This window comes from Tsukamurella sp. 1534 (assembly GCF_000312385.1).
GTDB lineage: Bacteria > Actinomycetota > Actinomycetes > Mycobacteriales > Mycobacteriaceae > Tsukamurella.
This window is the reverse complement of the sequence record NZ_HE997626.1, coordinates 1,186,049-1,243,304: the sequence shown is the minus strand read 5'-3', so window position 1 is coordinate 1,243,304 and position 57,256 is coordinate 1,186,049. Positions and strand designations below refer to the sequence as shown.

Genomic DNA, 57,256 nt, shown 5'->3' with positions numbered 1-57,256 from the left:
CGCGTTTGGGCGCCGTGGTCGAGATCGTCGACAGGTCGGGCGCCTGGAGGCTGTCCACCAGGTACGGCTGCATCCGGATGCCGCCGTTGGCCAGTGTCGAGGCGATCACCGCGTTCTGCAGAGGCGTCATCGCCACGTCGAGCTGGCCGATCGCGGACTGGCCGGTCTGGGCACCGTCGGCCAGCTCGCCGGTCGACGACTGCGCGACGCGCAGCGGGATGGGGTCGGGCGACGAGTTCATGCCGAAATTGTTGGCCATCTGCTTGATCGCCTCTCCTCCGTCCTGCATCTTCGACGTAGCAAGGTCGACGAACGCGGTGTTGCACGAGTACTGGAACGCCTGCAACAGGCTGACGGTACCGCCCGAGCTGTCCTGGCAGGTCGTGCCCGCGTAGTTCTGGAGCGTCGTGCCGCCGCCGCCCGGCAGCGTGATCTGCTTGTCCGCGGTGAGGCGGGTGCTCAGGTCGACGCCCTTGCCCTGGGACAGCGCCGCGGCGGTCGTGATCACCTTGAACGTGGACCCGGGTGGGTACGTCCAGGTGGTGGCCCGGTTCTCCATCGGCTTGTTCGGGTCGGCGTTGAGCGACTCCCACGCGTTCCGCACGACCTTGGGGTCGTGCGAGGACAGCGGGTTCGGGTCGTAGCCGGGGGTCGAGACCATCGCGAGGATCTTGCCGGTCTGCGGCTCCATGGCGACGACGGCGCCGTGGCACGGCCCCGCCGATCCGCACGAGGACATGAGCTTCTCGTACGCGACCTTCTGCATGGCCGGGTTGATCGTGGTCACGACGTTCCCGCCGCGGGGATCGCGGCCGGAGAACATGTCCGCGACGCGGCCGCCGAACAGCCGGTCGTCGCCGCCGTTGAGGATCGACTCCTCGGCGTGCTCGAGGCCGCCGGAGCTGTAGATCATCGAGTAGTAGCCGGTGAGCGGCGAGTACGCCTGCGCGAGGTCCTTGGGATAGGAGCGCAGGTACTTGTACCTGTCGTCGGTGGCCACGGACTGCGACATCACCTCGCCGCCGGCGAGGATGGAGCCGCGCTGGCGGGAGTACTCGTCGAGCAGGACCCGTTCGTTGCGGGTGTCGGCGCGCAGGTCGTCGGCCTCGAAGACCTGCACGAAGGTCGACCTGGCGAGCAGGGCGACCACGAGAAGGACGACGACGAGGCTGACGCGGCGGATCGGTGCGTTCATACGCGCTTCACGATCTCAGTCGGCCGGTCGGGGACCGGGGCACCGGGCTTGCGCGTCACCTTCGGCTCCCGTGCGGCGTTGGAGATCCGCAGCAGGATCGCGACGAGCGCGTAGTTCGTGAGCAGCGACGATCCGCCGTAGCTCATGAACGGGGTGGTCAAGCCGGTGAGCGGGATGAGCTTGGTGACGCCGCCGACCACCACGAACAGCTGGATCGCGATGGTGGAGGCGAGTCCCGCGGCGAGCAGCTTGCCGAAGCTGTCGCGGACCGTGAGGCCCGCGCGGAAGCCGCGGAAGATGAGCACGAGGAACAGCATGAGGACCGCGGCGAGGCCGATCAGCCCGAGCTCCTCGCCGATGGCGGCGATGATGAAGTCGGTCGAGGCGAAGGGCACCATGGTGGGCCGCCCCGATCCCAGGCCGGTACCGGCGAGACCGCCGGTGGCGAGGGAGAACAGCGCCTGCGCCGGCTGGTTGCCCACGCCGTAGAAGTCGCTGAACGGGTCCTGCCAGACCGCGACGCGCACCTGCAGGTGCGAGAACAGGAAGTAGGCGACGACGGCGCCGACCACCGCGAGCGCGAGGCCCACGATGATCCAGCCGACCCGCTCGGTGGCGACGTACACCATGGCCAGCACGGTGAAGAAGATGAGCAGCGGGGTGCCGAGGTCGTTGGCGTAGCCGAGCACCGCGAGCGCCACGATCCACACCAGCAGCAGCGGCGCCAGGTCGCGGGCGCGCGGCAGGTCGACACCCAGTACGCGGCGGCCGGCGGAGGTGAACAGGTCGCGCTTGGACACCAGGAACGCCGCGGTGAAGATGATCAGCAGGATCTTGCTGACCTCGCTGGGCTGGATGTTGAACAGCGGGGTCTTGATCCAGTTCTTCGAGCCGTTGATCTCGGACATGCTCGACGGCAGGACGGCGGGCAGCGCGAGGAACACGATGCCGGCCAGGCCGATCGTGTAGGCGTACTTCGAGAGCGTCCGGTGATCGCGCAGCAGCGCGAGCACCCCGACCAGCACCGCGACGCCGATCAGGGTCCACAGCACCTGCTGGTTCGCCTCGTTGGTCTCGATCACGCGGCCGTTCTCGCCGTGCTGGTTGCCCAGGTCGAGGCGGTGGATCAGCACCAGGCCGAGGCCGTTGAGGAGGGCCACGACGGGCAGGATCAGCGGGTCCGCGTGGGGCGCGAACCGGCGCATGGCGATGTGCGCGGCACCGTAGAGCACGATGAACGCGGCCATGTACTTCACCAGGTCCCAGCTGATGGACTGGCGTTGCGCCCACTCCACGATGCCCAGCGACGCCCCCATCACGACGGTGGCGGCGCCGAGCAGAACCAGCTCGTAGGTCCGGGAGCGACGGTTCTGATCGAGCGTGAGCCCGGAACCGGGGGTATTGACTCCGGACGTCACGACGGGCCTCCCCGGCAGGGGGCGTCGGGCGTCGAGGTCTGCGTGACCACCTTGGTGACCGGCGCGGGCTGCGCCGGGGTCGCGCCGGGCGCGGGGGCCGGTGCCGGGGCGGCGGTCGGCGCGGGAGCGGGTGCCGGGCCGCCCGACGGTGCCGGGGCGGGCGCGGGTTCGACGACGGTGCTGATCTGGCAGCGCGGGATCAGGTTGTCCTTGTCCGTGAGGGCGCGCGCCTGATCGCGGGCGTCGTCGAGGGAGCTGGCGTAAGGCAGGCCGTCGAGGTTGGCCTTGCCGCGCGGGGTCAGCTCACTGACCTTGAGCGGCTCGCAGCCCTGCGCGGCGCCGCCCGCGGCGGGGGAGTCGGCGATGCACACGACCTCCTGCTGCTTGTTGAGCGCCTTGCCGAACAGGGTCACCTTGACGCCGTGCGAGATCGCGATCCGGCCGTCGGTCGTGGAGCCCACGTAGTAGTTCGAGTTCACCACCGAGCGCGTGACCAGCGCGGCGATGCCGCCGACGATGACGAACGCGAGGACCAATGCGAGGGCGATCCACTTGCGCCGCGGGCCGCGGTCGGGCTCCTCCTCGACGACCTCCTGCGCGAGGACGCGGCGGGGCGCCTTCTTGGGCGGGCGGAGTGCCGCGGCGCGGCCTGCGGCGGTGTTGGCGGGCGGGACGTAGTCCTCGTCGTCCTCGTTCGCGGCGCCGCCCACGATGGGCCGGCTCTGGCCGAAGCTGGTGTCCTCGACGCGGGCCACGACGACGGTGACGTTGTCCGGGCCGCCGGAGCGCAGCGCGAGCTCGATCAGCTTGTCGGCGGCGGCGCTGACGTCCTCGGAGGCCAGTTCCAGGGTGTCGCCGATGGTCTCGTCGCTCACCACGTCGGACAGGCCGTCGGAGCAGAGCATGTACACGTCGCCGGCCTTGGCCTCGCGCAGCGTGAGGGTGGGCTCGACCTCGTGGCCGGTGAGGGCCTTCATGATGAGGGAGCGCTGGGGGTGCACGTGCGCCTGTTCGGCGGTGATCCGGCCCTCGTCGACGAGGGTCTGGACGAACGTGTCGTCCTTGGTGATGCGGGTGAGCTGCTCGTCGCGCAGCAGGTAGCCGCGGGAGTCGCCCACGTGGATGAGTCCGAGCTTGGAGCCGGCGAACAGGATCGCGGTGAGCGTGGTGCCCATGCCGTCCAGCTCGGGGTCCTCGGAGACCTGTTCGGCGATGGACTCGTTGCCGGAGACCATCGCCTCCTCGAGGGTGTCCAGGAGGTCGCCGCTGGGCTCGTCGTCGTCGAGGGGGGAGAGCGCGGCGATCATCAGCTGCGACGCCACCTCGCCCGCGGCGTGGCCGCCCATGCCGTCGGCCAGCGCGAGCAGGCGGGCTCCGGCGTAGACGGAGTCCTCGTTGTTGCTCCGGACCAGGCCTCGGTCGGAGCGGGCGGCGTAGCGAAGGACGAGACTCACGGGCGCAACTCGATCACTGTCTTGCCCACGCGCACCGGAGTGCCCAGCGGGACGCGGGTGGGAGTGGTCACCTTGTTGCGAGCCAGATAGGTGCCGTTGGTGGAGCCGAGGTCCTCGACGTACCAGTCGTCCCCGTCGCGGGAGAGCCTGGCGTGCCTGGTGGACGCGTAATCGTCGTTGAGGACCAGCGTGGAGTCGTCGGCGCGGCCGATGAGCACCGGTTGCTGGCCCAGCGTGATCCGGGTGTTGGCGAGCGGGCCGTGGGTGACCACGAGGTACTTGGCCACCTTGCTGGTGCGCGAGAACAGGCCTCGGCGGGGGGCCTTGGCATCCTTCTGCTTGGGCCGCAGGCCGGAGGCCACGCGCGCGTCGGAGCGCAGCGCGCTGATCACCAGCCACACGCACAGCCACAGGAGCAGCAGGAAACCCGCTCGGGTCAGTTGCAGTACGAGTCCCTGCACGGCGCCTCCCTCCTGGTCGCTCAGACGCACACTCGGCTCGCGCCCCGCGGTCTGCGGGCGCGTCTTGCGGGTCTGCTTCCGCGAGCCCGAAGAGAAAATCTACTGGAAGCGCACCACGATATCCGAGTGGCCGACCCGGATGCGGTCACCGTCGGCCAGTTCCCAGTTGGAAACGGGCACGTCGTTGACCGACGTCCCGTTGGTGGAGCCGAGGTCGTTGAGCACGGCGGCGTAGCCGTCCCAGCGGATCTCGACGTGGCGGCGCGAGACGCCCGTGTCCGGGAGCCGGAACTGCGCGTCCTGGCCGCGGCCGATCACATTGGCGCCGTCCCGCAGGGCGAAGGTGCGGTTGGAGCCGTCCTCCAGGTACAGGGTGACGCCGGCGGGCTGGGCGTAGCCGCCCTGGGGCTGGGCGTAGCCCTGGTCGTAGCCGGGCTGCTGGTCGTAACCCGGCTGCGCGTAACCCTGGTCGTATCCCGGCTGGGCCGGCTGGGCGTAGCCCTGGTCGTAGCCGGGCTGCTGGTAGCCCTGGTCGTACCCCGGCTGCGCGTAGCCCTGGTCGTATCCGGGCTGGGCGTAGCCCTGGTCGTAGGCGGGCTGCTGGTAGCCCTGGTCGTATCCGGGCTGGGCCGGCTGGGCGTAGCCCTGCTGCTGGTAGCCCTGGTCGTATCCCGGCTGCGCGTAGTTCGGGTCGTACGGCTGCTGCTGGTAGCCGCCCTGATCGAATGCCGGCGGCTGGTAGCCCTGCTGCTGGCCGTAGTTCGGGTCGTAGGGCTGCTGGTAGCCCTGGTCGTAGCCGGGCTGGCCCGGCTGCGGCTGCTGGGCGTAGCCCTGCTGGTCGTACCCCGGCTGCCCTTGGTAGGCCCCCTGGTCGTACTGGCCGCCGTGCCGCCCCTGGTCGTATCCGGGATTGTTGCTCATCGAATCGGCTCCTGATTCTGCAGGTGGACGCTGGGGTACTAGGTTCTGCGGGACTGCATCCGGGTCGACGGTGCCACGGGCACGGAATTGACCCGTGTGCAGTGCTGGTGACTGCTCGAAGTGCACGACCACGTCACCATAAGTCTGCCAGCCGTTGTCATGGATGTATTCGTCCAGGTGCTTCGAGAACGCGCGGATCGCGAGTTCGCGATCCGCTTCGAAGGTCTCCTGGTCGGTGGGGGAGACGGCGATGACGTATTTATTGGGTACGAGATACGCCCCGTCTCCCAGGGTTTGCAGCTGGTCCTCGGCCTCGCGCTGAAGAGCAGCCTCTACTTCCTGGGGAACCACCTTGCCGCCGAAGACCCGGGCGAAGCCGTCGCCGACGGCCCCCTCGAGCTTGCGCTCGAATCGCTGCAGGATCCCCATGGACGACTTCCTCCTTCCTCAGCGTGTCGCAGTGCATGTTCTGACCAATGATGATACCGGCGATCGCCGCACGGCGAACCCAGCGTAACCCCATTCGTCCCAACTGTCCCTTTGGTAGCACGGTCGACGGTGCGGGGGCAAGACCGTCGGTCCAGGTAGCGGCTCGATTTCGCGCCGCGAGATTCATCGTGTTAGTCTTCTTCGGTCGCTCGGGCGAGTGGCGGAATGGCAGACGCGCTGGCTTCAGGTGCCAGTGTCCTTCGGGACGTGGGGGTTCAAGTCCCCCTTCGCCCACCAGGAGCAGTTCCATGAACTGCAGCACCCGAGGTCACGAACTCAGAAGAGCTCGTGACCTCGGGTTTTGTCGTTTCTGATGTGAGAAGACGTGCACGCGTTGCCGGACCGGTGAAGCGGATGATTCTCAGTGGTTACTTCCGTTTGGAGTTGCAGTCGGAGGGTGGCTGTCAGACGTCCATGCAGGGACGTCTGTGGCATTCGCCCGGACGTCGAACCTCGACGTGCCCGCGAAACCCGGGGCGGTACGGCGGTGCTCGGAAACGCAGCAACCGCTCGTCGACTGTCATTTGTGCACCGTCATTGACGAGCACTCCCGTGTCTCCTGCGCCGAGGTCTACACGCGAGGCCGCCAACGCGGCGCTCCGCTCATCTTCGTGAACTTGTGACGCTCACATGCGCGAACCTAGTCACCGACCGGACTCGTTGATCCCCGACACCGCGGCAGCCCTCCCATAGACGTCGGCGACGGCTGCCGCAGGGGTCAGGTATGTCTCTCCGTTCCTGATTGGGCTGCGCGTGGGCGTGGGATGAACGCCGCGATGATAAGGGTGACGACCGCGGCACCGAGCCCGAGCGCGAGCGTGAGGAGAAAGCCTCCTTCGCTTGGCCCCGTCACGCCACCGATGGTCGTGACGGACTGCGCGAGGACCGCGCCGGTCACGGCAGCAGCGATCGTGGTTCCGAGCGAGCGCATCAGCGCGTTGAGGCCGTTGGCCGCCCCGCTCGCATTTGCGGGCACTGCCTGCATGATGAGCGCGGGCATCGCAGCGTAGCCGAGGCCGACTCCGATGCCGAGCACGATGCTGACGACGAGGATCTGCCAGACCTGGGCGTGGAAGGCCAACGCGAGCCCATAGGCCAGGGCGAGGACCACAGAGCCCACTAGGAGCAGCCGCTTCGCACCCCAGTGGTGCCCGACCCTGCCCGCGACGGGCGACATCGCCATCATCGCCAGACCGGAGGGAGCGACGACGAGCGCCGCGACCGTGAGGGTGAGGCCAAGCCCGATACCGCTCGCCTGTGGCAGTGTGAGCAGCTGCGGGAGCACCACGTTGGAGGCGAAGAGAGCGAATCCCATCGTGACCGAGGCGAGGTTGGTCAGCAGCACCGGTGCGCGTGCGCTCACGCGCAGGTCGACGAGTGGGTCCTTCACGCGCAGCTCGATCGCGCCCCAGATCGTGAGCACGAGCGCTCCGCCGAACAAAAGGGTCAGTGTGCGCGCGTCTGTCCAGCCCCATTCGCCGCCGCGCGAGATGGCGATGAGCACGCCGACGAGTCCGAGCGAGAGTCCGACGATGCCGACGATGTCAATGCGTGCCGGCGAGCGCTGCTCGCTCGAGGGCACGAAGACTGCGCAGCCGAGGAAAGCGAGCACGGCGATGACGGCAGCGACCCAGAACAGTGCGTGCCAGTCGAGGTGCTCTGCAACGATAGCGCTGAGCGGCAGGCCGAGCGCGCCGCCGACACCGAGTGTCGCGCTGACGAGGGCGATGCCCGCGCCGAGCTTCTGGGGCGGCAGTACATCGCGCAGGATCGAGATGCCCAGGGGGATGACGCCTGCGACCGCCCCTTGTAGTGCACGAGCAACGATGAGGGTCGACACGTCGCCTGCGAACGCCGCGAGGATCGCACCTACCGCCTGAAGCAGTAGAAGCGACATGACGACGAGGCGCTTGCCGAACATGTCGCCGAGGCGCCCGGCGACAGGGGTGCAGACAGCCGCTGCCACCAGGGTCGCCGTGATCGCCCACGCGGTGTTCTCGCTGGTGGTGCCCAGTAGCCTCGGCAGCTCACCCTGGATCGGGATGAGAATCGTCTGCATAAACGAGGCCCCGAGTCCCGCGAAGGCGAGCACGGCGAGGATCACCCCCGAACGGTGTCGAGGCGTGGGCGCGCGGTCGTCGCAGGCCAGGGGCATGTCCTGGGCCCGGGTGGAGGTCATGATCGTTCTTCCGTTCTTTGCCTGACGAGCGAATGAGACGGAGTCTCATCCGACGGAGACCGTATCATGCTATAGACTCAGGTTCATGCAGAACGATGTGCGCGACCGCAGTCGCGAGATCCTGCGTGCAGAGCTGGCCGACGCCGCTGCAACCTTCTGCGTCGAGCACGGCTTCGACAACGTGACGGCCAACGAGCTCGCCCGCGGAATCGGCGTCTCCCGCGCCACCTTCTTCCGGTATTTCGCTTCGAAGGAGGACGCGGTCGTCTCCGCAGCACGCTTCGCCGCTACACGCGCTGGTTCCTTCGCTCAGAGCGTTGCCGAGGCCGTCGAGGCGGCCGCGCCCGGCACAGGCGTCTGGGTGGTCATGCGCGCGGCCACCGAGCCGATGGTCGCCACAGCCGAGTCCCGAGGAGACCCGCTGCGGGCGCGCATCCGCATGATCAATGAAGTGCCAGCGCTCAAGGGGCACCTGGCGTCCCAGCAGCGCGGCGACCAGTCTGCCGTCGCCGACGTGCTGGGTGCCCGTCTCGGCGACGTCCGCGTCGCCCGCGCCCTCGCCGCGGCCGGGGTCGCGGCTGTCGACTTCGCCTGGCACGAGTGGGCATTCACGCCGGGCTCGAGGTTGCGCCCCCTATTCGACGCCTACTTCGCAGCTCTCAGCGACATCGCGACACCGAAGGTCGACTGAGCCCGCAGCAGTCCTCCAGGTGTGCGCCGACGTCCGTGACTTGCAGGGGTAGCGGTTCGATACCGCCGTACGGCGACGAGATCTCTGCAGCCCACGGGAGTTCTTCTTCCGACCGGTCGCTGTGTCCGGCCCTCGCGGCCTCCGTCCGGTCTCGAGCGCTTCGGCTCTACTGTTCGCCGAGGTGGCGGCCGAGGTGCTGCTCGATGAGCCGGAACATGGTGACGAGGTTCTCGGGATTCTGGAAGTCGTGCCCCTCGTCGTCGGCGACGAAGTACTCCACCGGCACGCCGCGATCGCGCAGTGATGTGACGATCGCGTCGGATTCGGCGCGCCGCACCCGAACGTCGTTGGCGCCCTGCACTACCAGGAGCGGAGTGCGGATCCGGTCGACGAACGTGATCGGCGACCGCGCCCGCATGTCCTCCGCCTCGGCCGCAACCTCGGGGTCGCCGGCGTAGGCGAGCCAATTGTTCCGCAGGTGTGGCCGCACGAACGGCGGCAGGGCCTCGATGTAGTCGATGAGGCTCGCCACGCCCACGTAGTCGACGGCCGCCGCGAAGTAGTCGGGCGTGAACGTGGCTCCTACTAGCGCGGCGTAGCCGCCGTACGATCCGCCGTAGATGCCGATTCGATCCCTGGCGGCGAAGCCCTGCGCCACGGTCCATTCGGCCGCGTCGATGAGGTCGTCGTGCATCGCGCCCGCGAGCTCTCCGACCGCGGCGGTCAGGTGGGTTCTTCCGTATCCGGTGGACCCGCGGAAGTTGACCTGCAGCACCGCGTATCCGCGGTTCGCGAGCATCTGCACCTCCCTGTTGTACCCCCACATGTCGTTGGCCCACGGTCCGCCGTGAACCAAAAGGACAAGTGGTAGCCCGTGCGGCTCCACTCCCACCGGGAGAGTGAGGAAGGCGTGCAACGGCAGACCGTCTCGGGCGACGAAGCTCACCGCGGTCATCGGCGCCAGATCTGGGGGAGCGAGCTGCGGGTGGGCTCGGAACAACAGACGACTCTCGCCGGTGGAGTGGTCGTAGAAGTAGGTGGCGCCGGGATCGCGATCGTTGAGAAAGCTGACTACCCAGCGCTGTTCGGACGTGTCCGACGAGACTGTGTCGATCACCCCGTCGGAAAGGGTGGACAGCCGGTCGAGGACCTCCGCGAAGTGCGGGTCGACCGGCACGATGATCGGGCGGTCGCCCACGAATCGGGCGGCGATCGGCTCACCGGTTCTGCGACTGAAGAACACCGAGGGCGGAAACCCGAAGTCTTCCGTGGCGAAACCCATGACGCACAGGCTGTGCCCGGGAAGCGCTGCCACGACACTCTGCGTGCCGTCGTGCGCCTGGCGCACGAGCCGCATCTCATCTGTACCGTCCTGGTAGAGGCCCAGCACGAGCGCATCGCCGTCGGGCGCAGGGAACATCGGGTTCGGACCGATCGGGTACTCGATACCATTGAGCCGCAATAGCAGCCGCCTCTCGTCCGACTCGTCGATCGCGAAGATTTCGTAGTTGCCTTCGGCGTCCTGCCGCGAGTAGAAGCGCTCCTGCGTCTCCCACCCGAACGCGCCGCCACCATCGCCGTCGGGGCGCTGTTCTCGCACGAGCGTCCACTGTCCCGTCGCGACCTCGATCGTGTAGAGGCCGATCACCATCGGGTCCGGATTCATCTCCACGAGGATGTGTCCGGGCTTCGTGCGCATCACGTCCATCTGGAGGACTCGGGATCCGGGCGCCATCGGCGTCAGGTCGACCGCGGGTGTTTCCGGAGCTTCGAGGTCGACCCGGTACAGGTGCCAGTCCTCGTTGCCGTCGGTGTCCTGCCGGTAGATCAGCCACCGCGGATCGTCGGTCCAGTAGAAGGTCTTGATTCCGCGGCGCTCGTCGCGCGTCACGCAGATCGCGGCGGTGTGCTCGTCGTCGACGCCCCGCACCCAGACCTGAGTGCGGCCGTATGCGGGTGCAAGGTACGCGAGGCGAGTGCCGTCTGGTGAGATCACCGCACCGGAGAACGCAGGGTCGGCGAAGAACTCTTCGATCTCGATGCGTCGTGGGCGGACTGCGTTATCGGCCTGCATGGCGTTGATCCTTTCGTCGGGGTCTCCGGCGAGTGAAAACCATGTCGTCGGGGCACAGTCAAGTACGCGATCGGGCCGATGGGGCGGCCGATCTCCCTGGGCGCGCGGAGATCACAGCGCCTTGCGGTATCAGAAGAGCTCCTCCGAACTACGCGGACGTTCGGGCGTCCGGACCGGCTCCCCCAGGACCATCATGGGAGATGTTGCAGGAAAGCCTGTTTGGTTCGGTACTGTCTCCTGCCAACGGTTTGCCGACGCCTGCTTCGCCGGCCCGGGCCTGGCAGTGCGCCACGCGGTGTCGTGCAGACGAGTGCAGACGATCCCGGGGACAGCTCGGACTCCGCCTTGAGAACGGTCGTCGTGTCGCACCATGGACCGCTGGGGAAGCCATCAGCATGAGTTGCACCTCCGCCGGCCGGCACGCCGCCTGCCGCCAGTGCTCCCACTGTCACAGTGGTGCCGATCGTCGTGATGATCCGCATTGCGGCTGATTCATGCCGGTCATTACTGGGGTCGATTTGTGTCGGCCTCGCGCGGTTCGGTTGAACGGCTTGTTCTTTGATGTTCAAACAGGATTGCTACGCCGGTGCCGATGATCCACAGCACCATGGGATACATGGCGATTCGCTCGGCCAAGCCGGCCCAGCCCGCTGAGGTGGCGGGCGCGGTGAGCGCGAACCCGAGGACGCCGGTGGCTCCGCAGATGAGGGTGATCCGGGCGAACGTCGGTCGGCTCGAGCGCAGTGACCATCCAACGATGAGGATGCCGATCGTCGGGGCTGGGCCGCTGAAGACGGCCACCGCCATGTGCGCGATCGGGTAGAGGTCGCCGGGCGTGAGGCCGGCGCCGATCTTTCCCAGCCCACCTGCCACGAGCAGTGCTGCACCTACTTCGGCGGGGCGGCCCGGCGGCAGGAGGGGCCGCAGGAGAATCGTTCCCGCGAGGAGCGCGCACCCTGTTGCCGCGAACCCGAGGTTCATCGCCAGGTGCCAGGGGGAGCACACATCCGTGTGATATGCCCCGACGTCAGCAGGCTCACAGGTGACCATTCCCAGGTCGCTGACCATGTTCCGGACCGCGCTGTAGTGGTTCGACACGCCCGCCTCCGCGACGGCCTGCCCTATGAAGAACGTCACCGCGCCGACCCAGCACGTCGCGCCGGCAGCGATCCTGTCCGGAACGCCCCGCCGCAGGACAACGCCGGAGCCGGCTCCGAGCACTGCCGCGATCGCGTGCTGGTCCCGCAGCACCAGCAGGCCCACTGCGACCACGGCGAGAGCACCGACACAGACTCTGCCGACGAGGGAGTCGAGCGGCACCGTCGCGCACGCTGCTGCCATGGCCAGGGTCATCGTGGCCAGCGAACTGCCGGCGTCGTCGGGAAAGTCGAACGCCAACGACAGCAAGTTGCCCCCAACCCCACCGAGGACATAGATCACGAGTCCGACCACCGGACTGAAAGCCCGTGCGGCGAGGATCGCTGTCACCGCCAGAGTGATCAGGTTGAACGCCACACCGAAGACGCCGCCGCCCTGCACCAGGAATGAGGTTGCGAGCCGCCATATCTCGCCACCATCGATCGCGACGGCGGATCGCTGTAGCGAGTGCTCGAGCTCCGGGTGAACCAATTGCGCAACTGCGAAAGCCCCGGTTATCCCGATCAGAGTGAGCGACCAGCGCGCAATCGGCACACCCGGTCGCAGGCGCAGCGCGCGCCAGCACGCGAGGAAGAGTAGGCCGTAGAGCGGGCTCGCCATAGTGATCCCTTCGTCAGCGGTGTCGACACGACGACCGTGCACGCCGACGGCACACTAGAGGATCCCCCAAAGGTATGAGAAGCGAACGAAATGATCGAGCCGCGAATTCCGTTCCACGCTAGGCGTGCCGTTGGCATCCTCGGACTTCTCGCGGGCCGAGGCGGCCCTGGGACGCGCCGGGCGCTGAGGGGACGGTCACTCCTGGGAGGTGCCCGAGCTCGGTCTTCGACCCAGCATCCCGACACCCGCTGCCGTGAGCAGGAGGATGATCACTACCCCACCTGCAGTGAGCTGCCTGCGTAAAGCGAGTTCGGAACGCCGCTCGTCATAGCTCGTTCGGTGATCTGGTCGACCTCCGCCGCTCACGATGCAGATGCCGTCAGGTTTCATGATCGGGTCGCCGGGCTGGGGCGCGTCGGTGCTGCAGGAAACGCGGCCAGGCGCCAAGCTCCAGTCGACATGCTTCCAATCGACAAGGACGATCGAGGTCTCGCACACGTCTCCTTCGCAATGCTGCTGGTGAGGCAGCGCCCACCCGAGGTCCAGCGCGAGGGCGGCCAGTATCAGCCCAGCGACGAACACAGCAACACGCAACGTGATCCGGTATCGGTTCGTCGGCGTTGCGACCACGTTGCCCGACCGTTCGAATGAGCGAGACATCGCATGCTCCACTTCAATCACTGGGTCGACCCGTGGACCCCGTCACGGGACACTGACAGCTTGCCGTCACTGCATGTTCCTGGGGCCGAAGCCCGCAGGTGCGGTTGTGCGCACGCCGATACCGGGACCCACGCCGATTTCGCAGCAGCGATGTCACGGCAGCGGCGCCTCGTCGCGCCACCTGATCCGGCTACCCCATCGCCGCGCCGGAGGCATCGCCCCCGGGGACCTCGCGTCCCGTGAGATGTTCGATCTTCCCAGGAACGACGAAGGCAACGTAAACGAGCGGGATTGTCATCGCACCACCTCCGATGACTTGCGCGGTGGCTGCGGCAGACCACAACCCGGGCCACCCCACCGCTATCAACGTCCCACCCACGGAGACGAGTGCGACCATTACCGCGAAATGGGCCAGAACGAGCACGATGTGCAGCATCAGCCAGCGGATTCCGGCTCGCCTTCGTAGCTTCGTCACTTTTCTTCCCCCGATACCGACCGGAATCCCTGGGTCGTCAGAGCTCTGGTTCGACGTCCAACGAGCGGGCACCACCAGTGTGGCACCGCCATCCAGCGAGGGCCAGAGCCCGCGGCTCCCATATCTGAACCGCCCGATGTGACTGAACGGCCCGTTCATATGTAGCGCGGACGCGTCAGAGAACAGGGCATCGGTCTGCTTGACGCGATCGCATAGGAGCGCCGTTCTTCCTTCGACCTGTGTCGTTGTGTAGACGTGACGTGGTCAGAGCGAGCCAGGTACAACGAGACCGGTCTCGTAGGCGCTGATCGCCAGTTGCGTGCGACTGCGCACGCCGAGCTTGGCCAGCAATCGTGAGATGTGGGTCTTCACCGTGGTGACGCTGATGAACAGTGCGGTGGCGATCTCGTCGTTGTTCAATCCCGCGGCGATGGCGCGCAGGACGTCGCATTCACGCTGGGTCAGCTCGTCCAGTCTGTCGCGCGCCAAACGCACCTGGGGGCGGTGGGTGACGAACTCGCTGATGAGACGGCGGGTTACCGACGGGCTCAGGAGGGACTCCCCGGCGGCGACGATCCTGATCGCCTCGATCAGACGTTCCGGCGACGTGTCCTTGAGGACGAAACCACTGGCACCGGCCCGTAACGCCGTGAAGACGACCTCGTCGTCGTTGAAGGTGGTCACGATCAGCACCCTGGCGCGCAGCCCGCGTGCCACCAGGTGCGCGGTCGCCTCCGTGCCGTTCATGACGGGCATTCGCACGTCCATGAGCACGACGTCTGGGTCGGTCTGCTGGGCGATGCGGAGCGCCTCGTCGCCGGTCGCCGCCTCGCCGACCGCCTCCACGCCGGACGACGCCTGGATGAGCGCCAGGAGGCCGGCGCGGACGAGGGCCTCGTCGTCGGCGATGAGAACGCGCACGGGCTCGTTCACAGCGGGATCACCGCCTCGACGCGGTAACCGCCATCGACATTGCCCAGCGACAGGACCCCGCCGTGCGTCGCGACTCGCTCCCGCATGCCGGTGAGACCGAGCCCCGGCGTCGCCGCGGCGAGGGCGCCGTCACCGTCGTCGGTGACCCGGACGGTCAGTTCCGTTCCCGCCATAGCGATCTCGACCGAGACCACGTTCGCCCGTGAGTGTCGCACCGCGTTGGTCAGTGCCTCCTGAACGATCCGGTAAACGGTGGTCTGCACCTGCGGATCGAGCGCGGCGTGATCGGTGCGGTCGGCCAGCACGACCTGCACCCCGCCCGGCCAGTCCGTGCTGACCAGGGACTCCAGATCCGACAAACGGGGACAGAGCGGGGCCGAGGTGTCCCGGATGGTGCCCAGTACCCGCCGGACGTCGTCGAGCGCCCCTCGGCTCGAATCTTCGATGGCGCGGAGCGCAGATCGTGCTTCGTCGGGGTCGTGGTCGATCACCAGGCGGGCGACACCGCTGCGGAGGGCGATCACGCTGAGGCTGTGCGAGACGACGTCGTGGATCTCCCGCGATACGCGCAGGCGTTCTTCAGCCCTGATCCGGGCTTCCTTCTGGGTCTCTATCTCGCGCTGTTCGGTGAGATGCCGGCTGCGATGAGTGCCTTCACGACTGAGGAGCGTGCCCAGGAGCCACGCGGGGATCGCGATGATCAGTTGGACGGCGTCCTGGTCGTGCTCGCTATAGGTGGTCCACACCGCGAACCCGACCGCGGAGACGCCGAACGCGGCCACCGCGCACACGATGAGCGATGTACGCCAGGGCAACCTGTAGGCGGCCCACCCCACGGCGATGCCGAAGGCCGGGCCCGCGTTGCTCACCAACCAGGTGAACCGGAGGTCCGCGAGCGCGGCGAGGACGAGGACGGTCGAGACGCAGCCGAGCGCGAGAACGGGGAATCGCCTGCACAACACCGTGGGTGCGATGGCGGCGGCACCGACGAGGCCCGCCGCCCATGCCGACGACTCCGTTGGAGATCGCGCAATCTCCGGGCCGGTGACCCAGGCGAAACAGATCACCGCCACCGTGCTGTCGACCAGCAATGTTCGACGAGTACCCACTTCAACCACCATACGACCAGGTCGCGAACGAAGAACCCGACCTGCGAACGATCCGCGCCTCCTCCTTCCGGACTACCCGACTGTCGTACGCCTCGCTCCCGGGCGACGGTGACTCGGACCAGCGGGAGGATGCGTCCGGGAGGCACCACGGTGAACCCTGGAACCATGCTGGAACGGTCCCGACTGTCCCAATGGCCCACTGCGACGACGCTGGCCGCCTTCGGCCTCGGTGTTCTCGCCGGTGGTCTCGAGCTCGTCGCCGCGCAGCCGACTGCTGTCCGGCATCGCCCGGGAACCGATGCGTGGGGGGTGCACATGGCGCTTACCGTCGTCGCGCTCGCCTGGATCGTGACGGCGCTGCGGTACCCGGCGGCGAGGCCGTCGACGCCCCTGTCGGCCGATTTCGTTCGGCGAATCCGCGCGACGTCGCGGTCGCCGCTGCGAGCGGTACCCGTGACGATTCTGCTCGTGCTCTGCCTCTATCTGGTGTGGCGGATGGGCCAGCAGGTCCTCGGCGGCCTCGATCCCGCCTTCACCGCCAATGCCTGGGGCGGACCGGGGTACGTGGGGGCGTTCTACTGCCACTACCTCGATTGCGCGCTCCAGATCGCTGTGGGGCTGTGGGTCGTCGATCGATTGCTGCCGCGCGATGCGCGCTCCACGGGGTTCGGCACGACGACCGGTGACATGCCGACCACGGGGAGGACGCCATGACGCGGGCGGGCCCCGACAGAGGGCTCGTCGTTGATCCGGGCGCGCGGAGGCGGCGGCTCCACGCGGCGGCACCCGCGGTCGTGCTCGTCATCCTCGCCCCGATCGTCGGGGAGTTCTTCCTCGGGAACCTGACGCTCGACAAGGTGGCGATCCTGCTGTTGTTCACCCCGCTCTACGGGGGGTGGAGCGCTGTTCATCCGCGAGACCGTGCGACGCGCCCACCGCGGCTGGCCGTCAATCATTCTGCTCGCCGCGGCGTACGCGCTGATCGAGGAGGGGCCCGTTGACCAGTTGCTGTGGAATCCCGGCTACAGCGGCGCACACGACGCGCTCGCGGGGGACGCCTACCTCGCCGTGCCGGGGACGAACGTCTCCATCGTGCAAGCGGTGTTGTCGCTCCATGTCATCTGGAGCATCTGCGTCCCGATCGCCCTGGTCGAGACCCTCTTCCCGGATCGACGGACGACTCCGTGGCTCGCGCGTCCGGGATACGCGGGTGCCGCGCTGCTCTTCAGTGCAGGCGTGGTGATCGGTTTCGTCGGAACCCGTGTCGAAGACCCGTTCCGTGCGACACCGCTACAACATGCGCTGTCGATCGTGGCGATCGTCCTCCTGATCGGCCTCGCCTTCCTCATGCCGGCCGGGCATCCGCGGGCGGAACGGAGTGCACCCCCGCCGTGGCTCGTCGGAGTCGCGACCCTGCTCCTGACCAGCTCGATGCTGGCGCTCGTGATGTTCTGGCCGACCAGGTGGTGCCAGTGGATCAGCGTGGCGGCGTGGTTCCTCGCCGCCGGGGTGCTGGCTTCCGCTGTGGCGTACTGGTCCCGGTGCCGCGGGTGGGGCGCCGCCCACCGGCTCGCCGCCACCGCGGGTGCGATGGCCACGTACGCCTGGATCGCCTTCCCCCACCAACCGGTGGGGGGTGGTTCCCGCGCCGCGGACTGCGCCGGGAACATCCTGTGCGCGGTGGCTGCCGCGGTCCTGGTCGCGTTGGCCGCGCGGCGGATCACCCCGCGCACCGGGTCACGCGGCGCCCCGGGCGCTTCCGGGGCCGGCGCGTCAGTGCCACCGTCGGCGTGGAGACTCTTGATCCCGCCGGTGGTCGCCACGGTCACGATCGTGGTGATCGTCGCCGCGGTGTCGGTTCTCCAGCACGACGATCTCCTGGCCAGGGCCCGTGCCGCAGACCCCGGGGCCCCGCACGCAGCACTGCTCGCACAGCTGTGGGGGCGCGTGACGTTCGGAATCCTGCTCGCGGTGAGCTGGCCGCTGGCCCTGCGGCGGCTGGCGCTGGGCAGCACGACCGCCTACCGGCGGTGCCGACGGGTCGCCGTCGCCGCAGCGATCCTGCTCCTGGTCTCGGCCGCCGTCGCCGCGGGGCCGATATGGCTCCGCCTCGTGCACGTCGCGCTGGCGGTCTGTGAGATCGGAATCTATGCGGCTGCCATGCATCCCGCGATGCGCGCGTGGTACGCGACGTCCATGCAGGAGGCAACCCGAACCGAGGACCCCTGATCCACTCGATATCACCGACCCGGCCACGACAGAGGAGACGAAAGTGCATCCCGCTTCATTCCGAATCAGCGGCATCATCGGCGGCGTGGTGGCGATGTTCACCGCGGTCGGCGCGCAGGCGTCGGCGGCCCCGCCGACGCCGGGCGACTCTCACGACGTGGTCGTCTGCAGAGCGCCCAACATCGAAGTCTCAGCGGGGAACCGGAATCTGCCTCCGGGTATCGTCGCGATCAGGGTCTGGCAGGACCTCGGCCCGCTGTACGTCGGGGTCGTGATGCCGACGACCGTGTCCATCGACTGGCAGAATCTGCGTACCGGTACCCGTGGTCACCTCGACGGCTCGGCCGACAACGTTGTTGAGCTCAAGGCCCGCACAGGAACCGGACCGGTGCAGATCACGAGCCGTGCGGAGTCCAGGACGAAAAGCCCCGGCCCCATCGGTATTCCGATCACACCTCACGGCCGGTGCGACGGGCGGTTCGTCGTGGCCTAGGCTCCGTGTCGCGCCCACCCGCGTATAGGAGCCGGAGTCTCCCACCGGCGCAAAGCCGTCCTGTACGCGCCCTGACTGGGTATCGGAATTACCGAGTCTCCAGTCCGGAGATCAACATCCTGGTGATGCGGGCGGCCAGATCGCGGAGCTCGTCCGCGGGCTGGCCCGGCCGGGCACGGAACCAGGCGTCGATGGAGTTCAGGCTGCTCAGGAGCATGCGGGCGGTGAGCTGAGGATCCTCGTCGCGCAACGACCCGTCCTCGACGCCCTCGATCACGACGTGCCGGAACATGACCTCGTAATCGTCGCGAATACCGTTGAGTTCGCTGAGTTGCTGAGCCTGCCGCTCCTTGAGCGCGGGCGTGGTCTGGCGGTGAATTCCCTGGTGGATGCTGTTGTGGTAGCTGAGGTTGGTCATCAGGTTCTCGGCGTGCGCCTCGCACATCGCGGTCAGCCGGTCGCGGCCCGAGCCCGGGCCGGAGGCGTGCGGCTCGACGGCCTCGCGCACCAAGCGCATCCCGCGCTCGTACACCGCGAGGTAGATGTCGAACTTCGACCGGAAGTAGTAGTAGACGCGGCCCTTGGTCGCGCCGATGCCGTCCGCGATGTCGTCGATCGTGGTCCGGTTGAAACCCTGCCGCTGGAACACGTCGGCGGCGGCGTCGAGAATCATCGTGCGCGCTGCCTCGTGCGCCGCGGCGTCGACACCGAAGGTTTCCGTCATAGCTGCCACAGCATAGCCGCGCCCGCCCATCCCGAGGTGGATGAGCGGACGCGGCCGTCGGACGGGCGGAGGATCACAACTCGAACAACCCCGCCGCGCCCATGCCGCCGCCGATGCACATGGTGACGACGGCGTACCGGGCCGAGCGCCGGCGGCCTTCGAGCAGGGCGTGGCCCACCATGCGGGCGCCGCTCATGCCGTACGGGTGCCCGATCGCGATCGCGCCGCCGTTCACGTTGTACTTCGCGGGGTCGATGCCGAGCCGGTCGCGGCAGTACAGGGCCTGCGAGGCGAACGCCTCGTTCAGCTCCCACAGGTCGACGTCGTCGACGGTGAGCCCGTGCTGCGCGAGCAGCTTCGGGATCGCGTACACGGGGCCGATGCCCATCTCGTCCGGCTCGCAGCCGGCCACGGCGATGCCGCGGTAGGTGCCCAGCGGCTCCAGGCCGCGGCGCTCCGCCTCGGCGCGCTCCATGAGAACCACCGCGGCGGCACCGTCGGAGAGCTGCGAAGCGTTGCCTGCGGAGACCGTCGCGGCGTGGCCGTCGCGGTCCGGCAGGACGGCGCGCAGCCCCGACAGGCCCTCCAGCGTCGTCGACGGGCGGTTGCCCTCGTCGAGGGAGAGCGTGAACTCCTCCGCCACAGGCCCGTCCGCGCCGGCGGCGAGCTTCGTGCCGGTGACGGGGGCGATCTCGTCGGCGAACAGGCCGGCCTCCTGTGCGGCGGCGGTGCGGCGCTGCGATTCGAGGGCGTACTCGTCCTGCTGCTCGCGGGTCACCCCGTACCGCTGGGCCACGTTCTCGGCGGTCTCGAGCATGCTGATGTACACGTCGTGGCCGTGTTCGATCAGCCACGGGTCCTGCGTGCGGAACCCGTTGCGGTTCTCGTTCTGCACCAGGCTGATCGACTCCACGCCGCCGCCCACGGCGACGCGCATGCCGTCCACGACGATCTCCTTCGCGGCGGTCGCGACGGCCATGAGGCCGGAGGCGCACTGCCGGTCCACGGACATGCCGGGAACGGTGACGGGCAGGCCGGCCCGCAGCAGGGCCTGGCGCGCGACGTTGTAGCCGGTGCTGCCCTCCTGCATCGCGCAGCCCAGGATCACGTCCTCGACCTCGCCCGGCTCGATGCCGGCGCGGGAGACCGCGGCGGCGATGGCGTGGCCGGCCAGGGCCTGGCCCTGGGTGTCGTTGAAGGCGCCCTTGTACGCGCGCCCGATCGGGGTGCGGGCGGTGGACACGATGACTGCTTCGCGCAGGCTACGCCTCCTCGGCGTTGAAGAGGGAGACGGATGCGGTGGTGGTGAGGCCACCGTCGAGCGGGATGACGGCGCCGGTGATGAACGAACTCGCCGCGGACAGGAGGAAGGTGACCGTGCCGTCGATGTCGCCGGGCAGGCCCAGGCGGCCGAGTGGATTGGCGTTCTCGATCTCTTCGCCGCGCTCGTCGAGCAGGAACTGCATCATCTTCGTGGGGAAAGGCCCGGGGGCCACAGCGTTCACCAGGATCGACGGTGCCAGGTTCGCCGCCATGTGCCGGGTCAGGTGGTGGATCGCGGCCTTGGCGGCCGAGTACGAGTAGTTCTCGTAGTTGGGCACCAGCAGGCCGTCGATGGAGCCGATGTTGATGATCCGGGAGGGTCCACCGTCGGCCGCGGCGGCGGCCTCGAGGAGCGGCCGCGCCGCCTTGGCGACGTTGAACGGCGCCTTGACGTTCACGCCGAACACCTTGTCCCAGGCGGAATCCGGGAACTCGTCGAACGGCGCTCCCCAGGTGGCGCCGGCGTTGTTGATCACGGCGTTCAGTCGGTCGGTGTGCGCGGCGACCCTCGCGACGAGGTCGCGCGCGCCCTGCTCGGTGCCGATGTCCACGGCGAAGGCGTGCACCTCGCCCAGCTCGCCCAGCTCGCGTGCGGCCTCTGCCGCCGCGGCCTCCTTGCGGGTGGACAGGTACACGGTGACGCCGCGGCGCAGCAGGCCCTCGGCGATCATCCGCCCGATGCCGCGGGCGCCGCCGGTCACCAGGACGTGCTGTCCGGTCAGGTCGAACAGATCGGTGCTCATCGTGCTTCTCCTTCGATCCGGGCCGCGCGGAGGGCGGACCGTCGTACCTTGCCGGCATCGTCGCGCAGGGACTGCGTGACGAGCTCGATGGTCTTGGGCAACTTGTGCTTCGACAGGCGGGAGGTGAGGAACTCGAGGAGTTCCTCCTCGCCGACGGCGGCGCCCGCCCGGGGCTGCACGATTGCGTGCAGCCGGTTGCCGAGGTGCTCGTCCGGCAGGCCGACGACCGCGGTGGTCTCCACGGCGTCGTGCTCGACGAGGGCCGCCTCGACCTCGGCGGGGTACACGTTCACGCCCCCGACGGTGACCATGTCGCCCCGGCGGTCGTGCAGGTACAGGTACCCGTCGGCGTCGAGCTCGCCCATGTCTCCCAACGACGACCAGCCGTCCAGCTCGTTCGGTACGGCGCCGATGTAGCGGTAGGTGGCGGGGCCCCCGGGTGGGACGCGGGTGTAGATCTCGCCCGTCACGCCGGGCTCGGTCACCACGGCACCGTCGAGGTCGACGAGGCGCATCTCGCCCCAGGTGACCCGGCCGACGGAGCCGATGTGCTGAAGCCACTCGTCGCCGCGGATGGTGCAGCCGGCCTCGGCCTCGGTGCCGGCGTACAGCTCCTGGATCCGTTCGGCGCCCAGCCAATCGATCCACTCGCGCTTGAGCCCCTGGGGACACGGCTCGGCGCAGTGCCAGAACGAACGCACCGAGGCGAGGGAGTACTTCGCCCGGAGCTCGGCGGGCAGCGCGGAGATCCGCCGCATCATGGTGGGCACCAGGTAGACCCACGTCGCCTGCGCGGCGTCGACCTCGGCGAGCGTGCGTTCCGCGTCGAAACGGCTCAGCATGGTCACGGTGCCGCCGCCGAAGATGGTGCACATCGCGGTCGAGAAGGGAGCGTTGTGGTGCATCGGCGCGGTGATGAGCGTGCTGTCGCCCGGGGCGATCTGCCAGAAGGTCGGGTCGAACGACGAGGTGACGCCGGCCCGGCCGGACAGGATGATCTTCGGGCGGCCCGTCGAACCCCCGGACGTGGGTGCCTTCCACGACGTGGCGACGCGGGTCTCGTCGAGATCCGTGTCCGACCGGCCCGCCGCCAGGGCGGCGAGGGACACGGCACCGGTCCGGTCGCTGCCGGGTCCGGACTCGGTCACGACCACGACCGCGGGCTCCCCGAGCTCGATGATCGCGTCCAGCTCGGCCGCGGTCATCCTGGGGGACAGCACCTGGGGGGTGGCGCCGGCCTTGTAGCAGGCGAACGCCGCGACGATCAGGTCCGTCGAGTTGGGGATCAGGAGCGTCACGATCCGGCCGGGTTGGGCACCCAGGTCGATCAGGCCGCGGGCGATCGCATTGCTGCGCAGATGGAGCTCGCGCCAGGTCAGCTGGTCGTCGTCGGCCCGGGCGACGACGGTGTCGCCCTTCTCCGCCGCGTAGTGGCCGGGGATCGCCGCGAGGGGGAACCCGTCCGCGAGGGCGCCCGTCATCCGATCGCCTCCTTCTGTGAATCGTCCTGCTGTGCTGTCGTGTTCGCACGCTGTGCGCGTGCGTCCTCCCTCTGCACCGCGCGGTACAGGGCGAGCGCCAGGAGGGCGCCGGCGATCGAGACCGCGATCACGACGTAGAAGCCCGTGACCGGTGTGCCGGACCGGGATTCGACGAGGCCGAAGACGTACGGCCCGACGAAGCCGCCGGTGAGGCCGACGGTGTTGATGAACGCGAGGCCGGCGGCCGCCATCAGCCCCGACATGCGGGCCATCGCGACCGACCAGAACAGGGGCAGTGTCCCGAGCATGAGGACGGCGAGCAGGCCGATGAGAACGATGCGCACCAGGGGCGACGGCACCATGAGGAACACGGAGGCGATGATCGCGCAGCCGAGCGCCAGCACGCCGATCACGTAGGACTCGTTGGTGAATCGCTTGATCAGCCGGGGCATGAGGAGGACGCCGATGGTGCCGCCCACGCCGGTGATGCCGCTCAGTAGGCCGATGAGGAACGAGCCCTCGATGTCCATGGCCTCGATGATCGACGGCACGTTGAAGGTGACGCCGTTGATGGTGATCTGGTTGAGGAAGTAGATCGCGCCGATGAGAAGGATGAAGCTCCGGCCGAAGGCCGTCTTCCAGTTGCCGCGCAGCGAATGATGTTCGGGCTCACCGTCGAGCACCGCCCGCCCGGTGAGTTCCCGCGCCTCGGCCGCGGACAGCCATGCCGCGTCGGACGGCTTCTCGGGCAGGACCGCGAGGACTACGCAGGCGACGACGATGGTGAGCAGTCCCTCGACCAGGAACATCCACTGCCAGCCGTGCATGCCGGCGAGGTCGTCGAGCTCCATGAGAGCGCCACCCATCGGGGCGCCGAGGAAGATGCCGAGCGTCGCGGCGAGGTAGATGTAGCCGATGGCCCGGGCTCGATCCTGCTGTGCGAACCACTGGGTGACCATGAACATCATGGCCGGGTACAGGCCCGCCTCGGCCGCGCCGAGCGCGATGCGCCCGATGTAGAACGTGATGTCGTTGGTGACGAACATCATCAGTGCGGTCACGGTGCCCCAGGTGAAGGCGATCCGGGCGATCCAGCGCCGCGGGCCGACCCGGTACATGACCAGGTTGCTGGGTACCTCGAGGAACGCGTAGGTGAGGAAGAACAGCCCGGCGCCCAGGCCGAACGCGGCCGCGCTGATTCCGACATCGGCCTGCAGGTGGGTCTTGGCCAGGGCGATGTTGGTGCGGTCGACGTACGACATGAAGTACGCGAGGCAGAGGATCGGTACCAGGCGCACCATCGCCTTGCGGGTGGCGGTGCGGTGGAGAAGCTCCGTGGCGGAACTCATCATGGATGTGCTCGATTCGTGATGGGGACGGTCAGGCCCGGGCCGGTGCGGCGGCGTCGGCGATCCGGACGTAGTGGCTGGTCTGCTCGAAGGCGGACGCGTGCGAACGGAGATCGCCGAAGTCGGTGAGATCGGCCCAGCGCGCCGCGATGTCCTCGGCGGTCCGGGCCTCGTCGGGAAGGTGAACGGCGGGGCCCTCCAGCATCTTCGAGACGGCGAAGACGCCGGCGCCGGCGCCGAGGACGACGCCGGTGGGCGCATCCTCGGAGACGAGGAAGACCGCGCCGGGCGCGATGGTCTCGGGGCCGAGCTTGGCCGCGGCCTCGGCGTCGATGAGGCCGTCCGTCATCTGCGTGGCGGCCGTGGGTGCGAGGGCGTTGACGCGGATGTCCTTGCGCGCGCCCTCGATCGCGAGGACGTTGGTGAGGCCGACGAGGGCCGATTTGGCGGCGCCGTAGTTCGCCTGGCCGAAGTTGCCGTAGATGCCAGACGCCGACGTCGTCATCAGGATCCGGCCGTAGCCCTGCTCGGCCATGTGCGGCCACACGGCCTTCGTGCAGTGCACCGAGCCCATGAGGTGCACGTCGATCACCGTGCGGAAGTCCGCGAGGTCCATCTTGGCGAAGCTCTTGTCACGGAGGATGCCCGCGTTGTTGATGAGGATGTCGATCCGGCCCCAGCGGTCCAGGGTCGCCGCGACCATCGCTTCGACCGCGGCGGCGTCCGTGATGTCGGTGGTGTCGGCGACGGCCGTGCCACCCGCCGCGACGATCTCGTCGACGACCGCTCGTGCACCGGAGACTCCGCCGACGTCGTTGATGACGACCTTGACGCCGCGGTCCGCCAGCGCGATCGCGTGGGCGCGCCCAAGGCCGCCCCCCGCGCCGGTGACGATCGCGACTCTATCCTGAAACCCGCTCATGAATACTCCTTTGACCAGCAATACTACGGAGTATCATGTGGCACGCATCACGATGTGTCAAGTCATGTGTCGGCCGTCGCAGGACGCCGCCCAGAGGGGATCGGTCTGCTACCGCCCGATCCGCGACCGTGCGACCTTGCCCGTCGCGGTGCGGGGGAGGGCGTCGAGGAACTCCACGTCGCGCGGCACCTTGAACCGCGCGAGGCGTGCGCGCACGTGCGCGCGCAGCTCCTCCGCGGTGACCGGCCCACGGGCCACGACGTACGCGGCGAGGCGGCAGCCGAATTCGGCGTCGGGCACGCCGATCACCGCCGCCTCCTCCACCGCGGGATGGGCGACGAGGGCCTCCTCCACCTCGCCGGGGAACACGTTCTCCCCGCCGGAGACGATCATGTCGTCGGAGCGGCCCTCGATGAACAGTCGCCCGCCCGCGTCGAACCGCCCGGTGTCGCCGGTGTCGTAGTACCCGTCGACGAGGCGTTTGGACCGCCCGTCGGTGTACCCGTCGAACGCCATGGGGTTGCGCACGAACACCGCCCCGACGGTGCCCGCTCGGACCGGGCGGTCGGCACCGTCGAGCACGCGCACCCGCACGCCCACCGGGGGGCGCCCGACGGTGCCCGGTGCCGCCGCCCAGTCCGCGGGCGTGGCGATCGTGGCGGTGCCGGTCTCGGTGGTGCCGTAGAAGTTGTGGATCACCGGGCCGAGGAGGCTTCGCGCCCGCTCGCCGACGTCGACGGGCAGCGCCTCGCCGGCGCAGAACACGACGCGCAGGTGGTCGGCGATCCGTGCGGCGGTCTCCGCGGGGACGTCGGCGGAGGCCATGCGCCGCAGCATCGTCGGCACCACGACCGCGGAGGTGCACCGGTGCTCCACGAGCTGCCGCAGGGCCCCGGCCTCGTCGAACCGCCCGTGGATCACGACGGTGGAGCCCAACGCGAGAGCGAGCGCGAACTGCGAGAAGGCCGTGCCGTGGAACAGCGGCGGGCACAGCAGCATCCGCTCGCCGCGGCGCAGGGGCACCCGGTCCAGGAACTGCGCCGCGATGAGCGGGCTCGACACCCGCCGGGGCACGCCCTTGGGTGTTCCGGTGGTGCCGCCCGTGAGGATGACGAGCCCGCCGGGGGCGGCGGGGCGCAGCTCGTGGTCGGGCGCGGCGCCGGCGGCGTTCGGTGCCAACCGCACCACCCCGGGCAGGGCCGCGGCGACGTCGTCGAACTCCGGCGCGCACCAGATGGCCGTGGCGCCTTCCCGTTCGGTCACCTCGCGTGCCTGGGGTGCGGCGAAGCCGGTGTTCAGCAGCACCGTTCGGGCGCCGAGCCGGGCGGCGGCGGCGATCGCGGCGACGAGCGGCGTCCCGTCGGGACCGAGGATCGCGACGGTCGAACTCTCCGTGACCCCCTGCCCGAGCCACTGCGCGGCGAGGCCGCGGGCGCGACGGTCGAGATCGGCGTAGGTGACGGGCCCGGCACCGTCGACCACCGCGACGCGGTCCGGATGCCGGCGCGCGCCCACCGCGATCGGCCCGGCGACGGGGCCGAGGCTCCCGACGGCCCGGGCCTGGCACAGCAGCTGCACCGGCCGGCGCAGGTCGATCAGGCCCGCGCGCTGCAGGATCGCGATCTCGCGGGCGGTCTCGGTCAGCGCCATCGTGCGCGTCCTCCTCGGTTCGGGGCCGGAACGGCCGTGCGTCCATCGTCGCGGCGGGCCGCCCGACGGTCCGCTGTCGATCGGCCGAAATCTCCGCGACCGTCGTTGTGCCGATGAATAATCGAAGGCGATGTCGACCGATCCGAACCTGCACGGCCTGCACCGGGAGGTGAGCAGGCTGGCGGGCGATCTCTACGGTTCGCGGATCTCCTACGACGCGCTGCCGCCCGCGATGGTGGCCTCCGGTTTCGACGACGGCCTCCGCGGCAACATCGATCTCCTCTTCCACACCCTCGCCACGGGCAGCCCGCCCACGGAACTGGAGATGCAGCCGATGGTGGAGCTGGCGCTCGAACGGATCCGCGACGGCGCGGACCTGTCCGAGATCCTCGACGCCTACCACGAGGTGACCCGCCTGCTCTGGGACGAACTGGTGGCCGGCAGCGACGAGGAGCGGCTGCGCAGCATCACAGCGATGGTCCCGACGATCACCCGGCACGTCGCGGAGGTCACCACCCGGATCACCGTGGCCGCGGGGAGCCTCGGCGAGACGTCGGCGGCGCGCAGCGAGGCGCGCCGGGCGTTCGCCGCCGCGCTGCTGGCCGGTGAGGCCCGGCCGGATCTCGCCGCGGCGGCCCGGATCGCGCCCGCGGAAAGGTATTCGGCGCTCGATCTGCGCCTCGTGCCCGGCGCACCGCCGCTCGCGGTGCGCGGGCTCGAGCGGATGCTGGCCGCGCACGGCGCCCTGTTCGTCCCCGACGATCGCGGGTGGGTCGCGCTGATTCCCGCGGATCGCGACGAGGCGCGCGCTGCGGTCACCCAGGGCCTGCTGGAGGCGTGCGGGGACGACGGTGCCTTCTTCCACGCCGGCGTCGCGCTGGCGGAGACCGCGGCCGGGGTGCCGGCGGCGGTGACGGACGCCCGGATCGTACGGGCGGTGCGCGCGCTCGGCCCGCCGTCCCCGGTGCCGGCGACGCCCGAGTCGGAGCGCTTCGCGCTGCTGACGCTGCGATCGGAGGAGGACCGGAAACCGTTGCGCGCCCTCGCCGCAGCGGTCCGGGAGCACCCCGACCTGGAGGCCACGCTCCGGGCGTTCGTCCGGTCCGACGGCAACCAGGCGGCCACGGCGCGCATCCTGCACGTGCACCGCAACACCGTGCCGTACCGGCTGTCCCGCCTCGCGGGCATCACGGGCGCGGACCCGTCCACCATCGAGGGCGCCGCACTGCTCCGGGCGGCGCTCCTGGTGAGCGACGTGGAGTCCGAGGGCGCCGTGCCCGACGGCGCGTGATCAGCTGCCGGGGAATCCCTCCGGCAGCGGCTGCCACGGCAGGAAGAACCGCGGCCCGGGGGACATCCCGCGCAGCACGGCGCTGATCCAGATCATGGCCGGCATCCAGCCCGCGGCGGAGACGGTGAGGTGTTCGGGCGCGGGGAAGGTGAAGAAGCGCATGTCGGCCCCCTTCTCGTACAGCGCTTTCGCCGTGGGGATCACCACCTCGCGCGGGGGGATCAGCTCGTCCCACGGGGCGTGGAACCAGAGCAACGGGATGTCGGGCACGTGGTGGCCGAGGCTGTTGTCCCGCAGCACCTTCTGGACCGCAGGAGTCTCGGCGAGGGACTTCCCGGGCTGGTAGTACTCGCTGATCGGCCGCCAGATCCCGGTGAGCGCGTGGGTGTACACGCAGCGCTTCTGGATGTCGGCGATGATCCGCTGCCCCGCGGGGGTGAGCATCTTCTTCGCGTCGAACACGTCGGGGTATTCGCGGCTGAGGCCCACGAACCCGAGCCACATGGTGAAGCTGCTGGTGCCGGTGACGCCCGGCTGCTTCACCGTGGCGTACTCGGCCTGTTTCACCAGGTTCGCCGGTGCGCCGCCGAACGCGGCACCGAGGATCTTCACGTCGGGCGCGTAGGTCTTGCGCAGCTCGGCCGCCCGCATCGAGCCGGAGCCGCCGCCCGAGTAGCCGTAGAGCGCGATCCCGGAGTCCTTGAGGCCCAGGGTCTTGTCGTTCTTCATCGCGCGCAGGCCGTCGAGCACCATCTTGCCCTCGGCGTAGGTGTTGAAGGTGTTGAACTTACCGTCGAAATCGGGCACGTTGATCGCGAATCCCTGTGCCAGCCAGTAGACCGCGAGCGCGGCCTCCTTCATGGTGCCGGTCTGCAGCGTGTACGACGGGTTGCACGAGGAGTCGGTGGAGTCGATGGCCTCCTGGTAGCTGACCACCGGGCGCGGCGAACCGTGCCACGGGATGCCGGGCACGATCACCGACGTCGCGGTGACGATCGGCCGGCCGTGCACGTCCTCGGAGCGGTACAGCAGTTGCTTGGTGTACACGGGGAACGGGATCCCGAGCACCCGGGTCTGCACCTCGCGGGTGCGCACGATCTGCCCGGGTCGATAGGACGCGATGTCCACCGGGTCCCGGTACCAGGGGTCCTTGTCGGGCACCGGAATCGGGAGCTTGTCGTAGATCTCCGGTTCCCTGGGCAGGCTCGGCAGCTGGTTCTGGTCGGGCGGGAACGGGCCGATGCCCGGTGACGGTGGCGCGGGCGGCGCCGAGGGGTCGGCGGCCGCCGACGGCGCGCCGGCCAGGCATACGGTGATCGCCGTCGCGACGGCCAGGAGCCGCAGCGACTTCCCCCGTTGCAGTTGCACTTTCATACGGGAGGTCCTCCGCTTCGGGGCCGCGCACGGCGGCTGACGAGGTCAGAGTCACACGGGCCCGCGGCCGCGACCAGCGGGCATGAGCACAACATCAATGCCGGGTGTTCATGCATCGGCACAGTGCCGCCGTCTGCCGTGAGCCCCGGCGGCGAACACCGCCGCGCACGAGGCGCCCACGGCCGCGACCGTGACGGGAAGCGACCAGCGGTCGGCGAGGAAGCCCACCAGCGGCGGTCCGCCCAGGTACGCGAGGTAGCCGACGGCGCTGACCGCCGCGGTCGCGGCGGCGACCGACCCGGGGGAGCGCTCGGCGGCGGCCGCCACCGCGGCCGGGAACACCGGCCCCAGAACCAGGCCCGCCGCCACGATGCCGGCGTAGGCCCCGGCCCACCCGGGCGTCAGCGGCGCGACGGCGGTGCCCGCCGCGACCACCGCCGCCGCGAGCAGGAGGAACCGGTCGCGCCCTACCGCGCCCAGCACGCGGTCGCCGGCGGTGCGGGAGACGAACATGGCGAGGCTGAACGCCACCACCGCCGAGGCGCCGGTCGCTCGGCCCGCCTCGTGATCGCGGGCGAGCAGCAGCGCGGTCCAGTCCGTGAGCGTCCCCTCCAGGAGGAGCGCCGCGACGGCCAGCGCCGCGATTCCCACGGTGACGCCGCCCGGCATTCCCCGGGCCGGGCGCGGATCGTCGGGCTCGCCGTCCGACGGTGCCCGCCGGGGCAGGTGCGCCGCGGCGATCGCGAGCAGGACGAGCAGCAGCGCCGACCAGGCGAGGAAGTGCGGGCCCACCCCGATCCCGGTGCGGGTCGCGATGTCGCCGCCCGCCGCGCCGGCCAGCACGCCCAGGCTGTAGCCGCCGTGCAGCCGGGAGAGGACGGATGCGCCCCGGCGCGAGCCGAATTCGACGCCCGCGGTGTTCATCGCCACGTCGAGAACGCCCGATGCGGCGCCGAGCAGAGCCAGTGCCGCCCCGAGCGCGAGCGGGCCGTCCGCCGTGGCGAGGAGCGGGAGGCCGCCGGCGAACGCCGCCCCCGCCGTGAGGCACACCGGCCGGCAGTCGACCCGGCGGAGCAGGGAACCGGCGGCGACCAGTGCGGGCACGGAGCCCCCGGCGACCCCGAAGAGCGCGCCGCCCAACGCGGCGTCGGAGAGCGCGAGACCGGTTGCGATCTCCGGGATCCGGGGCGCCCAGGCGGAGAGCACCGCGCCGTTGACGAAGAACACCAGCCAGAGCCCCACGACGGGGCGGCGGCGGAATACGCTGTGCGACATGCGGCCTCATGGCCGCCCTGACGGTGACAGGAGACGCGGTCCCGGACGGAACAGGAGCGCGGCACCGTCGAACGGTGCCCACCCAGTCGATCACACGGCCCGCATGCCGCGCAACGGTGCGCGGCTAGCCGATCCGGAACGTCGCCGTCACGCCCTTGTGGTCGGTGGGCCAGGCGCCGTCGGCGTGGACGAATTCGTCGCTCGAGGTCTCGGCCCTGCGCTCGCTGCGCACGATCGACTCCCGCGGGCCCACCACGGACGCCGAGACCGGCGAGAGGCCGCGGGCGAACAGGTAGTCGATGCGGTCCCGCTCGTCCGCCTCCTTGGCCCAGGTGAGGTCTCCGACGGCGACGGGCGTCCCGTCGGACTTCGTGCCGGTGTTGGACGCCGGCCAGGTGAAGCCGGGGTGCGTGACCGGACTGGGGTGCACGGTGCGGTAGGCGTCGGCGAAACCCGCCGCCTGCAGGGCGGACGCCGACTGCCACGGCGCCACGACGCCGTTGTGGTCGAACAGGTCCTTGGTCTCCGTGGTCCAGTCGGCGGCGGGCGGCTCGTTGAAGTCGCCGCCCAGGAGAACGGCCTTGCCGGCCGAGACCGCCTTCTGCGCATCGGCCACGAACCCGTCGATCGCCTCGGGCCGGCCGGACGCCGCGTTCTCCTCCAGCACCACGGACGCGTCGGTCACGGGCCCGCTCGCGATCTTGTCCCACCCCTTGTACGCGCCGGAGTCGGCGCCACTGTTGTAACCGCGGGGCAGGTAGGTCGCGTACCACTTGTACTGCAGGTGAGCGGAGTACACGACCAGCGTGGTGCCCGCGACGGTGGTCTCGGCCTTGGTGAAACCGCCGGGGAGCGTGCCGATCGCGGTGAGCGGGGTGCGCGAGAGGATGCCCGCGTCGCCCGGTGCCGCGTGGTAGGTCGCGCCGCGCTTCGCGAGCTCGTCGGCGAGGGCCTTCGTGCCGCTGGCGGCCTCGGACAGCGTCACGATGTCGGCGCCCACCGCCTGCACCGCGTCCGCGGCGGCGGCGATGCCCCCGCGCACCTTCGTGCCGTTGAGCCACAGGTTCAGTTGCAGTGCCTTCACCGTGCCGGGTTCGGCGCGCGCTGTGCCGGCGACCGCGGTGCCCGCGGCCGCCGCGAGCGCACCCGCGGCCGCGAGGCGGACGGCGGACCGTCGATCGATCTCCCGGGTGAACGTCATCGTGCTCCTCTCGTTGCAATCCGTAACTCCGCCCCATTAGACGTGCCATCGGCCGAGGTGGGCGACCGCACACGGTGGACGGGGGTTGAACGAAGGATGACTTCTCAGGTGCCCGAGGCCCGCACGGCACGGGGCGGGATACCCGCTCCGGTCGTGGTGATGGGGCCGAAGCCCTCCCCGTCCCGGGCGAGGCGGTGCCCCACGCCGGCGAGCGCGACGAGGATCCATGTGAGATACCAGATCTGGGCGAATCCGGCGGTGTCGAGGATCAGCGAGATGATGATGACCGCGGCCAGCGAACCGGCCACGCCACCGCCGAGTTCCGCCACGGATCGCTCCCGCGCGGCGGAGGTGCGCACAGCCATGAACAGGGCCGCGGCGAGGGCCGCGACGAACGCGAGCAGGCCGATGACGCCGGCCTCCATGAGCCGGGAGACGTACTGGTTGTCGAGGACCGGCTGTTTCAGCGCCGGGTACGCACCGACGCCCTGTCCGAGCCACGGGTGCTCCCAGAAGTGGGTGGCCGCGTAGTCGAGCCCGATCTGGCGCGACTTGATCGACGAGTCGGAGACCACGCCCTGGAAGGTCTGCAGCATCGCGGTCATGAACTTCATCTGCAGGGCCAGCCCGATCCCGACGGCGCCGCCGCCCACCACCACCAGGACGGCGATGCGCCGGATGGGCCAGCGCCAGCACATCACCAGGACGGCGGCGGCGGTGCCGACGACCGCCGATCGCGAGACGGTGACGAGGGCACCCGCCATGAGGACGGCGGTGCATCCCGCCCACAACCACTGGGTGGAGCTCCGCCGCCGCCGGGCCTCGAAGACGAGCGCGAGGGCGAGGGGGAGGACGACGGTGAGGACGGCGCTGAGCTCCAGCGGGTGCCCCGCGCTCCCCTGGGGGCGGGAGATCCCCTCGCGGAGAAGGTTCTTGACGATCACGTAGTCGTTGGCCTTGAGGCCGGGAATGCGGAAGTCGGCGGCCAGATCGATGCCGGTGGACACCATCACGAGGGCGAACCCCGCCGACGCGGTGCCGCCGAGCACGATGGCGCCGATGATCGTGCGATAGGCGTCGGTACTGCGCACCACGGTGAGGATGAACAGGACCATCCCGAGGAGGCAGAGGTCCACGAGGATGTACCTGTCGAGGGCGACCTGCGCGACGTAGGGGACGCCACGCATCATGCTGGCGCCGAACGACAGGAAGGACGCGGTCACGTAGGCCAGCACCACGATCAGCACGACGCGATCGCGGATCGGCTCGGCGTGCCGCGTGATGATGGTGAACACCCAGAGCAGTGCGGCGCCGGCGAACAGGGATTGGGCGAGGCTCATCCCGAAGGTTCCGGGCACCGAGAACGTCTGCCGCATGGACAGTAGGAAGAACGACGCGACGCCGAGGAACAGCGCGGCGCCGCCGCCGTGGGTCCGGAGGGTCCCGGCGGGCCCCGTCCGCGGCGACGGTGCCCCGGGTGCCTCCGACGGGGCGCCGCGGCCGAGGACCGCGGTCATCGCGCGGATCGTGACTGCGACCGCCCGGTCTCGCCGGCCTCGCCGTCGTCCATGACGGGGAGTGGGAACTCCGACTCCTCGGGAACCTCCTCGACCCGGTCGCGCCACCGTGTCATCGCGCGCCGCGCCGCTGCGCCGGGCTCCCGCGCGGCCTGCGCGGCCGGGGTGGCCGGGGGACTCGAGGTGGCCGCGCCCGCAGTCGCGGGGGCCGGCGTCGCACCGGGGTCCGTGCCGGAGCCCGTCCCGGCCGCCGTCTCACCGGCGGGTGCGCCCGCCTTCGCGCCCGCCCGCCGCCGCCTGATCGCTTCGAGGGCGGCGGTGGTCGTCAGCGCGAGGAGGAGCGCGGCGAGCGCGGCCCCCATCGCCAGGCCCACCGCCGCGCGGAAGGCGTCGCCGCCCACCTCGACGCCGGGCGTGGGGGCGACCGGAACGCGGAGGTCGGCGTAGGTCCCGTCCGCGACGCCGGCGTCCTTCTGCATGGCGTACAGGCGTTCGTGGAAGAACGCGACGAGCGCCTTGGCTCCCGCCTGGCTGACCTCGGGGGTGGGGCCGGAGACGGTGAAGGTGATCTGGGGCGACAACTGCGCGACGTTCCCCTCACCCGCGACGGAGGCCAGGGGGACGTCGGGCGAGGCACCGGTCTTCGCGACGGCCGCCCGGCCCGCGTCCGACTGCGCGGCGGTGGTGAGGATGAACGCCACCTGCGCGGTGCCGCTGTCGAGCCGCGTGAACGGGTTGTCGTACGGGACGGTGCTCCCCGCTCCGGGAGGGATCACCAGGACGGCCGCGGAGGACTCGTAGTGCGACGAGGTCGACCGCCAGCCCTGGATGCCACCGAGCAGGGCCGCCACGATCACGAGGGCGATGATCGCGGGTTTCGTCAGCGCCCAGCGCAGGAAGTCGGCAACGTTCATTCCGGTCGGCCCTCTCGATCACCCCGTGGAGCTGCGGCGGTGCGCCGCACACGGACACCTACGTCGCAGTCGCAACTTCAGGGTTCCGGGCGTTCATCCTACTATGTCATCATGAGCATCCTCGACCGGAGCAGGCCAGGGCACCGCTGCCAGGAGTCCTACGGTTCGCTTCTGACCGGCGGTCGGCGCTACTCGCTGCGCGCACCGCGACTGCGCGACTACGCGGGGTGGCGGGACGTCCGGCTCCGGCACGCGGACATCCTGGCGCCGGCGTTCGGATCCTCGGAGCGCGCGTGGGCGGACGAGAGTTCCGCCGAGCGGTGGTTCGAGTGGGTGTCGCTGCTGCGGAGCCGCGGGGCGCGCCACGACGGGGTGTCGATCGCGGTGCTCGTGCAGCACCGGAACGGCGGTGAGCGCGTCATCGGCGAGTTCGGGGTCTGCGGCGTCGACCCGTTCTCGAGGACGGGCGAGTTCTACGCATGGGCGGTGGCGGGCGACCCCGCGATCGTGCGGTGGGCTGCGGCCACGATGGTGCGGAACGCGTTCGGCGCTCCCCATCGCCTCCCCCGGGTCGTGGGGCCGATCGCGGTGGACAATCCGGGGCCCGCCGGCGCCCTGCACACGATGGGGTGGTCGCGCCGCGGGCTCCGGAGAGTGCTGCGGGAGTACGACGCGAGGCCGACGGACCACGAGATCTGGGTGCTCGACAACGACGCGGAGACGCGGGCGTCCCTCGAACGGATGGCGCGGTGAGCACCCGTCCGGCGCTCCTGGTCGATCGATCCGCGGTCGTCCGCGTCACCGGGGCGGACGTACTCGACCGGATCGGCGCCCGCGTCGGCGCCGGGACCGGCCGCCCGCTCGCGGTGTGCTCGGTGAACGTGGATCACCTCCACCATTTCGGCGGTGGCCGCCGCCCCCTCGGTCGCGCCGTGGAGTGGCTCTTCGTGGCCGACGGGGCCCCGGTCGCGCGGCGCGGCGCGATGCTCACCCGTCGTGACTGGCCCCGAGTCACCGGCGCCGACCTGCTTCCCGAGGTGATCGCCGTCGCAGCGGCGAGGGGGTGGCCCGTCGGGTTCTTCGGAGGCACTCCGATCATGCACCGGCGGCTCGAGCGGACCCTGTCCGAGCGGTACCCGGAGCTCCGCATCGCGGGGTTCTGGTCGCCGGAGCGCGCCGAGGTGGACGATCACGATTCGGCCCGGCGGCTCGCCCGCGCCGTGCGCGACGCCGGCCCGGCGGTGCTGGTGGTGGGGCTGGGCAAGCCGCGCCAGGAACAGTGGATCGACGAGCTGGGGCCTGCCACGGGAGCCGATGTCCTGTTGCCGTTCGGCGCGGCCGCCGACTTCCTGGCGGGCATGGTGGAGCGGGCGCCCGAGCGGTGGCAGCGCGCCGGAGCGGAGTGGCTCTACCGGCTCATCAAGGAGCCGCGACGCCTGGCCCGGCGCTACCTGCTGCAGGGGCCGCCCGCGCTGATCCGCTTGCGATCGGCGAGCCTGATCGACGTCACATGGCCTTCAGCAGCTGAGCAAGATGTCCGGCCATGAGACCGGAGGTGAAGCGGGTCCTCGCCACGAGGGCGGACCGGCGGCTCATCTCGATACGCATGTCCTCGTCGACGAGGAGCCCGTGGACGGCCTCGGCCATCGCATCGGGGTCCCCGGGCGGTACCAGCAGCCCGGTCTCGCCGTGCCGCACGTAATCCGCGACGCCGGGGTTCCCGGTCACCACGACCGGCCGGCCGCTGGCCATCGCCTCCAGCACCACCGTCAGCCCCGATCCCGTCACGGTGGGGTGCAGCGCGATCGCGACGACGGACGCGCGGGCGTACAGGTCGCGGATCCGGCCGTTGAGCCGCTCGGTGTGGACGGTCACCAGGCCCTCGGGGGCGTCGAACGGCAGGCTCGACGCCAGCTCGAGGCGGACCTCCGGCAGTCGGCTCCGGACCAGTTCCATTGCCCGGACCAGGGTCGCGTGGTCGCGGAACCGATCCTCTCCGGCGCTCATCACCGTCGCCCCGTCCGCGGGCAGCGGCTGCTCGCGGTAGAAGTCGGTGTCGATGCCGAGCGGGACGAACCGCAGCCTGTCCGGCGCGACGTCCCACTCCCGGGCCATCAACGGCAGCACCGCGGAGCACTGCGCCCAGACCGTGTCGGCGCGGCGCAGCGTGCGGTGGGCCAGGACGCGGTGGAGGCGCGACGCGGCGGAGCGGGTCGTCAGCCACCCGACTCCGGCGGCCACCGGCGCTCGGCCCCGCAGCAGGGCCGGGACGGCGGTCCGCTCGTCGTACGCCAGGATCGCGTCGGCGTCCTCGGTGGTGTCGAACGCCTCGACGATCTCGTAGCCCCCCGTGCGGTGCCGCACCGATCGCGCCACGCGCTGGACGGCCCGCGAGCGTCGCGCGAGGTCGGTCGTGGCGAACCGCACGTCCACGCCGTGTTCAGACATCTGATGGAGGCCGTACGGTGAGTGATCGGGAACATCGCCCGCGCGGTGGCGAGCAGCCCAATCGTCCCGGGACAGGCCACCCGCCAACGGAACCAGAACCCGCATCCGAAACCCCTTTTGCTGTCGCAATCGACGCTGACACTAGCGGGTCACCGGAGCCGACGGAACGCGGGCGGGCGTCTACGGGGCGGATCGCTCGCGCCTTCAGCATGCAGTTCGTCGCCCGCATCCTGGGCCTCGTCGCGTCGATCGGCACGGTGGCGCTGACGACGCGGTACCTGGGCCCGGACGACTACGGTTTGCTGACCACGGCGGTCATGTTCATCGGGCTGTGGACGAGCCTCACCGAGCTGGGCATCGGGGCGGTCATCGTGCGCCGGGTCACGAGCGGCGTGGGCGATCTCGGGCACCTGGTCCGCGTCAACTTCGGGCTCTCCATCACGTACTGCGTGCCGCTGGGTGCGCTCACGATGCTCGCGGGCTGGCTCATCTACCGGGACGATTCGTCCGAGGTGGCGATGGTCGCCATCGTGGGAGGCGGCCTGATCCTGACGACCCTCGGCAGTTGCTTCACCCCGGTGTTCATGACCGACGTGCGGTTCGCGGCGGTCGCGGCCTCCGATCTGGCGGGGCGCCTGGTGTCCTTCGGCGCGACCGCCCTCCTGGTGCACCTGCACGCGGACGTCTACTGGTTCGCGCTCGTGCAGCTGATCCCGCCCGCGACCATCCTGTTGATCCAGGGGCTCGTCGCGCACCGGGTGGTGGGCGCGCGGCCGGCGTTCTCCCGCCGCGACAGCTGGCTCCTCGTGCGGGAGAGCCTGCCGCAGACGGGCGTGTTGATCGTCGCGGCCCTGTACTGGCGGTCGGACGGTGTCCTGCTGTCGGTGCTCAGCACCCGCGAGCAGACGGGCGGCTACGGGCTCGCGTACGGGATCGCGTTCAACATCACCGCGATCTCGACGGTGTTCCTCACCTCCACCCTGTCGACGATGACGAACCTGTACGCGTCGGACAGGTCGCGGTTCGCCGCGTTCACCGAGCGCAGCATGCAGGCCATGCTGTTCGTCGGCGCCCCGCTCGCCGTCGTCGGGGTGCTCGCCGCGCCGGGGCTGGTCCGTCTCATCGGGTCGGAGGAGTTCGTCGAGGCGGGTGGCCTCACGCTGGGGCTGCTCTTCGTCGCGGTCGCCCTGCGGCTGGTCACGGGGACGCTGAGCCAGGCGCTCTTCGCGGCGCACGATCAGGTGTTCCTGCTGCGGCTCAACGTGGTCGGCCTGGTCCTCAACATCGCGACGAACGTCGTGGTGATCCCGCCCTTCGGGGCGAAGGGCGCCGCGGGAGCGTTGGTGGCTAGCGAGCTGTTCGGCCTCGTCGTCGCGGCCTGGCGCCTGCGGACGCGCACGGGGTACCGCTCGCCGTGGGCGTACACGGTGCACCTCCTGGTCCCCGCGGCCGCCGCCGCCGGCACGTTCCTCGTGCTGGACGGGCAGCACGTCCTGGTCGCGGGTGCCGCCGCCGCCACCGTCTACGTCGCGGCGAACCTGACCGTGGGACCGGTGCGGCTCCGCGACGCGAAGGGCCTGGCGCGCGGCGAGGCCGCCGCGGAGGCCGCCGCCACGGCGAGAGGAGGCGGCCGATGAGCGCGGAGCGCGCCTATCTCCGGGGCGGACTCCTGCGGGGTGAGCCCCCCGCGGTCCCCACGCCGCGCGATCCGGCGGTCCTCGTCGTCGCCTATCGCAACCCCGACGACCTCGCGGCGTGCCTGGCGTCGGCGCGGCGGCACCTCGCGGCTCCGATCCTGGTGTGGGACAACTCCGGACCGGACTTCCCGGGGATGGCGGAGGTGCGCGCCGAGTTCGTCGACGCGGCGTGGCACGGGACCGGGAAGAACATCGGCTTCGCCGCGGCGGTCAACCGCCTCGCGGACGCCGCGCCGGAGCACGACCTGCTGCTGCTCAATCCCGATGCGGTGGTGCTCGGCGATCTGTCGGAGACCCTGTCCGCCGTGCGGCGCCCCGGTGTGGCGGCCGCCGCGCCGCCGGTGTCGGACCCGGAGGATGCGGCCGGGAGGCGCCGGGTCTGGGACGTCGCGCACCGCCCGAGGGGTCTGGTCAGGGCCCTCGTCTCGCACGCCGGGTACAGCGAGAAGCTCAGGGGGACACCGCTGTCCGACCTGTATCCGGCGCCGCCGCGGGAGGTGACGGGGTACCTCACCGGGGCGTGCCTCGCGATCAGCCGCGACGCGTGGAACGCGATCGGGCCGTTCGACGAGGAGTTCTTCCTCTACGGCGAGGAGACCGACTGGCAGCAGCGGGCGCGTGCGGCCGGGTGGACGCTGGTGCTCACCGAGGACGAGGGCGTGCGCCATTCGGGGCACGGGACCGTGCGGGACGACGCGGCGGCGTGGCGACGGTCCGCGGACCTGCTGCGGGCCAACGTCGCCCTCAACATCGAGCACGCATCGGGCGCACGCGCGGCGGGCGCCTTCCTGCTGGGGAACTCGATCCTGGGGCGCGTGCAGCGCTCGAAGCGGGCCGAGCGGAACCGGGACGAACCGGCGAGGCCCAGCGTGGTGATCACCGTCAACAGGCTGGTGTTCGGCGGGGCGGAACGGCATCACCTGGTGCTCGCCGGGGAACTCGTGGCCCGCGGCTACCCGGTGACCATCGTGTGCCTCCAGCGGTTCGGCCCGCTCATCGCCGAAGTCCCCCACGGTGTTCGGGTGGTGCGGCAGCCGTGGTGGGGCCCCGTGCTGGATCTGCCTCCCGGGCCCAAGATCCTGGTCACCGGCGACACCAACACGGAGACCGGATTCGGCGCGTTGTGGGCGACGGGGCGGCGGGACCGGACGTGGGTGGTCGCGGCGCACATCCCGCCGGAGCCGGCCGGTCCCACCTACTCCGCCCCGCTGGCCGCGGCCATGCGACGCGCGGACGGCTTCATCGCGCTCTCGCCGGCCCATTGGCGCATCGCGAGCGCGCACCAGGACCTGGGCGACCGTCCCTTCATCGCGCCGAACGGGGTGGCCCGCAGCGCCGAGCTCGACGCGGTGCCCGCCCGGCGCCCACCCCAGTCGCCGCCCCGCCTGGTGATGCTCTCGAGGATCGTCGAGCACAAGAACCCGCACCTCCTCGTCGAGGCGCTGGCCGGGCTCACCGACATGGAGTGGGAACTCGACATCTACGGGGACGGGCCGGACCGCGGGCGGCTGGAGGCGCTGACGCCGCCGGACCTCAGGTCGAGGGTGCGCTGGCGCGGGTGGTCGCCCGGCCCGGACCACGCCCTCGCGGACGCCGACCTGGTGTGCGTGCCGAGCGGCTCCGAGGCGTTCCCGATGGTCATCCTGGAGGCGATGGCCCGGCGGATCCCGGTGGCCGCGTCGGGGGTGTGCGCGGTCCCGGACATGCTGGACGACGGTCGCGCCGGCGTCGTGGTCACCGACGTGACGGTCGAGGGCTGGCGAGACGCGTTGCGCGACCTGCTGTCCCGGCCCGAGGAGTGGCGGCGGTGGGGCGACCGCGGGTTCGATCGGATGCGGGAGCGGTACACCGTCGGGGCGATGGCTGACGCCTACGAGGCCGCGTTCGACGGGGTGCGCGCGTGACCCCCCGGCTGATGTGGCTCTCGCCGTGGATGCGCCCGCTCGCGCGCGTGTACTGCGAACAGTTGATCGCGTCCGGGTGGGATGTCGCCCTGGTGACCACCGACAGGCATCCCGAGTCCGACGGTGCACGCCCCTACGAACGGGTCCTCGACGCGCGGCCGAAGACCGCGTCCACCTGGCCCGGGTTCGCACGGGCGCTCCGGTGGGCCAGGGGATTCGCTCCCGATGTGGTCGTCACCGAGCTCGTCCGCGATCCGCGGTGGATCGCGCTGGCGGGCGGCGCGCCGAGGGTCGAGCTGATCCACGACGACAGGCCCCACGGCGCCGACGAGGAGCGGCCGGGCTGGGAACGCCGGCTGTTCGGTCGATGGGGCGACTCCGCCGCGTCGACCGTCGCGTTCAGCCGCTACGTGGGCGACCGGGTGGCCGCGGACGCCGTGGTGCCGCTCACCAGCGACCTCGACGCCGCGCGGGTGCCCGGGTTCGTCGCGGCGGGGGACCGCCGGGACTTCGTCGCCGTCGGACGGCTCACGGCGTACAAGAACCTCGATGTCACGCTCGCCGCGTGGGAGCGACACGTCGCGGGGGCGGGGTGGCGCGGCGACGAGCTGGTCCTCATCGGCGACGGCGCCGGCCCCGCCCGGCTGTCGCCGACGGTCCGGTGGCGGCGGGGGCCGTACTCCTACGACGACGTCCTGGGGCCGATGGCGCGGGCGAAGGGCTCGGTCGCCCACTACCGCGTCGCGACGCAGAGCGGCGTGCAGGTCCTGGCGATGCAGCTCGGGGTCACCCCGATCGTCTCCGGGGAGGGCGCGCTGCCCGAGTTCCAGCCCGCCGGCGAGGGGGCGATCGGTGTGGACGACGTGGCGGCGCTCGCGGGGGCGTTCGACTCCCTCGCCGAACCCGGGGCGGCCGAACGCCGGGGCCGCGCGGCCCGTGCGCACTACGCCGGGGCGCACTCGGCCGCGGTGTCCGCCGCGGCGCTCGACGCGGAGCTGCGCCGAGTGTGCGCGAGGGCGGAGCGCACGTCATGAGGATCCTCGGCCGGGCCGTGGTGGTCGTCGTCGCGACCGCCGCGCTCCTCGCCGCGTCGGTGCGGGTGCCCGTCATCGCACCCGACGGTGCCAGGTCGACGGGCATGCGCGGCATCACCGTCGCGACCCTGCTCACGCAGGCCGTGACGATCTCCGACCACCCGGACGTGACCGGCACCGGCGAACCGCAGAGCACCTACGATGCGCTCGCCGCTCTGGGGCACCGGCTGATCCGCCTGCCCGTGTCCTGGGACTACCTGCAGCCGAACCTCGGAGCGGGGGATCCCGCGGTGCACCGCGCCTATTGGAACGCGATCGTCGCCGAGGTCCGGAAGATCGGCGCGGCGGGCCTCAGAGCCGTGCTCGACCTGCACAACGGGTGCGAGTGGACGAAGCCGAGATCGACGGCGCCCCCGTTGGTGTGCGGGGCGGGCATCACGACGTCGATGACCGACGACGTGTGGAAGAGGTTGTCCGACGAGTTCAAGGACGATCCGGCCGTCGTCGCGTACGACCTGTTCAACGAGCCGACGAGGTTCGACCATCCGACCCGTGCGGACCTGCGGAAGCCGGGACAGCCGCCGTACTCCGCCTACAAGCGGCACGTCGACGAGGTCGTCCGGACGATTCGCGCGAACGGCGACGGGAAGGACATCTGGGTCGAATCCCTGTGCTGCTCCGTGTACTCCGACTTCGCGGTGACCGATCCCGGCGGAGGCTGGGTGAACGATCCGTTGAACCGGATCGTGTACTCGCAGCACATGTATCCGGTCAAGAACAGTGCCGTGGGGGAACCCTTCGATCCGGCGAAGGCGGACCCGGACTACGTCCGCGACGGCGACAGGTCCTGGGTCGACCGCGGATACGTGCGGGGGTTCCTCGGACGCCTCGACGACTTCGGCCGGTGGTGCGCCGAGAACGGGGTGCGCTGTTCGGTCGGAGAGGTGGGCTGGTTCGGCGAGGGGCAGTCCGCGGAGAGCGCCGCCCAGTGGAACGCCTTGGGGGACAGGTGGTACGCGATCGCCAACGGGTACGGCATGGCGGTCACCTACTACGGCGCCTCGTCGGCCTTCCACGGCCCGCTGTGGGCGTACGACGCCCCCGGGCCCGACGCCTGGTTCCCGGCACCGGGCCTCACCCGGAAACAGCCGCAGGCCACCGTGATCGAGAGACCGGAGAACCGGACGCCGTGATGACGCGGCCCGGGGTCAACGGGCGAGCGACGTCCAGAGCGCCGCGAGACGGGCGCGCCACTCGTCCAGCGCGAAGTCCTCGGCACGGCGGCGGGCGCCGGCGGCGAGCACCGCGCGCCTCTCCGGCGCGCTCACCAGCACGGCCAGCGCCGACGCGAGTGCCGGCACGTCGCCCGGCGATACGAGCAGTCCGTCCACCCCGTCCGTCACCGCCTCGGGGATGCCTCCGACGGGCGTGGTGAGCGGCGCCAGGCCGGCGGCCATCGCCTCCAGGAGGGCCATCGGCAGGCCCTCCTCGTAGCTCGGCAGGACGAAGACATCGGCGGCCGCGAGCAACTCGTCCCGCTCCGCGGGGCCCAGCCAGTCCCGCACGGTGATCGTGTCCGCGAGCCCCGCCGCCGTCACGGCGGCGCGGACCTCAGCCACCTCGCCGTCGCCCGCCAGCGTCACGTGTACACGGTCGCGCACGCCGGCCGGGAGCGACGCCACGGCGGCGACGAGGTCGTAGCTGCCCTTGCGGGCGCCGAGGCGGCCCAGGGCGACCGCCTCCACGCGGTCGTCGGGGGCGGCCGGGGTCCCGGGCGGCGCCACCGGGGCCGTCGCGACCGGGTTGTAGAGGACGTCCACCGCGGAGCCCGGCAGGCCGAGCGCGGTCCGGTACTCCTCGGCCAGCCCCTCCCCGAGCACCAGCCACCGGTCCGCCGGCAGCGCACCCCGCACGAGCGAGCGCGCCACGGTGGGCAGCCCCGCCATCCACGCGCCGAAACCGAAGCTGTGCCCGTGAACGACGGCCGGCACCCCGCGGAGGCGGGCGGCCCACAGGATCGGCGACTTGCGCACCACGCTGCCGCCGTGCGAGAGGTGTACGTGCACCACATCCACGTCCCGACGGGCGACGGCGATCGTGCCCCGCAGCATGCCACCGGCCCCGGCTCGCAGTCGCTGACCGATCGAGCTGTCCACGTAGGTCGTGACGAGACGCACCTCGATGCCGGGATCACGCTGGTCCGCCATGTGCCCCACGACGGTGGCCATGCCGCCGCGGCTGGAGGGCCCCGGCGGCGCGGGGCCGACCACCAGAACGCGCGTGTTTGCAGTCACACATCTAGGATAACCGAGTGAATAGTACCGAGCGGAAGTCCCTCCTGCCGCTGGGCGTGGCGGCGGCCAGGCTGGCGGCCCGGCGGGCGCGCGCGGCGGCGCGGGCCAGGATGCACGACCCGGACCGCCTCCTCGACCGGGATCTGCACCTGGAGTCGGATTCCGCCGTGCTCACCCTCCTCAGCGACGAGGTGGCGGTCGCCGCCGCCACCGGCGCGGGTATGCGCCCGGACGCCGCGCGGACCGCCGCGCGAGACGGGAACCTGTTCGCCCCGATCGTCCACTACCCGGAGGGCGGGACCGATTCCGCGGTCTGCCGCGTGGACCCCGGGACCGCGACCGCGGAGGTGCACCTCGTGCCCTTGGGGTCGCATCCGGATCGTCGGTTCGCGGGGCCGCTGGCGGCCCTCGCCGACCACCTGCTGCGCGCCGTCCCCGGCCTGCGGAGGGTCTCGCTCACCGTCGCCGCGGACGAACCGCTCACCGGGACGTTCCTCGCCGCGGGGTTCGTCGACGAGGGCTGGGCGCCGCCGGTGGGCCGCTGGACCGACGCCAGAATGCTCACCTACCTCCGGTGACGGCGCCGGCTCCGCTCGGACGGCGCGGGAGTGCTGCTAGAGCCGGCGTGGGGCGGCGGTGCGGCGCAGGGCGGGGGCCACGGGACGCCCGCGCAGCAGGCCCTCGACGGTGCCCGCGTCGAGCGCCCGCCGGTACGGCACGAGGGCTTCGGCGACCGCGGCGACGGTGTGGTCGACGTCGGCGTCGGTGTGCGCGGCGGAGATCACGAACGACTGGCCGAGCACGCCGCGCCGCAGCAGCTCCTGCAGGAACAGGGTCCGGAACTCTTGGGACGGCGCACCGTCGGCGTCGCGGGTGGTGAACACGAGGCACGACGGCCGGCCGACGGCCCGCACCGCGTCGCCCACCCCTGCGGCCTCCGCCGCCGCGTTCACGCCGTCGGCCAGCCTGCGTCCCCGGCGCTCCATCGCGGCGATGGGGTCGCCCTCGCGGTAGGCCCGCGCGACCGCGCGGAACGCGGCCAGCGACACCGATTCCGGGCCGTGGGTGGTGGACAGCAGGAACACCCGGTCGGCGTCGGTGTTCAGCCCGCCGCGCTCCATGTACTCCCGCCGGCCCGCGAGCGCGGAGATCGGGAAACCGTTGCCCATGGCCTTGCCCCAGCACGACAGGTCCGGCACGACGCCGTACACGGACTGCGCGCCGTGTGGCGACCAGCGGAACCCGGTGATCATCTCGTCGAACACCAGGAGCGCCCCGTGCTCGTCGCACAGGTCCCGGACCCGTTCCAGGAAGCCGGGTTCGGGCTCGGAGAGCGCCGTGGCGGCTTCGAGGAACACCGCGGCGATCCGCCCGGGGCGTTCCCGGAACCGGTCCGCGAGTGCGTCGGCGTCGTTGTAGCCGAACCGCACGGTGCGTTCCCGGTCCGGCCGCGGGACCCCCGCATTCATCTCCGTCGCGCCGATGAACCAGTCGTCCACCGAGAAGAAGGGCTGCTCGCAGACGGCCACCGTGTCGCGTCCCGTGACCGCGCGGGCCAGCCGCAGCGCCGCCGTGGTGGCGTCGGAGCCGTTCTTGGCGAACTTCACCATCTCGGCGGTGGGCACCAGGTCCAGGAAATCCTCGGCGGCCTCGAGCTCGAGCACGGTGGGCCGGCTGAAGTTCAGGCCGTCGTCGAGCACCGCGCGCACCGCGTCCGTCACCGGCGGGTAGGCGTGGCCGAGGGTGACGGCGCGCAGCCCGATCCCGTACTCGACGTACTCGTTGCCGTCGGCGTCCCACACCCGAGCGCCACGGCCGCGGACGAGCACGGGCGCCATGCCCTCGGGGTACTGGTCGGCGCCGCGGGCGTAGGTGTGCGCACCGCCCGGAACCAGGTGGTGCAGGCGCCGCTGCAGCTCGTTCGAGCGGGAGAAGCCGGGGTCGGTCATGGACGCGGAACCTCCTCTCCGGCAGGGCCGGTCACCAGCCGGCCGCGCAGCGCGGGCCAGGCGTCGAGCACCTCGTCGTGCAAGTCGGGGATCGTCAGCAGCACCGGCCCGTCGAACTCGGCCAGCCGCTCGGGCGGCACGATCGGGATGTCGGTGCCCGGCATGCGTCGCCCGTATTTGGCCGGGGACGCGTCGGCGACGCAGGTCACGAGGCGCGCGTCCAGCCCGGCGAGGGCGAACAGCGCCACCGCCCGCGAGGCCGCGCCGTACGCGGCGACGGTGCGCCCGGCGGCGGCGTGCGCCTCGGCCCATTCCCGGAGGGCGCCCGCCTGCGCGTCGGGCGCCGCCGCGAGGCGGCGCAGGCCCGCGGGCGTCGTGAGCCCACCGTCGGCCTCCGCGGCGAGGATCCGCCGGACGGCGGGGTCGTCGGCGGTCCTCCCGGCGGCGCCGGTGTGGCACGCGGCCAGCAGCACGGTGCCGCCGTACAGGTCGAACTCGAAGGCGCGCACGGGTTCCATGCCCGCGGCGGCCAGCAGGCGCTGGAGGGCCGTGAGGGTGTAGTACGCGAAGTGCCCGTGCCGCAGGGCCGTCCACTGCAGGTTCGCGACGATTCCGCCGAGGGGCTGGTACTGCAGCAACAGCACCCCGCCGGGTGCCACGGCCGCCGCGCGCGCTGCGAACGCCGCGCGCTGATCTGCGTCGTGCATGATGCCGAAACCGTCGATCACCACGTCCGCGGGGCCCGCGGTGACGGTACGGAAACCGCGCTCCGCCAACAGCGGCAGCCACGATCCGCCGTGCGGACTGCCGAACTCGCGCACCGTCGATCCCCGGAGCAGATGCGATGCGGCCACCCGGGCGACGGCGTCCGCGGCCTGCTCGCGCAGTGCTCGCGGCTCCACTCCGCGCGGCTCGTCCGCGGCCGTGTCGTCCGCGGCGAGCTGGGCCAGGCCACAGGACGCGCACAGGTCCATCGCCAGCGGGTGGGCGGATTCGGATGCGGCCACGGGGGAGCCCGCGGGAGGGAAGTGATCCGCGGCGGGGACCCGGCCCACGTCCAGGACCCGGGTCAGCTTCACGGAACCGCAGCCGCGGCACGGGCGGGCGTGCCTCATGGCAGCATGACCCCATGCAGATCGAAGACACGGATCTCGCGGACGTGGTGCTGTTCGTGCCCACCCCGCACCGCGACGACCGCGGCCTGTTCACGCGCACCTTCGACGCGGAGGTGTTCGACGCGCACCTCGGGGATCCCGGTGCCGCCGCGCGATTCGTGCAGGACTCCCAGTCCCGTTCCGCACGCGGCGTGCTGCGCGGCCTGCACGGCCGGGCCGGGCGGGGCGAGGCGAAGCTGGTGCGCTGCGCGCGCGGCGCGATCCACGACGTGCTGGTGGACGCGCGGCCGTACTCGCCCACCTTCGGCCGTTCGCAGGCGTTCCGGCTCGACGACGAGGCCTTCCACACCCTGTACGTGCCGCCGGGCTTCCTGCACGGATTCCAGGCGCTCACGGACATCGCGGACGTGTGCTACCGGATCGACCGGCCGCACGACCCGAGCGAGGATCTCGCTGTGCACCACGCGGATCCGGATCTGGCGATCGAGTGGCCGCTCGCCGAGCGCGTCGTGTCCGCGCGGGACGCCGCGGCGGGGAGCTGGGCGGGGCTGCGGTCCCGCCTGGGCTGACGCGGCGATCATGCGCGGCGCATCGATCCGTCGATGATCCCGTCGCGCTGCAGGCGCTCCAGGCGGGCGAGCCGGGTGAAGTCCTGCTGGAAGGAGGTCGTGGTCAGCCCGTAGTCGGTGTACGCGCGGTGCAGTTCCGCCGCACCGTCCGGCACCGTCCAGCTCGCCTCGAACCCCAATTCGTCCCGGGCTCGGGAGAAATCGACCCGGTAGGAGCGGGGGTCGGCGCCCGCCTCGCCCGTGATCCGCACCGCGGCATCGGGAACGACGTCCACCACGGCCTGCGCGATCTCGGCGACGGTGACGTTGTTGCGCTCGGTGCCGATGTTGTACGCCCGTGCCGAGACGGTCGCCCTCGGGGCCGTGAGGCACGCGGCGAACGCGCGCGCGATGTCCTGCGCGTGCACGAGCGGCCGCCACGGCGTCCCGTCGGACAGCACCAGCACCTCGCCGGTGAGCACCGCGTACCCCATGAGGTTGTTGAGCACGATGTCGGCGCGCAGCCGCGGAGAGAACCCGAACGCGGTGGCGTTGCGGAGGAACACGGGGGTGAAGTCGGGGTCCGCGAGGGCCGCCGCGTCGTCCTCGACCCGCACCTTGCTGATCGCGTAGGGAGTGATGGGATTGAGCGGAGCGTCCTCGTCCACCAGTCCGTCGCCGGCGGCGCCGTACACGGAACACGTGGAGGCGTAGAGGAACCGGGACACGCCAGCGTCCTTCGCCAGCCGGGCGAGCCGGCTGGACGCGGCGTGATTGATGTCGTACGTGACCTCCGGCGCGAGCGAGCCCAGCGGATCGTTGGAGAGCGCCGCGAGGTGGATCACGGCGTCGAACCCCTCCAGCTGCGCGGCGGTCACGTCCCGCAGGTCTGTGGTGCGGGTGGGCGGGTCCGACGGTGCCGGGCCGAGCACGCGGTCGGCGAAGAGCCCGGAATCGAGGCCCGTCACCTCGTGCCCCGCGGCGGCGAGCACCGGCGCCATCACCGTGCCCAAGTAGCCCTGGCTGCCCGTGAGCAGAACCTTCATCGCCGTCCTCCGAATCGTACGATCGCCTTGTCCACCATGAATCCCTCGGCGTAGGGCGCGCGGCACTGCACACCGCGCAGCCGCGCCAGGCCGAGGAACGCCTCGTCGTCGAACCAGTCGTGCGCGGTCTGCGACGGGTAGTGCTCGTGCAGCAGCCGCGTTTTCGCCCGGGCGGTGTCCGCGGTCAGCGGTACCAGGACCGTCGGTCGCGGAGTGTCCGTCTCCCACTTGAGGATCTCGTACCCCAGGATCAGCTGGTCCCGGAACTCGGTGGGCGCGAGCTCGGCCAGTTGGCGGTGGTCCTGATGCGCGTCGTGCCGGTGCGGGGCGAACACGACCTCGGGGTCGGCCGAGCGCCGGAACTCGCCCAGCGCCGCCTTGGCCCGCGCCCAGTGCGCGGGGGCGCGGCCGTCGGGCAGGTCGGCCACGGTCACCCGGAGGTCGGCACCGGGGGCGAACGCCGCGAGCGCGCCCAGTTCCTCGGCCTCGCGGGGCGTCCCGGCACCGCTGCCGACCCAGGCGTGCACGCGCAGGCCGGGATTCGCCTCACACAGCTGGAGCAGGGTGCCGCCCATGCCGATGGCGATGTCGTCGCAATGTGCGCCGAGGACCGCGACCTCCGACAGCGGCCCGGCGTCGAGGGCGATCACCGCGCGGGTTCCTTCCACACCATCCAGGGGCGGTCGCCGCGCGCGTACCCGGCGTCCAGGTCGGCCCGCTCCTTGAAGGTGTCCGCGGGCTTCCAGAAGCCGCGGTGCCGATAGCCCAGCAGCTTTCCCTGCTCGGCGAGGGCCGTGCACGCGTCGGCCACCAGGTCCCCGTTCTCGGGCAGGTGATCGAACACGTCCTGGGTGAGGACGAAGTAGCCGCCGTTCTCCCAGATGGGGAACTCGGAGACGGGGGTGATGCCGGTGACCTTCGCGTCGCCGTCCACGTCCACGCAGTGGAACGAGGATTGCGGCGGTACGAGCAGCATCGACGCCGACGAACCGGTCTCGCGCACCCGGTCGATGATGGTGTTCATCGGGGCGTCGCTGAGCACGTCGGCGTAGTTGGCGAGGAAGTACTCGTCGCCGTCCAGGTACGGGCGAACGCGCCGGAGTCGTTCGCCGATGGCCGATTCCAGGCCGGTGTCCACGAAACTGATGGTCCAGTCGCGCATGTCGGCGGACAGCAGCTCCACCTCGCCGCCGCGGATCACGAAGTCGTTGGACTCGGTCTCGCGATAGTTGAGGAAGTAGTTCTTGATGTGCTGGGCGCCGTAGCCCAGGCACAGGATGAACTCCGTGTGCCCGAAGTGCGCGTAATACCGCATCACGTGCCAGATCAGCGGCCGCGGCCCCACCAGCTGCATGGGCTTGGGCACCATGTCGTCGGCGGTGTTGCGCATGCGCATTCCGTAGCCGCCGCAGAACAGGACCACCTTCATCGTCGCCTCCTCAGGCTTCCGGTACAGCGGCGGCCGGCCGCGCTGCGTGCAGTCGGGGCATCGGGTAGACGAGCTCCGTTCCCCGGTCGACGAGCGGGCGCAGCTGCTCGGTGATCTCGGCCTCGAGGTTCCAGGGGAGGACCACCACCACATCGGGCCGATCGGCGTCGAGGCGCTCCGGCTCGTGGATCGGGATCCGCGCGCCGGGCGTGAATCGTCCGTGCTTGTACGGGTTCCGGTCCACGGTGTACTCGAGGAGGTCCGTGCGGATCCCGCAGAAGTTGAGCAACGTGTTGCCCTTGCCGGGCGCGCCGTACCCGGCGACCCGCTTGCCCTGTGCCCTGCAGTCGAGCAGGAAGCGCAGCAGTTCCTGCCGGGCCCGTTCGGCGCTCGCCTGCAGTCCGGCGTAGCCGGACACCTCGTGCAGGCCGGCCTCGGCCTCCTCCCGCAGCAGTTCGGCCACGCGTTCCGACGGTGCGCCGGCCGCACCGTCGGGCCTGGCCCACAGGCGGATCGAGCCCCCGTGCGTGGGGATCGCCTCCACGTCGACCACCGTGAGGCCGGCTGTCGCGAGCGCCCGCTGCGCGGAGAGCACGGTGTAGTACTGGAAGTGCTCGTGGTAGACGGTGTCGAACTGGCCCTCGGCGACGAGCGGGAGCGCGTGGTGCACCTCGATGCTGAGCCAGCCGTCGTCGGCCAGGAGGCCCCGCAGGCCCTTCGTGAAGCCGAGCAGGTCGGGGATGTGGGCGTACACGTTGTTCGCGACCACCAGGTTCGCCGGCCCGTGCTCCGCGCGCACGGCGGCCGCGGTGTCCTCGTCGAGGAACGCGGTCACGGTGGGCACGCCCTTCTCGCGCGCGGCGGCGCCGACGTTGACCGACGGTTCGATGCCCAGGCACCGGACGCCGGCGGCCACGGCGTGCTGCAGGAGGTAGCCGTCGTTGCTGGCCACCTCGACGATCAGCTGCTCGGGGCGTAGTTCCAGGCGTTCGATCGCGCCGTGCACGAAACGGCGCGCGTGATCGACCCAGCTGGCCGAGTACGACGAGAAGTACGCGTACTCGGAGAACGTCTCCTCCGGGAGGATCAGCGCCGGGATCTGCAGCAGCAGGCACTCCTCGCAGATCCGCAGGTGCAACGGGTACGTGGGCTCGGGCAGGTCCAGCTCGTCGGCGGTGAGGAACTTCTCGCAGGGCGGCGTGGCGCCCAGGTCGACGACGCTGCGCAGTCGCGGCGAACCGCACAGACGGCACTTCATGAAGGCTTCCGTTCCTCGGCGTTCGTGGCCGGCGATCCCCTCGCCGAATCCGGTGTGAGTTGTCAGCATAAACCAGTCAACCCCCGTATTCGACGGCGGAGGTATTCGTCGTGCTCCGCGCAAAAGTGTTCGTGTGACGATCACCCCATTTCTGGTTGCAAATGGTGTTGGCGCATTGCGATCGCAACGTCGGCCGACTAGCGTGGCACAGGCAGTCGATCGACCGGCCCCGGCAAGCCCGCCGTCATGGTGAGCGTCACGGACGGATCGAACCAGGTCGACGGGGATGAGGACCCATCAGGTGTTCTCCCCGGTGGTCGCCACAGCGATCGGGAGCCTGGTCTGCGGTGAGGGTGTTGTCGCGACGGTCGTACGGATGCTTCGGTGCATTTCGTGCGAAACGGTTCGTGATCGCAATGCGGGTTGATGTTTATTCATGACCCTTTACTCGCCGTGCCGATTGCTGATCCATTGGAGTAGCGAGACGATCCTGAGGGGCCATGTCGATCGATTACATGACCGGTGCGCCGTCCACCGGTAGCGGCCCCGCCCGCGTAGCGGACCCCGTCGTGGACGAGTCCGTCGCCGAGGCTCCGCGCACCGTCGTCGACCCGGACGCGCGGGCCGGCCGGGCGCGCCTGGAGCGGGCCATCACCGGCGTCGACCTCATGATCGCGATCCTCGCCGGTGCAGCCGGCCTGTTCTGCGGCCTGGCCGAGCACGCATCCGCACCGGTGGTATTGGTGAGCACCACGGTCGCGGTGGCCGTCTGGTTCCACCTGCTCACCCGCAACGCGCCCCTGGCGGTGCCCGCCCTCGGGATGGGCGCGGCCGAGCTGCGGCGCGTGATCGGCACCGTGCGCACCGTCTTCGGCCCGCTCGTCGTGGTCGCGTTGTTCTTCCCCCACCTGCTGCCGCGGGCGCTGGTCGTGGTGGTCGGCCCGGTGCTGCTGGTCGGAACGCTGCTCAGCCGCCTGTGGTGGCGGCGACACCTCCGCGGCGACGGCCGCGCGGCGGCGGTCGCGCCCACCCTCGTGGTCGGCGGCTACGGGGCCGCGACGGCCACGGCGCGCGCGCTCATCACCGCCTCCCACTCCCGGATCGTGGGCGTGTGCCTGCCCGCCGGTGACGCCGCGCTGGCCGACGCGATCGAGGTACGGGGCACGCGGATCCCGGTGGCGGGCAGCGACCGCGAGGTGGAGGCCGCAGTCCGCGAGACCGGTGCGGGCGTCGTGATGCTCACGGCCACCGACGCCCTCGGCCCGGACGCTGTCCGAGACCTCGCGTGGCGCCTCGCGGCCATGGGCGTCGAACTCGTGGTGACCACCGGTCTCGCGGACGTCGCCGGCCATCGCTTGGCGCACCAGGACATCGGGGGCACGCCGATGGTGCACGTGGCGCATCCGCGACCGCGCCGCTCCTTCGGTCCGGGCAAGCGGATGCTCGACCTCGCCGTCGCCGGCGGCGGGCTCGCCGCGCTCGCCCCGGTCATGCTGGTCATCGCGATCGCGATCCGCGTCGACAGCCGTGGCCCGGTGTTCTACCGCGCGGAGCGGATCGGCGCCGACGGCCGCCCGTTCCGGATGGTCAAGTTCCGCAGCATGTACGTCGACGCCGATACCCGCCGGGACCGGCTGTCCGGTGACGACATGGGCGCGGGGCCCCTGTTCAAGGTCAAGGACGATCCGCGGGTCACCAAGGTGGGCAGGATCATCCGCCGCTACAGCCTCGACGAGCTGCCGCAGTTCTTCAACGTGCTCCGCGGCGACATGGCCGTGGTGGGCCCGCGGCCGGCACTGGCGCACGAGGTGGACCAGTACCCGGCGGTGATGCGGCGGCGGCTCCTGGTCAAGCCCGGTGTCACCGGTGCGTGGCAGGTCAGCGGCCGCTCCGACCTCTCGTGGGACGAGTCGATCCGGATCGACGTGGGCTACGTCGAGAACTGGTCGCTCGGCACCGATATCGGGATCATCGCCCGCACGTTCCGGACGGTGCTCACCTCGGACGGCGCGTACTGAGGCCCGTCCCCGTATCGTCGGAGCCGTGAACGACACGAGCGCGGACGTCGCGCCCCCGGTCGAGCGGCCACTGCCGACGGACCGGAGGACGTTGCTGTGCGTGGGTCTCGGCGGCGCGACGAGTGCGATCGCGGCGCACCTGCTATCCGATCAGTCGGCCTGGCGCCACCTCGCTTTCGACGCGCGGTTCGCCGGGATAGCGGTGATCACCTTCGTCGCCGGACTGCTGTTCCAGGCGCGGGCGCGGGTGGGGGACCGGTGGTTCGGCTTCCTCGTGTTCGGTGTGGGTGCGGGCCTCACGTCCGTGGGCGTCTACGCCGTGATCGGCCTGATCGCGGTGCCGCCCGCGGCCGGAGTGCGCTTCCTGCTGGTCGCCCCCGTCGCGGCGGCACTGGGATTCGCCGCCGCCGCGGGCGTGGTGCGGATCGCGCGAGCGGCGCGCCGATGACGGTGCTCGCGATAGGGGTCGGCGGAGCGGTGAGCGCGGTGCTCGGCTACCGGCTCGTGGCCGCGCCCGGCGACCCGTGGTTGCGGGTGCTCGTGGCGACGCTCGCGGTCTCGGTGGCCCTGGGCGCGGTCGCCCGGATGACCCGGATCGCCGCCGATCCCGGCTTCGCCGTCTACCCGGTGGCGGTGTTCGGCGCGGTAGTGAGCTTCGTCGGTATCGGGTGGATGCTGCACTGCACCCCGCGGCGGCAGTGGTGGCGCGCGGCCGTGATCCTCGGCGGCGCGGCCGCCGCCGCGCTGCTCGGCTACATCGCGATCGACGTCCTGGGCCTCGCGTACCTGAAGTTCCCCCGCCTCACCTGATCCGTCAGGCGGGCGGGAGCGCGATGTACTTGGTGTTCAGGTACTCCGCGATGCCCTCGCTGCCGCCCTCCGATCCGAGGCCGGACTGCTTGATCCCGCCGAACGGTGCCGCGGGATCGGAGATGACGCCGCGGTTGACGCCCACCATGCCGGCCTGCAGGCGCCGGGCGACGCGCTGCGCGCGGCCGATGTTCTCGGTGAAGAAGTAGGCGGCGAGGCCGTACTCGGTGTCGTTGGCCAGCGCCACACCCTCGTCCTCCGTGTCGAAGCCGACGATCGCGGCCACGGGGCCGAAGATCTCCTCCCGGCGGATCCGCGCACCGTCGGGAATCGCCTCCAGGACGGTGGGTTCGAAGAAGAACCCGGCACCGTCGACCTTGCCGCCGCCCGTGCGGACGATCGCCCCCGCGGCGACGGCGTCGTCGACCAGCGCCGCGATGGAGGAGCGCTGCTTCTCGGTGATGATCGGTCCGATCGTGGACGAATCCTCCCAGCCCGGGCCGACTTCCATCGCCGCCACCCGCTCGGTGAGGGCCGCGGTGAAGGCCTCGCGGATCCCGTTCTGCACCAGGATCCGGTTGGCGGCCGTGCACGCCTCGCCGCCGTTGCGCATCTTGGCGAGCATCGCCCCGTCGACGGCCCTGTCGAGGTCGGCGTCGTCGAAGACCAGGAACGGGGCGCTGCCGCCCAGCTCCATCGATGTGCGCAGCACGTTCTCCGAGGCCTGCGCCAGTAGCTTCTTGCCGACGGCGGTGGAGCCGGTGAACGAGACCTTGCGCAGCCGAGAATCGTTCATCAGCTCGGCGACCACGGCCGGCGCGTCCAGGGTCGGCAGTACCGAGAGGACCCCGGGCGGGAGGCCCGCCTCGGTGAACACCCGCGCCAGCAGCAGCATGGTGAGCGGGGTGTCCTCGGCGGGCTTGACGATCATGGTGCAGCCGGCGGCGAGCGCCGGGCCGATCTTGCGGGTTCCCATGGCGAGCGGGAAGTTCCACGGCGTGATCGCCAGGCACGGGCCCACGGGCTCCTTGACGACGGCGATCTCGCCGGTGCCCGCGGGTGCGGTGGCGGTGCGGCCGCCGATCCGAACGGCCTCCTCGGAGAACCAGCGCAGGAACTCGGCGCCGTACGCCACCTCGCCGCGGCTCTCGGGCAGCACCTTGCCCATCTCCAGGGTCATCAGGAGCGCGAAGTCCTCCGCGCGGGCGGTCACGGCGTCGAACGCGGCGCGGAGGATCTCCGCGCGCCGCCGCGGCGGGGTCGCGGCCCACTCGTCGGCCACCGAGCAGGCGGCGTCGAGCGCTGCTCGCGCGTCGGCGGGTGTCGCGTTCGCGACCGAGGTGAGCACCCGACCGGTGGCGGGGTTGAGCACCTCGAAGGTGCGGCCGGACTCGCTCGGGGCGGAGCGGCCGCCCTGCCACAAGCCGGTGGGGACGGAGTTCAACAGATCGGTGACGTTCACGGAGACCTCTCGGGTCGGGTACTCGCGGGTAGGTAGCAGGGAATGCAGACGAAAGCCCAGGTGGGCTTCTGGGCTAACGCTGTTAAGTCAGGAAGGGGGGTGGCCGGGTCAGGCGGCGGCTTCGCGGACGGCGGCCTCGAGGACGGTGAGCGCGTCGTCGAGCAGCTCGTCGCCGATCACCAGCGGCGGGAGCAGGCGGATGACGTTGCCGTACGTGCCGCAGGTCAGGACCACCACGCCGGCGGCGAGGGCCTTCGCCGCGACCGCCTTGGTCAGCTCCGGGTCCGGCTCCGAGGTGCCCGGCCGCACGAGCTCGATCGCGAGCATCGCGCCGCGGCCGCGGACGTCGCCGATCACGTCGAGCTCCCCGGCGAGGGCTCGCAGCCGGGGCAGGGCCCGCTCGCCGATGGCCCGCGCACGGGCGGGAAGATCGAGTTCGGTCATGGTGTCCAACGCGGCGAGGGCGGCGGCGCAGGCGACGGGATTACCGCCGTAGGTGCCGCCGAGGCCGCCGGGGTGCACGGCGTCGAGGAGATCGGCGCGCCCCGTGATCGCCGACAACGGCATGCCGCCCGCGATGCCCTTGGCCATGGTGATCACATCGGGCGCCACGCCCTCGTCCTCGCACGCGAACCATGTTCCGGTGCGGGCGAATCCGGTCTGCACCTCGTCGGCGATGAAGACGACGCCGTTGGCGTTCGCCCATTCCTGCAGCGCGGGGAGGAATCCGGGCGCGGGAACGATGAAGCCGCCCTCGCCCTGGATGGGCTCGATGATGATCGCGGCCACCGCATCGGCCCCGAGCTGCTTCTCCATCTGGTCGATCGCGCGACGGGCCGCGGCCGCGCCGTCGACGCCGGCGTCCCGGTACGGGTAGGACATCGGCATGCGGTACACCTCGGGGGCGAACGGCCCGAAGTCCTTCTTGTAGGGCATCGATTTCGCGGTGAGCGCCATCGTGAGATTGGTGCGCCCGTGGTACGCGTGGTCGAACGCGACCACCGCGTCGCGGCCGGTGGCCAGGCGCGCCACCTTGATCGCGTTCTCCACGGCCTCGGCGCCCGAGTTGAACAGCACGGTGCGCTTCTCGTGATCGCCCGGGTTGAGCGCGTTGAGCCGCTCGGCGACGGCGACGTAGCCCTCGTACGGCGTCACCATGAAGCAGGTGTGGGTGAACCGGGCGGCCTGCGTGGCGACGGCGGCCGCCACCCGCGGGTCCGAGGCGCCGACGCTGGTCACGGCGATGCCCGAGCCCAGGTCGATGAGCGAGTTCCCGTCCACGTCCAGGATCACGCCGCCGTCGGCGTCGGCGGCGTACACGGGAACGGAGGAGCCGACCCCGCCGGCCACCGCGGCGCGGCGGCGCTCCGCGATCCGCACCGACTCGGGCCCCGGCAGGGCGGTCACGAGGGTGCGCTTCTGGGGCAGGCGGTAGGCGATCTCAGTCATGGGTCTCACTGTGCTCCGCCGACCCCGCCCCCGCAGCTGCCAGAATGGAGTCGTCAACCTCGACTGGTCGACGGATTGGAGCGGCGGACGATGGCCGTCACGGTGCGGTGGCTGCTCGCGCAGCGGAGCCTCGGCCTGCGGCTGCGCGCGGGCGAGGCGGGGGTCGGCGGCGCCGTCACGTTCGTCATGACCACCGAGCTGGCCGACCCCACCCCCTGGCTGTCGGGCGGGGAGATGCTCCTGACCACGGGCATCGGCATCCCGCCCGACGGTGCCGGCTGCCGCGACTACGTGCAGCGGCTCGCGGCACGGGGCGTCTCGGCGTTGGGCTTCGGCGTCGGGGTTTCGCGGGACAGCGCACCGTCGGACCTGATCGCCGCCGCCGACGACGTCGGGCTGCCCCTGGTCGACGTGCCGCTGCCCACCCCGTTCGTCGCGGTGGCGCACACCGTGATCGACGAGCTGGCGCGGCGGGAGAACCGGTCGCAGGCG

Annotated in this window: 50 protein-coding genes and 1 tRNA gene (2 of these 51 cut by a window edge); 18 read left to right on the top strand and 33 right to left on the bottom strand. The window is 71.0% G+C overall.

Features of this window, described 5'->3' with window-relative positions; genetic code table 11:
• The 5 genes from BN39_RS06090 to BN39_RS06070 all read right to left on the bottom strand — a co-directional run.
• Positions 1-1,195, bottom strand: the 5' portion of a protein-coding gene (locus BN39_RS06090) for a penicillin-binding protein 2 (RefSeq protein WP_019201482.1). 320 nt of this gene lie to the left of the window's left edge; 1,195 of the gene's 1,515 nt are visible here — the first part of the coding sequence; it begins with the start codon at positions 1,193-1,195; its stop codon lies off the left edge, out of view.
• A complete protein-coding gene (locus BN39_RS06085; RefSeq protein ID WP_019201481.1) occupies positions 1,192-2,613 on the bottom strand; it encodes an FtsW/RodA/SpoVE family cell cycle protein in 1,422 nt (473 codons plus the stop codon). The genes BN39_RS06090 and BN39_RS06085 overlap by 4 nt, the downstream gene beginning before the upstream one ends.
• Positions 2,610-4,067, bottom strand: coding sequence for a PP2C family serine/threonine-protein phosphatase (locus tag BN39_RS06080; RefSeq protein ID WP_019201480.1), 1,458 nt, complete (start codon positions 4,065-4,067; stop codon positions 2,610-2,612). The genes BN39_RS06085 and BN39_RS06080 overlap by 4 nt, the downstream gene beginning before the upstream one ends.
• Positions 4,064-4,528: an FHA domain-containing protein gene (locus tag BN39_RS06075; RefSeq protein ID WP_019201479.1), complete on the bottom strand. Its 465-nt coding sequence runs from the start codon at positions 4,526-4,528 to the stop codon at positions 4,064-4,066. Before BN39_RS06075 ends, BN39_RS06080 begins: the two co-directional genes overlap by 4 nt.
• Positions 4,529-4,627: 99 nt before the next feature.
• Entirely contained in the window at positions 4,628-5,878 is a 1,251-nt protein-coding gene (locus BN39_RS06070; protein WP_019201478.1) for a DUF3662 and FHA domain-containing protein, read from the bottom strand.
• A 211-nt stretch (positions 5,879-6,089) separates the two neighbouring features.
• On the opposite strand from BN39_RS06070, the gene BN39_RS06065 reads away from it, so the two are divergent.
• A tRNA-Leu gene (locus BN39_RS06065) sits at positions 6,090-6,175 on the top strand.
• Between the two features lie 481 nt (positions 6,176-6,656).
• Here the strand turns inward: BN39_RS06065 and BN39_RS06060 are convergent.
• Positions 6,657-8,117: an MFS transporter gene (locus BN39_RS06060; protein WP_019201477.1), complete on the bottom strand. Its 1,461-nt coding sequence runs from the start codon at positions 8,115-8,117 to the stop codon at positions 6,657-6,659.
• 85 nt (positions 8,118-8,202) lie between these two features.
• On the opposite strand from BN39_RS06060, the gene BN39_RS06055 reads away from it, so the two are divergent.
• On the top strand, positions 8,203-8,808 hold the full coding sequence (locus tag BN39_RS06055) for a TetR family transcriptional regulator (RefSeq protein WP_019201476.1): 606 nt from the start codon (positions 8,203-8,205) through the stop codon (positions 8,806-8,808).
• A gap of 166 nt (positions 8,809-8,974) precedes the next feature.
• Here BN39_RS06055 and BN39_RS06050 read toward each other — a convergent pair whose 3' ends face one another.
• From BN39_RS06050 to BN39_RS06025, 5 genes are all read right to left on the bottom strand, one after another.
• Positions 8,975-10,882 carry an alpha/beta fold hydrolase gene (locus BN39_RS06050; RefSeq protein ID WP_019201475.1) on the bottom strand — a complete coding sequence of 636 codons (1,908 nt, stop codon included), beginning with the start codon at positions 10,880-10,882 and terminating at the stop codon, positions 8,975-8,977.
• Positions 10,883-11,386: 504 nt separating this feature from the next.
• A complete protein-coding gene (locus tag BN39_RS06045) occupies positions 11,387-12,640 on the bottom strand; it encodes a rhomboid family intramembrane serine protease (RefSeq protein WP_019201474.1) in 1,254 nt (417 codons plus the stop codon).
• Between the two features lie 195 nt (positions 12,641-12,835).
• The gene (locus BN39_RS06040; protein ID WP_148281427.1) at positions 12,836-13,321 is read right to left on the bottom strand and encodes a hypothetical protein; all 486 of its coding nucleotides are present in this window, start codon (positions 13,319-13,321) and stop codon (positions 12,836-12,838) included.
• 718 nt (positions 13,322-14,039) lie between these two features.
• The gene (locus BN39_RS06030) at positions 14,040-14,708 is read right to left on the bottom strand and encodes a response regulator transcription factor (RefSeq protein WP_019201471.1); all 669 of its coding nucleotides are present in this window, start codon (positions 14,706-14,708) and stop codon (positions 14,040-14,042) included.
• On the bottom strand, positions 14,705-15,490 hold the full coding sequence (locus tag BN39_RS06025; protein ID WP_159103229.1) for a sensor histidine kinase: 786 nt from the start codon (positions 15,488-15,490) through the stop codon (positions 14,705-14,707). The genes BN39_RS06030 and BN39_RS06025 overlap by 4 nt, the downstream gene beginning before the upstream one ends.
• A gap of 492 nt (positions 15,491-15,982) precedes the next feature.
• Here BN39_RS06025 and BN39_RS23665 point away from each other — a divergent pair, with 492 nt between their 5' ends.
• The 3 genes from BN39_RS23665 to BN39_RS06010 all read left to right on the top strand — a co-directional run bounded on the left by BN39_RS23665 (position 15,983) and on the right by BN39_RS06010 (position 18,539).
• Entirely contained in the window at positions 15,983-16,531 is a 549-nt protein-coding gene (locus BN39_RS23665) for a hypothetical protein (RefSeq protein WP_019201469.1), read from the top strand.
• Positions 16,532-16,738: 207 nt separating this feature from the next.
• Positions 16,739-18,046, top strand: a complete 1,308-nt coding sequence (locus BN39_RS22100) for a hypothetical protein (protein WP_019201468.1) — start codon at positions 16,739-16,741, stop codon at positions 18,044-18,046.
• Positions 18,047-18,089: 43 nt separating this feature from the next.
• Positions 18,090-18,539, top strand: coding sequence for a hypothetical protein (locus BN39_RS06010; RefSeq protein WP_019201467.1), 450 nt, complete (start codon positions 18,090-18,092; stop codon positions 18,537-18,539).
• 88 nt (positions 18,540-18,627) lie between these two features.
• On the opposite strand, the gene BN39_RS06005 is transcribed toward BN39_RS06010, so the two are convergent.
• The 7 genes from BN39_RS06005 to BN39_RS05975 form a co-directional block, all read right to left on the bottom strand.
• Positions 18,628-19,263, bottom strand: a complete 636-nt coding sequence (locus BN39_RS06005) for a TetR/AcrR family transcriptional regulator (protein WP_019201466.1) — start codon at positions 19,261-19,263, stop codon at positions 18,628-18,630.
• Positions 19,264-19,336: 73 nt separating this feature from the next.
• Entirely contained in the window at positions 19,337-20,524 is a 1,188-nt protein-coding gene (locus tag BN39_RS06000; RefSeq protein WP_040766698.1) for an acetyl-CoA C-acyltransferase, read from the bottom strand.
• 1 nt (position 20,525) lies between these two features.
• Positions 20,526-21,329 (bottom strand): SDR family oxidoreductase, encoded by an 804-nt coding sequence (locus BN39_RS05995; RefSeq protein ID WP_019201464.1) that lies wholly within the window; start codon positions 21,327-21,329, stop codon positions 20,526-20,528.
• Entirely contained in the window at positions 21,326-22,810 is a 1,485-nt protein-coding gene (locus BN39_RS05990; protein ID WP_019201463.1) for an AMP-binding protein, read from the bottom strand. Before BN39_RS05990 ends, BN39_RS05995 begins: the two co-directional genes overlap by 4 nt.
• Positions 22,807-24,159 (bottom strand): MFS transporter, encoded by a 1,353-nt coding sequence (locus tag BN39_RS05985; RefSeq protein WP_051158962.1) that lies wholly within the window; start codon positions 24,157-24,159, stop codon positions 22,807-22,809. The genes BN39_RS05990 and BN39_RS05985 overlap by 4 nt, the downstream gene beginning before the upstream one ends.
• A gap of 31 nt (positions 24,160-24,190) precedes the next feature.
• A complete protein-coding gene (locus tag BN39_RS05980) occupies positions 24,191-25,081 on the bottom strand; it encodes an SDR family NAD(P)-dependent oxidoreductase (RefSeq protein WP_019201461.1) in 891 nt (296 codons plus the stop codon).
• Between the two features lie 108 nt (positions 25,082-25,189).
• Entirely contained in the window at positions 25,190-26,731 is a 1,542-nt protein-coding gene (locus BN39_RS05975) for an AMP-binding protein (RefSeq protein WP_019201460.1), read from the bottom strand.
• Between the two features lie 130 nt (positions 26,732-26,861).
• Between BN39_RS05975 and BN39_RS05970 the strand changes: the two genes are divergently transcribed.
• Positions 26,862-28,022: a CdaR family transcriptional regulator gene (locus BN39_RS05970; RefSeq protein WP_019201459.1), complete on the top strand. Its 1,161-nt coding sequence runs from the start codon at positions 26,862-26,864 to the stop codon at positions 28,020-28,022.
• Here the strand turns inward: BN39_RS05970 and BN39_RS05965 are convergent, their stop codons facing one another.
• The 5 genes from BN39_RS05965 to BN39_RS05945 all read right to left on the bottom strand — a co-directional run bounded on the left by BN39_RS05965 (position 28,023) and on the right by BN39_RS05945 (position 34,303).
• Complete coding sequence (locus tag BN39_RS05965; RefSeq protein WP_019201458.1) at positions 28,023-29,396, bottom strand: lipase family protein; 1,374 nt, start codon at positions 29,394-29,396, stop codon at positions 28,023-28,025.
• 108 nt (positions 29,397-29,504) lie between these two features.
• Entirely contained in the window at positions 29,505-30,671 is a 1,167-nt protein-coding gene (locus BN39_RS05960) for a hypothetical protein (RefSeq protein ID WP_019201457.1), read from the bottom strand.
• Between the two features lie 124 nt (positions 30,672-30,795).
• Positions 30,796-31,872 carry an endonuclease/exonuclease/phosphatase family protein gene (locus BN39_RS05955; protein ID WP_019201456.1) on the bottom strand — a complete coding sequence of 359 codons (1,077 nt, stop codon included), beginning with the start codon at positions 31,870-31,872 and terminating at the stop codon, positions 30,796-30,798.
• A 104-nt stretch (positions 31,873-31,976) separates the two neighbouring features.
• Positions 31,977-33,389, bottom strand: a complete 1,413-nt coding sequence (locus BN39_RS05950; RefSeq protein ID WP_019201455.1) for an O-antigen ligase — start codon at positions 33,387-33,389, stop codon at positions 31,977-31,979.
• Positions 33,386-34,303: a hypothetical protein gene (locus BN39_RS05945; RefSeq protein ID WP_019201454.1), complete on the bottom strand. Its 918-nt coding sequence runs from the start codon at positions 34,301-34,303 to the stop codon at positions 33,386-33,388. The genes BN39_RS05950 and BN39_RS05945 overlap by 4 nt, the downstream gene beginning before the upstream one ends.
• A gap of 111 nt (positions 34,304-34,414) precedes the next feature.
• Between BN39_RS05945 and BN39_RS22955 the strand changes: the two genes are divergently transcribed.
• Positions 34,415-35,056: a GNAT family N-acetyltransferase gene (locus BN39_RS22955; RefSeq protein ID WP_019201453.1), complete on the top strand. Its 642-nt coding sequence runs from the start codon at positions 34,415-34,417 to the stop codon at positions 35,054-35,056.
• Entirely contained in the window at positions 35,053-35,850 is a 798-nt protein-coding gene (locus tag BN39_RS05935) for a WecB/TagA/CpsF family glycosyltransferase (RefSeq protein WP_019201452.1), read from the top strand. Before BN39_RS22955 ends, BN39_RS05935 begins: the two co-directional genes overlap by 4 nt.
• Here BN39_RS05935 and BN39_RS05930 read toward each other — a convergent pair.
• A complete protein-coding gene (locus tag BN39_RS05930; protein ID WP_237741628.1) occupies positions 35,810-36,751 on the bottom strand; it encodes a glycosyltransferase family 4 protein in 942 nt (313 codons plus the stop codon). The two genes, BN39_RS05935 and BN39_RS05930, sit on opposite strands and share 41 nt — an antisense overlap.
• A gap of 209 nt (positions 36,752-36,960) precedes the next feature.
• Between BN39_RS05930 and BN39_RS05925 the strand changes: the two genes are divergently transcribed.
• Genes BN39_RS05925 through BN39_RS05910 form a run of 4 tightly spaced genes read left to right on the top strand, consistent with a single transcriptional unit; the run spans position 36,961 to position 42,579 of the window.
• Positions 36,961-38,388 carry a flippase gene (locus BN39_RS05925; RefSeq protein ID WP_019201450.1) on the top strand — a complete coding sequence of 476 codons (1,428 nt, stop codon included), beginning with the start codon at positions 36,961-36,963 and terminating at the stop codon, positions 38,386-38,388.
• Positions 38,385-40,352: a glycosyltransferase gene (locus tag BN39_RS05920; RefSeq protein ID WP_019201449.1), complete on the top strand. Its 1,968-nt coding sequence runs from the start codon at positions 38,385-38,387 to the stop codon at positions 40,350-40,352. Before BN39_RS05925 ends, BN39_RS05920 begins: the two co-directional genes overlap by 4 nt.
• An 8-nt stretch (positions 40,353-40,360) precedes the next feature.
• Complete coding sequence (locus tag BN39_RS05915) at positions 40,361-41,386, top strand: glycosyltransferase (protein ID WP_040766687.1); 1,026 nt, start codon at positions 40,361-40,363, stop codon at positions 41,384-41,386.
• Positions 41,383-42,579 carry a glycoside hydrolase family 5 protein gene (locus BN39_RS05910; RefSeq protein WP_081586046.1) on the top strand — a complete coding sequence of 399 codons (1,197 nt, stop codon included), beginning with the start codon at positions 41,383-41,385 and terminating at the stop codon, positions 42,577-42,579. The genes BN39_RS05915 and BN39_RS05910 overlap by 4 nt, the downstream gene beginning before the upstream one ends.
• Before the next feature lie 15 nt (positions 42,580-42,594).
• On the opposite strand, the gene BN39_RS05905 is transcribed toward BN39_RS05910, so the two are convergent.
• A complete protein-coding gene (locus BN39_RS05905) occupies positions 42,595-43,680 on the bottom strand; it encodes a glycosyltransferase family 4 protein (protein ID WP_040765930.1) in 1,086 nt (361 codons plus the stop codon).
• Positions 43,681-43,697: 17 nt separating this feature from the next.
• On the opposite strand from BN39_RS05905, the gene BN39_RS05900 reads away from it, so the two are divergent.
• Positions 43,698-44,258 carry a hypothetical protein gene (locus BN39_RS05900; protein ID WP_019201445.1) on the top strand — a complete coding sequence of 187 codons (561 nt, stop codon included), beginning with the start codon at positions 43,698-43,700 and terminating at the stop codon, positions 44,256-44,258.
• Positions 44,259-44,294: 36 nt separating this feature from the next.
• Here the strand turns inward: BN39_RS05900 and BN39_RS05895 are convergent, their stop codons facing one another.
• Both BN39_RS05895 and BN39_RS05890 read right to left on the bottom strand, forming a co-directional pair.
• A complete protein-coding gene (locus BN39_RS05895; RefSeq protein ID WP_019201444.1) occupies positions 44,295-45,629 on the bottom strand; it encodes a glutamate-1-semialdehyde 2,1-aminomutase in 1,335 nt (444 codons plus the stop codon).
• Positions 45,626-46,744, bottom strand: a complete 1,119-nt coding sequence (locus BN39_RS05890) for a methyltransferase domain-containing protein (protein ID WP_019201443.1) — start codon at positions 46,742-46,744, stop codon at positions 45,626-45,628. The genes BN39_RS05895 and BN39_RS05890 overlap by 4 nt, the downstream gene beginning before the upstream one ends.
• Before the next feature lie 14 nt (positions 46,745-46,758).
• Between BN39_RS05890 and BN39_RS05885 the strand changes: the two genes are divergently transcribed.
• A complete protein-coding gene (locus BN39_RS05885) occupies positions 46,759-47,313 on the top strand; it encodes a dTDP-4-dehydrorhamnose 3,5-epimerase family protein (protein WP_019201442.1) in 555 nt (184 codons plus the stop codon).
• 8 nt (positions 47,314-47,321) lie between these two features.
• On the opposite strand, the gene BN39_RS05880 is transcribed toward BN39_RS05885, so the two are convergent.
• From BN39_RS05880 to BN39_RS05865, 4 genes are read right to left on the bottom strand one after another with little or no spacing between them, the layout of a single operon-like run.
• A complete protein-coding gene (locus BN39_RS05880; protein ID WP_019201441.1) occupies positions 47,322-48,338 on the bottom strand; it encodes an NAD(P)-dependent oxidoreductase in 1,017 nt (338 codons plus the stop codon).
• On the bottom strand, positions 48,335-48,988 hold the full coding sequence (locus tag BN39_RS05875; protein ID WP_019201440.1) for a PIG-L deacetylase family protein: 654 nt from the start codon (positions 48,986-48,988) through the stop codon (positions 48,335-48,337). Before BN39_RS05875 ends, BN39_RS05880 begins: the two co-directional genes overlap by 4 nt.
• Positions 48,985-49,767 carry a glucose-1-phosphate cytidylyltransferase gene (locus BN39_RS05870; RefSeq protein ID WP_019201439.1) on the bottom strand — a complete coding sequence of 261 codons (783 nt, stop codon included), beginning with the start codon at positions 49,765-49,767 and terminating at the stop codon, positions 48,985-48,987. Before BN39_RS05870 ends, BN39_RS05875 begins: the two co-directional genes overlap by 4 nt.
• A 10-nt stretch (positions 49,768-49,777) precedes the next feature.
• Positions 49,778-51,025, bottom strand: a complete 1,248-nt coding sequence (locus BN39_RS05865) for a class I SAM-dependent methyltransferase (RefSeq protein WP_040765929.1) — start codon at positions 51,023-51,025, stop codon at positions 49,778-49,780.
• A gap of 500 nt (positions 51,026-51,525) precedes the next feature.
• Here BN39_RS05865 and BN39_RS05860 point away from each other — a divergent pair, with 500 nt between their 5' ends.
• The 3 genes from BN39_RS05860 to BN39_RS05850 are packed head-to-tail and all read left to right on the top strand — an operon-like array spanning position 51,526 to position 53,853.
• Complete coding sequence (locus BN39_RS05860) at positions 51,526-53,043, top strand: sugar transferase (RefSeq protein ID WP_019201437.1); 1,518 nt, start codon at positions 51,526-51,528, stop codon at positions 53,041-53,043.
• A 25-nt stretch (positions 53,044-53,068) separates the two neighbouring features.
• Positions 53,069-53,491 (top strand): hypothetical protein, encoded by a 423-nt coding sequence (locus BN39_RS05855; RefSeq protein ID WP_019201436.1) that lies wholly within the window; start codon positions 53,069-53,071, stop codon positions 53,489-53,491.
• Entirely contained in the window at positions 53,488-53,853 is a 366-nt protein-coding gene (locus tag BN39_RS05850) for a hypothetical protein (RefSeq protein WP_019201435.1), read from the top strand. Before BN39_RS05855 ends, BN39_RS05850 begins: the two co-directional genes overlap by 4 nt.
• A 4-nt stretch (positions 53,854-53,857) precedes the next feature.
• Here the strand turns inward: BN39_RS05850 and BN39_RS05845 are convergent, their stop codons facing one another.
• A complete protein-coding gene (locus BN39_RS05845; RefSeq protein WP_019201434.1) occupies positions 53,858-55,315 on the bottom strand; it encodes an aldehyde dehydrogenase family protein in 1,458 nt (485 codons plus the stop codon).
• Between the two features lie 108 nt (positions 55,316-55,423).
• Complete coding sequence (gene gabT / locus BN39_RS05840) at positions 55,424-56,764, bottom strand: 4-aminobutyrate--2-oxoglutarate transaminase (protein ID WP_019201433.1); 1,341 nt, start codon at positions 56,762-56,764, stop codon at positions 55,424-55,426.
• 90 nt (positions 56,765-56,854) lie between these two features.
• Between gabT and BN39_RS05835 the strand changes: the two genes are divergently transcribed.
• A protein-coding gene (locus BN39_RS05835) for a PucR family transcriptional regulator (RefSeq protein ID WP_019201432.1) crosses the window boundary here: on the top strand, positions 56,855-57,256 show its 5' portion. 1,113 nt of this gene lie beyond the right edge of the window; the window shows 402 of its 1,515 coding nt (coding positions 1-402); it begins with the start codon at positions 56,855-56,857; the stop codon falls past the right edge of the window.

Excerpts from the sequence above, each read along its gene's own strand:
- BN39_RS06070 (WP_019201478.1), bottom strand. The coding sequence starts at position 5,878 with ATGGGGATCCTGCAGCGATTCGAGCGCAAGCTCGAGGGGGCCGTCGGC.
- BN39_RS06060 (WP_019201477.1), bottom strand. The coding sequence starts at position 8,117 with ATGACCTCCACCCGGGCCCAGGACATGCCCCTGGCCTGCGACGACCGC.
- BN39_RS06055 (WP_019201476.1), top strand. The coding sequence starts at position 8,203 with ATGCAGAACGATGTGCGCGACCGCAGTCGCGAGATCCTGCGTGCAGAG.
- BN39_RS06050 (WP_019201475.1), bottom strand. The coding sequence starts at position 10,882 with ATGCAGGCCGATAACGCAGTCCGCCCACGACGCATCGAGATCGAAGAG.
- BN39_RS06045 (WP_019201474.1), bottom strand. The coding sequence starts at position 12,640 with ATGGCGAGCCCGCTCTACGGCCTACTCTTCCTCGCGTGCTGGCGCGCG.
- BN39_RS23665 (WP_019201469.1), top strand. The coding sequence starts at position 15,983 with ATGCTGGAACGGTCCCGACTGTCCCAATGGCCCACTGCGACGACGCTG.
- BN39_RS06005 (WP_019201466.1), bottom strand. The coding sequence starts at position 19,263 with ATGACGGAAACCTTCGGTGTCGACGCCGCGGCGCACGAGGCAGCGCGC.
- BN39_RS05995 (WP_019201464.1), bottom strand. The coding sequence starts at position 21,329 with ATGAGCACCGATCTGTTCGACCTGACCGGACAGCACGTCCTGGTGACC.
- BN39_RS05990 (WP_019201463.1), bottom strand. The coding sequence starts at position 22,810 with ATGACGGGCGCCCTCGCGGACGGGTTCCCCCTCGCGGCGATCCCCGGC.
- BN39_RS05985 (WP_051158962.1), bottom strand. The coding sequence starts at position 24,159 with ATGAGTTCCGCCACGGAGCTTCTCCACCGCACCGCCACCCGCAAGGCG.
- BN39_RS05980 (WP_019201461.1), bottom strand. The coding sequence starts at position 25,081 with ATGAGCGGGTTTCAGGATAGAGTCGCGATCGTCACCGGCGCGGGGGGC.
- BN39_RS05975 (WP_019201460.1), bottom strand. The coding sequence starts at position 26,731 with ATGGCGCTGACCGAGACCGCCCGCGAGATCGCGATCCTGCAGCGCGCG.
- BN39_RS05970 (WP_019201459.1), top strand. The coding sequence starts at position 26,862 with ATGTCGACCGATCCGAACCTGCACGGCCTGCACCGGGAGGTGAGCAGG.
- BN39_RS05965 (WP_019201458.1), bottom strand. The coding sequence starts at position 29,396 with ATGAAAGTGCAACTGCAACGGGGGAAGTCGCTGCGGCTCCTGGCCGTC.
- BN39_RS05960 (WP_019201457.1), bottom strand. The coding sequence starts at position 30,671 with ATGTCGCACAGCGTATTCCGCCGCCGCCCCGTCGTGGGGCTCTGGCTG.
- BN39_RS05955 (WP_019201456.1), bottom strand. The coding sequence starts at position 31,872 with ATGACGTTCACCCGGGAGATCGATCGACGGTCCGCCGTCCGCCTCGCG.
- BN39_RS05950 (WP_019201455.1), bottom strand. The coding sequence starts at position 33,389 with ATGACCGCGGTCCTCGGCCGCGGCGCCCCGTCGGAGGCACCCGGGGCA.
- BN39_RS05945 (WP_019201454.1), bottom strand. The coding sequence starts at position 34,303 with ATGAACGTTGCCGACTTCCTGCGCTGGGCGCTGACGAAACCCGCGATC.
- BN39_RS22955 (WP_019201453.1), top strand. The coding sequence starts at position 34,415 with ATGAGCATCCTCGACCGGAGCAGGCCAGGGCACCGCTGCCAGGAGTCC.
- BN39_RS05930 (WP_237741628.1), bottom strand. The coding sequence starts at position 36,751 with ATGTCTGAACACGGCGTGGACGTGCGGTTCGCCACGACCGACCTCGCG.
- BN39_RS05925 (WP_019201450.1), top strand. The coding sequence starts at position 36,961 with ATGCAGTTCGTCGCCCGCATCCTGGGCCTCGTCGCGTCGATCGGCACG.
- BN39_RS05920 (WP_019201449.1), top strand. The coding sequence starts at position 38,385 with ATGAGCGCGGAGCGCGCCTATCTCCGGGGCGGACTCCTGCGGGGTGAG.
- BN39_RS05910 (WP_081586046.1), top strand. The coding sequence starts at position 41,383 with ATGAGGATCCTCGGCCGGGCCGTGGTGGTCGTCGTCGCGACCGCCGCG.
- BN39_RS05895 (WP_019201444.1), bottom strand. The coding sequence starts at position 45,629 with ATGACCGACCCCGGCTTCTCCCGCTCGAACGAGCTGCAGCGGCGCCTG.
- BN39_RS05890 (WP_019201443.1), bottom strand. The coding sequence starts at position 46,744 with ATGAGGCACGCCCGCCCGTGCCGCGGCTGCGGTTCCGTGAAGCTGACC.
- BN39_RS05885 (WP_019201442.1), top strand. The coding sequence starts at position 46,759 with ATGCAGATCGAAGACACGGATCTCGCGGACGTGGTGCTGTTCGTGCCC.
- BN39_RS05880 (WP_019201441.1), bottom strand. The coding sequence starts at position 48,338 with ATGAAGGTTCTGCTCACGGGCAGCCAGGGCTACTTGGGCACGGTGATG.
- BN39_RS05870 (WP_019201439.1), bottom strand. The coding sequence starts at position 49,767 with ATGAAGGTGGTCCTGTTCTGCGGCGGCTACGGAATGCGCATGCGCAAC.
- BN39_RS05865 (WP_040765929.1), bottom strand. The coding sequence starts at position 51,025 with ATGAAGTGCCGTCTGTGCGGTTCGCCGCGACTGCGCAGCGTCGTCGAC.
- BN39_RS05860 (WP_019201437.1), top strand. The coding sequence starts at position 51,526 with ATGTCGATCGATTACATGACCGGTGCGCCGTCCACCGGTAGCGGCCCC.
- BN39_RS05850 (WP_019201435.1), top strand. The coding sequence starts at position 53,488 with ATGACGGTGCTCGCGATAGGGGTCGGCGGAGCGGTGAGCGCGGTGCTC.
- gabT (WP_019201433.1), bottom strand. The coding sequence starts at position 56,764 with ATGACTGAGATCGCCTACCGCCTGCCCCAGAAGCGCACCCTCGTGACC.